Source organism: Olsenella sp. oral taxon 809 str. F0356 (genome assembly GCF_000233535.1).
GTDB lineage: Bacteria > Actinomycetota > Coriobacteriia > Coriobacteriales > Atopobiaceae > Olsenella_I > Olsenella_I phocaeensis.
The window spans coordinates 1,714,166-1,762,896 of record NZ_JH376563.1 but is presented as its reverse complement, the minus strand read 5'-3'; the positions used below and the strand labels follow the sequence as shown (position 1 = coordinate 1,762,896).

45 protein-coding genes, 3 tRNA genes and 2 pseudogenes (1 of these 50 cut by a window edge) are annotated in these 48,731 nt (G+C 69.7%); 45 read left to right on the top strand and 5 right to left on the bottom strand.

Translation table 11 applies throughout. The features are described 5' to 3' along the window. From HMPREF1008_RS10675 to HMPREF1008_RS07910, 19 genes and pseudogenes are all read left to right on the top strand, one after another. Positions 1–324: pseudogene (locus tag HMPREF1008_RS10675) on the top strand (rRNA pseudouridine synthase); the annotation flags it as partial. After that, positions 311–574, top strand: a pseudogene (locus tag HMPREF1008_RS11085) (histidine phosphatase family protein); the annotation flags it as partial. The pseudogenes HMPREF1008_RS10675 and HMPREF1008_RS11085, both read left to right, overlap by 14 nt. A gap of 28 nt (positions 575–602) precedes the next feature. Beyond that, positions 603–995: a histidine phosphatase family protein gene (locus HMPREF1008_RS07990; protein ID WP_009279354.1), complete on the top strand. Its 393-nt coding sequence runs from the start codon at positions 603–605 to the stop codon at positions 993–995. Then, a complete protein-coding gene (cmk, locus tag HMPREF1008_RS07985; protein ID WP_009279353.1) occupies positions 992–2,578 on the top strand; it encodes a (d)CMP kinase in 1,587 nt (528 codons plus the stop codon). Before HMPREF1008_RS07990 ends, cmk begins: the two co-directional genes overlap by 4 nt. A 10-nt stretch (positions 2,579–2,588) precedes the next feature. Continuing rightward, complete coding sequence (ispH, locus tag HMPREF1008_RS07980; RefSeq protein ID WP_009279352.1) at positions 2,589–3,434, top strand: 4-hydroxy-3-methylbut-2-enyl diphosphate reductase; 846 nt, start codon at positions 2,589–2,591, stop codon at positions 3,432–3,434. Next, positions 3,434–4,825, top strand: coding sequence for a DUF512 domain-containing protein (locus tag HMPREF1008_RS07975; RefSeq protein WP_009279351.1), 1,392 nt, complete (start codon positions 3,434–3,436; stop codon positions 4,823–4,825). The genes ispH and HMPREF1008_RS07975 overlap by 1 nt, the downstream gene beginning before the upstream one ends. Positions 4,826–4,984: 159 nt before the next feature. Continuing rightward, a complete protein-coding gene (gene der, locus HMPREF1008_RS07970; protein WP_009279350.1) occupies positions 4,985–6,313 on the top strand; it encodes a ribosome biogenesis GTPase Der in 1,329 nt (442 codons plus the stop codon). Then, complete coding sequence (locus HMPREF1008_RS07965) at positions 6,310–7,005, top strand: glycerol-3-phosphate acyltransferase (protein ID WP_009279349.1); 696 nt, start codon at positions 6,310–6,312, stop codon at positions 7,003–7,005. Before der ends, HMPREF1008_RS07965 begins: the two co-directional genes overlap by 4 nt. Next, positions 7,002–8,021: an NAD(P)H-dependent glycerol-3-phosphate dehydrogenase gene (locus HMPREF1008_RS07960; RefSeq protein WP_009279348.1), complete on the top strand. Its 1,020-nt coding sequence runs from the start codon at positions 7,002–7,004 to the stop codon at positions 8,019–8,021. Before HMPREF1008_RS07965 ends, HMPREF1008_RS07960 begins: the two co-directional genes overlap by 4 nt. 11 nt (positions 8,022–8,032) lie before the next feature. Continuing rightward, complete coding sequence (gene rpe, locus HMPREF1008_RS07955) at positions 8,033–8,713, top strand: ribulose-phosphate 3-epimerase (protein WP_009279347.1); 681 nt, start codon at positions 8,033–8,035, stop codon at positions 8,711–8,713. Then, a complete protein-coding gene (locus tag HMPREF1008_RS07950) occupies positions 8,713–9,888 on the top strand; it encodes a cysteine desulfurase family protein (RefSeq protein WP_009279346.1) in 1,176 nt (391 codons plus the stop codon). The genes rpe and HMPREF1008_RS07950 overlap by 1 nt, the downstream gene beginning before the upstream one ends. 78 nt (positions 9,889–9,966) lie before the next feature. Then, positions 9,967–10,698: a zinc ribbon domain-containing protein gene (locus HMPREF1008_RS07945; RefSeq protein WP_009279345.1), complete on the top strand. Its 732-nt coding sequence runs from the start codon at positions 9,967–9,969 to the stop codon at positions 10,696–10,698. Beyond that, on the top strand, positions 10,685–11,890 hold the full coding sequence (gene coaBC / locus HMPREF1008_RS07940) for a bifunctional phosphopantothenoylcysteine decarboxylase/phosphopantothenate--cysteine ligase CoaBC (RefSeq protein ID WP_009279344.1): 1,206 nt from the start codon (positions 10,685–10,687) through the stop codon (positions 11,888–11,890). Before HMPREF1008_RS07945 ends, coaBC begins: the two co-directional genes overlap by 14 nt. A gap of 9 nt (positions 11,891–11,899) precedes the next feature. After that, positions 11,900–13,720, top strand: a complete 1,821-nt coding sequence (locus HMPREF1008_RS07935) for an ABC-F family ATP-binding cassette domain-containing protein (RefSeq protein WP_009279343.1) — start codon at positions 11,900–11,902, stop codon at positions 13,718–13,720. A gap of 21 nt (positions 13,721–13,741) precedes the next feature. Then, on the top strand, positions 13,742–15,478 hold the full coding sequence (locus tag HMPREF1008_RS07930) for an ABC transporter ATP-binding protein (RefSeq protein WP_009279342.1): 1,737 nt from the start codon (positions 13,742–13,744) through the stop codon (positions 15,476–15,478). Next, the gene (locus HMPREF1008_RS07925) at positions 15,478–17,325 is read left to right on the top strand and encodes an ABC transporter ATP-binding protein (RefSeq protein ID WP_009279341.1); all 1,848 of its coding nucleotides are present in this window, start codon (positions 15,478–15,480) and stop codon (positions 17,323–17,325) included. Before HMPREF1008_RS07930 ends, HMPREF1008_RS07925 begins: the two co-directional genes overlap by 1 nt. A 151-nt stretch (positions 17,326–17,476) precedes the next feature. Continuing rightward, positions 17,477–18,955, top strand: a complete 1,479-nt coding sequence (locus HMPREF1008_RS07920) for an NAD(P)/FAD-dependent oxidoreductase (protein ID WP_009279340.1) — start codon at positions 17,477–17,479, stop codon at positions 18,953–18,955. Further along, on the top strand, positions 18,948–20,234 hold the full coding sequence (locus tag HMPREF1008_RS07915) for an NAD(P)/FAD-dependent oxidoreductase (protein WP_009279339.1): 1,287 nt from the start codon (positions 18,948–18,950) through the stop codon (positions 20,232–20,234). The genes HMPREF1008_RS07920 and HMPREF1008_RS07915 overlap by 8 nt, the downstream gene beginning before the upstream one ends. Positions 20,235–20,239: 5 nt before the next feature. After that, positions 20,240–20,599, top strand: coding sequence for a DUF1667 domain-containing protein (locus HMPREF1008_RS07910; RefSeq protein WP_009279338.1), 360 nt, complete (start codon positions 20,240–20,242; stop codon positions 20,597–20,599). Between the two features lie 24 nt (positions 20,600–20,623). Here HMPREF1008_RS07910 and HMPREF1008_RS07905 read toward each other — a convergent pair whose 3' ends face one another. Continuing rightward, the gene (locus HMPREF1008_RS07905; protein ID WP_009279337.1) at positions 20,624–20,941 is read right to left on the bottom strand and encodes an MGMT family protein; all 318 of its coding nucleotides are present in this window, start codon (positions 20,939–20,941) and stop codon (positions 20,624–20,626) included. Between the two features lie 144 nt (positions 20,942–21,085). Between HMPREF1008_RS07905 and HMPREF1008_RS10485 the strand changes: the two genes are divergently transcribed. From HMPREF1008_RS10485 to HMPREF1008_RS07885, 4 genes are all read left to right on the top strand, one after another. Further along, complete coding sequence (locus HMPREF1008_RS10485; protein ID WP_156797625.1) at positions 21,086–21,250, top strand: hypothetical protein; 165 nt, start codon at positions 21,086–21,088, stop codon at positions 21,248–21,250. A 262-nt stretch (positions 21,251–21,512) separates the two neighbouring features. After that, entirely contained in the window at positions 21,513–22,334 is an 822-nt protein-coding gene (locus HMPREF1008_RS07895) for a DNA/RNA non-specific endonuclease (RefSeq protein WP_009279335.1), read from the top strand. Between the two features lie 205 nt (positions 22,335–22,539). Beyond that, positions 22,540–23,115 carry a type IV toxin-antitoxin system AbiEi family antitoxin domain-containing protein gene (locus tag HMPREF1008_RS07890; RefSeq protein WP_009279334.1) on the top strand — a complete coding sequence of 192 codons (576 nt, stop codon included), beginning with the start codon at positions 22,540–22,542 and terminating at the stop codon, positions 23,113–23,115. Next, on the top strand, positions 23,112–23,957 hold the full coding sequence (locus tag HMPREF1008_RS07885; protein ID WP_009279333.1) for a nucleotidyl transferase AbiEii/AbiGii toxin family protein: 846 nt from the start codon (positions 23,112–23,114) through the stop codon (positions 23,955–23,957). Before HMPREF1008_RS07890 ends, HMPREF1008_RS07885 begins: the two co-directional genes overlap by 4 nt. Positions 23,958–24,146: 189 nt before the next feature. Here HMPREF1008_RS07885 and HMPREF1008_RS07880 read toward each other — a convergent pair. Next, a tRNA-Pro gene (locus tag HMPREF1008_RS07880) sits at positions 24,147–24,223 on the bottom strand. 278 nt (positions 24,224–24,501) lie between these two features. Here HMPREF1008_RS07880 and HMPREF1008_RS07875 point away from each other — a divergent pair. The 6 genes from HMPREF1008_RS07875 to HMPREF1008_RS07850 all read left to right on the top strand — a co-directional run bounded on the left by HMPREF1008_RS07875 (position 24,502) and on the right by HMPREF1008_RS07850 (position 30,409). After that, positions 24,502–24,576 (top strand) — tRNA-Val (locus HMPREF1008_RS07875). 42 nt (positions 24,577–24,618) lie between these two features. After that, positions 24,619–24,694 (top strand) — tRNA-Ile (locus tag HMPREF1008_RS07870). 335 nt (positions 24,695–25,029) lie between these two features. Next, entirely contained in the window at positions 25,030–27,339 is a 2,310-nt protein-coding gene (gene priA / locus HMPREF1008_RS07865) for a primosomal protein N' (protein WP_009279332.1), read from the top strand. 110 nt (positions 27,340–27,449) lie between these two features. Further along, on the top strand, positions 27,450–27,995 hold the full coding sequence (gene def / locus HMPREF1008_RS07860; RefSeq protein ID WP_009279331.1) for a peptide deformylase: 546 nt from the start codon (positions 27,450–27,452) through the stop codon (positions 27,993–27,995). Between the two features lie 18 nt (positions 27,996–28,013). Further along, complete coding sequence (gene fmt, locus HMPREF1008_RS07855) at positions 28,014–28,928, top strand: methionyl-tRNA formyltransferase (protein WP_009279330.1); 915 nt, start codon at positions 28,014–28,016, stop codon at positions 28,926–28,928. 2 nt (positions 28,929–28,930) lie between these two features. After that, positions 28,931–30,409: a transcription antitermination factor NusB gene (locus HMPREF1008_RS07850; RefSeq protein ID WP_009279329.1), complete on the top strand. Its 1,479-nt coding sequence runs from the start codon at positions 28,931–28,933 to the stop codon at positions 30,407–30,409. Positions 30,410–30,544: 135 nt separating this feature from the next. Here HMPREF1008_RS07850 and HMPREF1008_RS07845 read toward each other — a convergent pair whose 3' ends face one another. Further along, the gene (locus tag HMPREF1008_RS07845) at positions 30,545–30,730 is read right to left on the bottom strand and encodes an FmdB family zinc ribbon protein (protein WP_009279328.1); all 186 of its coding nucleotides are present in this window, start codon (positions 30,728–30,730) and stop codon (positions 30,545–30,547) included. A gap of 149 nt (positions 30,731–30,879) precedes the next feature. On the opposite strand from HMPREF1008_RS07845, the gene HMPREF1008_RS09985 reads away from it, so the two are divergent. Next, complete coding sequence (locus tag HMPREF1008_RS09985; protein WP_009279327.1) at positions 30,880–32,223, top strand: thiamine diphosphokinase; 1,344 nt, start codon at positions 30,880–30,882, stop codon at positions 32,221–32,223. Between the two features lie 115 nt (positions 32,224–32,338). On the opposite strand, the gene rpmB is transcribed toward HMPREF1008_RS09985, so the two are convergent. Continuing rightward, positions 32,339–32,539: a 50S ribosomal protein L28 gene (rpmB, locus tag HMPREF1008_RS07835; protein WP_009279326.1), complete on the bottom strand. Its 201-nt coding sequence runs from the start codon at positions 32,537–32,539 to the stop codon at positions 32,339–32,341. Positions 32,540–32,893: 354 nt separating this feature from the next. Between rpmB and HMPREF1008_RS07830 the strand changes: the two genes are divergently transcribed. The 15 genes from HMPREF1008_RS07830 (at position 32,894) to ffh (ending at position 48,463) form a co-directional block, all read left to right on the top strand. Continuing rightward, positions 32,894–33,241: an Asp23/Gls24 family envelope stress response protein gene (locus HMPREF1008_RS07830; protein ID WP_009279325.1), complete on the top strand. Its 348-nt coding sequence runs from the start codon at positions 32,894–32,896 to the stop codon at positions 33,239–33,241. A gap of 41 nt (positions 33,242–33,282) precedes the next feature. Then, on the top strand, positions 33,283–34,956 hold the full coding sequence (locus HMPREF1008_RS07825) for a DAK2 domain-containing protein (RefSeq protein ID WP_009279324.1): 1,674 nt from the start codon (positions 33,283–33,285) through the stop codon (positions 34,954–34,956). A 3-nt stretch (positions 34,957–34,959) separates the two neighbouring features. Then, positions 34,960–37,134, top strand: a complete 2,175-nt coding sequence (locus HMPREF1008_RS07820) for an ATP-dependent DNA helicase RecG (RefSeq protein ID WP_009279323.1) — start codon at positions 34,960–34,962, stop codon at positions 37,132–37,134. Continuing rightward, positions 37,131–37,724 (top strand): RsmD family RNA methyltransferase, encoded by a 594-nt coding sequence (locus HMPREF1008_RS07815; RefSeq protein WP_009279322.1) that lies wholly within the window; start codon positions 37,131–37,133, stop codon positions 37,722–37,724. Before HMPREF1008_RS07820 ends, HMPREF1008_RS07815 begins: the two co-directional genes overlap by 4 nt. A gap of 1 nt (position 37,725) precedes the next feature. After that, positions 37,726–38,235 carry a pantetheine-phosphate adenylyltransferase gene (gene coaD / locus HMPREF1008_RS07810; protein WP_009279321.1) on the top strand — a complete coding sequence of 170 codons (510 nt, stop codon included), beginning with the start codon at positions 37,726–37,728 and terminating at the stop codon, positions 38,233–38,235. A gap of 169 nt (positions 38,236–38,404) precedes the next feature. Continuing rightward, positions 38,405–38,902, top strand: a complete 498-nt coding sequence (locus HMPREF1008_RS07805; protein ID WP_009279320.1) for a hypothetical protein — start codon at positions 38,405–38,407, stop codon at positions 38,900–38,902. Between the two features lie 4 nt (positions 38,903–38,906). Then, a complete protein-coding gene (locus HMPREF1008_RS07800) occupies positions 38,907–39,455 on the top strand; it encodes a DUF177 domain-containing protein (RefSeq protein WP_009279319.1) in 549 nt (182 codons plus the stop codon). Between the two features lie 90 nt (positions 39,456–39,545). Next, the gene (locus HMPREF1008_RS07795; RefSeq protein WP_009279318.1) at positions 39,546–40,013 is read left to right on the top strand and encodes an HAD family hydrolase; all 468 of its coding nucleotides are present in this window, start codon (positions 39,546–39,548) and stop codon (positions 40,011–40,013) included. A gap of 226 nt (positions 40,014–40,239) precedes the next feature. Next, positions 40,240–40,419, top strand: a complete 180-nt coding sequence (gene rpmF, locus HMPREF1008_RS10290; RefSeq protein WP_009279317.1) for a 50S ribosomal protein L32 — start codon at positions 40,240–40,242, stop codon at positions 40,417–40,419. 98 nt (positions 40,420–40,517) lie between these two features. Further along, on the top strand, positions 40,518–41,510 hold the full coding sequence (gene plsX, locus HMPREF1008_RS07790; protein WP_009279316.1) for a phosphate acyltransferase PlsX: 993 nt from the start codon (positions 40,518–40,520) through the stop codon (positions 41,508–41,510). A 63-nt stretch (positions 41,511–41,573) separates the two neighbouring features. Then, positions 41,574–41,816, top strand: a complete 243-nt coding sequence (locus tag HMPREF1008_RS07785) for an acyl carrier protein (RefSeq protein WP_009279315.1) — start codon at positions 41,574–41,576, stop codon at positions 41,814–41,816. A gap of 14 nt (positions 41,817–41,830) precedes the next feature. After that, the gene (gene rnc / locus HMPREF1008_RS07780; protein ID WP_009279314.1) at positions 41,831–42,547 is read left to right on the top strand and encodes a ribonuclease III; all 717 of its coding nucleotides are present in this window, start codon (positions 41,831–41,833) and stop codon (positions 42,545–42,547) included. 31 nt (positions 42,548–42,578) lie between these two features. Beyond that, positions 42,579–46,118: a chromosome segregation protein SMC gene (gene smc, locus HMPREF1008_RS07775; protein WP_009279313.1), complete on the top strand. Its 3,540-nt coding sequence runs from the start codon at positions 42,579–42,581 to the stop codon at positions 46,116–46,118. Beyond that, positions 46,118–47,023 (top strand): signal recognition particle-docking protein FtsY, encoded by a 906-nt coding sequence (gene ftsY / locus HMPREF1008_RS07770; protein ID WP_009279312.1) that lies wholly within the window; start codon positions 46,118–46,120, stop codon positions 47,021–47,023. The genes smc and ftsY overlap by 1 nt, the downstream gene beginning before the upstream one ends. 3 nt (positions 47,024–47,026) lie before the next feature. After that, positions 47,027–48,463 (top strand): signal recognition particle protein, encoded by a 1,437-nt coding sequence (ffh, locus tag HMPREF1008_RS07765; protein ID WP_009279311.1) that lies wholly within the window; start codon positions 47,027–47,029, stop codon positions 48,461–48,463. Between the two features lie 125 nt (positions 48,464–48,588). Here ffh and HMPREF1008_RS07760 read toward each other — a convergent pair whose 3' ends face one another. After that, positions 48,589–48,731 carry the 3' portion of a L,D-transpeptidase family protein gene (locus HMPREF1008_RS07760; protein ID WP_009279310.1) on the bottom strand. The gene runs 1,408 nt beyond the window's last position, so only the last 143 of its 1,551 coding nucleotides appear in the window; its start codon lies beyond the right edge, outside the window — the gene reads right to left on this strand; the stop codon is at positions 48,589–48,591.

The window sequence follows — 48,731 nt, the reverse complement described above, 5'->3', positions numbered from 1 at the left end:
GTCGAGCTGCGGGGTGGCGCCGCGGCGCCCGCGGAGGCGCGGCTGCTGCGCGCAGGCGACCCGCACACCCTGCCCGTGGCGCCCGAGGGCGTTCCCTATGGGACGAGCGTCGTCTCGCTCAGGATCCACGAGGGTCGCAAGCACCAGGTCAAGCGCATGCTCAAGGCCGTGGGGCACGAGGTGCTGCGCCTGCACCGCGACGAGTTCGGGCCCCTCGCCCTCACGGGCCTCATGCCCGGCCAGTGGAGGCCCCTCGACGCCCGCGAGCGCGCGGCGGTCGAGGCCCTGGCCACGGGGGAGGTGCCCTCGCATGCCAGGGGATAGGCAGCGCATCCTCCTGATGCGACACCCCGAGACCACGGCGAACCTCGCCGGCACGCTCTCGGGCAGGAGCGACGTGGACCTGAGCCCGGCGGGGGAGCGCCAGATGGCGCGCGCCGTCGAGGCGCTGGTGGCCTGGGAGCCCGACCGCGTCTGGTCGTCGCCCCTCTCGCGCTGCCTCGCCATCGCGCGCGAGGCGGCCTGGAGGCTCGGCGTGCCGCTCGAGGTCAGGCAGGAGCTGGCCGAGATCGAGTTCGGTCCCGCGCAGGGCCTCACGGTGGGTGAGCTCAGGGCCATGGGGTACGATTTCCCCTGGGCCCCTGGGTCCCGACGGACGCTCGCGGGCGCCCGAGGGGGCAGAGTGCTTCGAGGAGCTCTTCGCGCGCGCCCACGGCCTGCTCGAGGCGCTGAGGCCTCTCGGGGGCCGCACGGCCTGCGTCACCCACGGGGGGCTCACCAGGGCGGTCCTGGCCTCGGCACTCCAGATTCCGCTCACGAGCTTCTGGAGGCTGCGCCTGCCCAACGTGAGCTCGCAGGTCCTCGCCTGCGACGGCACGAGCTACACCCTCGTCGCCATCGGGCTCGCACCCGAGGAGGTGCGGCGCAGGGCGGAGGATCCCTCCCTCCTGGGCAGGGACACGACCGAGAACATCGCGGAAGGTAGTGTGAAGTGATCGTTGCAATCGACGGGCCTGCCGGCTCCGGAAAGTCAACCATAGCGAGGGCGCTCGCGCGCGAGCGGGGCCTCACCTACCTCGACACCGGCGCCATGTACCGCTGCGCCACGCTGCGCTGCCTGCAGAGGGGGGTTGACCTGGCGGACCGCGAGGCCGTGGTGAGGGTCGCCGAGGCCTGCGGCATCGGCTTCGGCACGGCCGAGGACGGCTCCCAGACGGTCTTCGAGTCCGGCGAGGACGTCAGCGCCCAGATCCGCTCCGCCGAGGTGGACCACAACGTGTCAGCGGTGGCGGCCGTCCCCGCCGTGCGTGCCGCCATGGTGGCGCGCCAGCGGGAGCTGGGGCGCTCCGGCAACGTCGTGGCCGAGGGCCGCGACATCGGCACCGTGGTGTTTCCCCAGGCCGACGTGAAGGTCTTCCTCACCGCCGACCCCGCGGCCCGCGCCCACCGCAGGGCGGTCCAGCGCGCCGGCGGCAACAGCACCACCGACGCCTCGGCGCAGGCGGACGGCGAGGAGGAGCGCAAGATCCTGGAGGACATCGTCCGTCGCGACCGCCTCGACTCCTCCCGCGAGGAGTCCCCCCTGAGGCCCGCCGAGGACGCCGTGCACATCGACTCGTCGAGCCTGAGCGTGGAGGAGGAGGTCGCGCTGATCTCGGCCCTCATGGACCGGGTCGCCTCGGGTGAGAGGGACTCCGGCGACGACGTCCCGGCGGTGTCCCAGGCGGCCTCCGGAGGCGAGGCGGGGACGGTCGGCGTGCCCGCCGCCGACTCCATGCCCGCCGGCACGCCCGTCCCGAATCCCGAGTCCGACGCCGCCGCGCGCAGGCTCGCCGTCGAGCCGGGCGAGGGCAGGATGCGCGCCTTCGCGGGAAACTCCTTCGACGACTATTACGACCACCGCATGGCGGACTTCCCGCTTCCGGCGCGAGCACTTCTCGCCCTCGCGGTCTGCCTGGTCGGGGCCCTCACCAAGCTCGTCTGGCCCTGGAGGATGGTGGACGGCCGCAAGCTTTGGGACGAGAGGCGCGGGCGCGTCATAGTCATGAACCACGTCTCCATGCTCGACCCGATCCCCGTCGTGGTCTCGCTCTGGGCCCACGGCCAGCGCGTGCGTCCCGTCTACAAGAGCGAGTTCGACGGCAACAGGTTCGTGACCTGGCTCTTCTCGCGCATCGGCGGCATCCCCGTGGTGAGGGGCACGGCCGACATGAGCTTCGTGCGCCGCTGCGTCCGCTCGCTCAGGAGGGGTGAGTGCATCCTCATCTTCCCGGAGGGGACGCGCGTCAGGTCGCAGGACCAGCCCGTCGAGCTCCACGCGGGCTTCGCCCTGGTGGCCCAGCTCGCCAAGGCGCCCGTGCAGCCCCTCTCCATCGTTGGCGCCCTCAACATCACGCCCGAGGGCACGCACTGGAAGAGGCCGGGCAGGGTCTGGTGCAAGGTCGGAGACTGCCTCGAGTTCGGCGACCTGGGCGTGAGGGGCCGCAAGGCCCAGGCGAAGGCGATGGAGTCCCTGGCGATGGATCGCGTCTATGCCATGCGCGACGAGCTCCGTCGGGAGCACCCGGGCAAGCTGTAGGGGAGAAGAGATGCCAAAGATCCTGGTCGCCGACGAGGCGGGCGCCTGCTACGGCGTGAACCGCGCGCTCCAGATGGTGAGGGACGCGACCCGCGACGCCAGGGGTCCCATCCACACCCTGGGCCCCCTCATCCACAACCCCAGCGTGGTGGGCGAGCTCGAGAGCCGCGGCGTCGGCGTCGTCGCCTCCGCGGCGGACGCGCCTGGCGGCACGCTGGTGCTGCGCACGCACGGCGTCACCCCCGAGGAGGAGGACGCCGCCCGCGCCTCCCACGACGAGGTCCTGGACGCCACCTGTCCCTTCGTCATCCGGGCGCACAACGCCGCGGAGAGGCTCGCAAGAGAGGGTTACCAGGTCCTCATCCTGGGCGAGGAGGGGCATCCCGAGGTCGAGGGGACCTTGGGGCACGCCCCCCAGGCGCTCATCGTGGGCGGGCCCGAGGACCTCGAGGGCGTCAGGCTCGCGCGGCGCGTGGGACTCGTGGTGCAGACCACCCAGTCGCGCTCCCGCCTGCGCGCGCTCGTGGGGGCCCTCATAGGCAGGGTGGACGAGCTGCGTGTCGTCGACACCATCTGCGAGGCCACGACCCTGCGCCAGGCATCCGCGGCGAAGCTCGCCGCCCAGGCGGACACCATGGTGGTCGTGGGCGGCCGCATGTCCGCCAACACCCGCAGGCTCGCCCAGATCTGCGAGGCCTCCTGCCCGCGCACGCACCACATCGAGGGCGCGTCCGAGCTCGAGGCGCCCTGGTTCGACGGGGCCGAGCTCATCGGCGTGACCGCCGGCGCCTCCACGCCCCAGTCCCAGATCGACGAGGTCGTCGAGCGTATCGGCGAGCTCGTGGGGGAGGGCTGATGGAGGCGGGAGAGGGCAGGCTCAAGCGTGCGGACTACGCCTCCACCCGACCGCAGGCGGACGGGGCTTGGATCCAGGCCGTCGAGGACGGGAGCCCCGCCTGGGAGGCAGGCCTCGAGCCGGGCATGCGCGTGGACGCCATCAACGGGCACCCCCTGCGCGACCTCATCGATTGGCGCTGGGAGGGGGCCGACGCCTACTGCGAGCTCGAGGTCTTCGACCCCGATGACGGCCAGTCCTACTCCTGCGAGCTCGAGCGCGAGCCCGGGCAGGACTGGGGCGTCGAGTTCACCGACGTGCTCTTCGACGGCATCCGCACCTGCGTCAACGCCTGCCAGTTCTGCTTCATGAGGATGCTCCCCGAGGACGCGCGCGCGTCCCTCTCGCTCAGGGACGACGACTACCGGCTGTCGTTCCTCCAGGGCAACTTCGTGACGCTCACCAACGTGGGGGACGACGACCTGGAGCGCATCGTCCGGTGCCGCCTCGAGCCCATGAACGTCTCGATCCATGCCATATCGCCCGAGGTCAGGAGGTCGCTCATCGGCCCGCGCGCCATGAGGGGCGTCGAGGTGCTGGAGCGGCTCTGCGAGGCGGGGCTCGAGGTGCACGGGCAGATCGTGCTCTGTGCCGGCATCAACGACGGCGACGAGCTCAGGCGGACCCTCGACTGGGTGGAGGAGAGGCCCAACATCAGCTCCATGGCGCTCGTCCCCATGGGCTACACCAAGTACTCCAAGCAGTTCTCGGAGTCCTTCTCGGAGGACGTCGAGGCGTCGCGGGCCGTGGTGAGGCTCATCGAGCCCTACCAGGAGCGGGCCAGGCGGGAGCTGGGGCGCACCCGCTTCCAGCTCTCGGACGAGTTCTACGTGGACGCCGAGCTGCCCGTCCCGCCGGCCGAGACCTACGACGGCTACCCGCAGTTCTATGACGGCATCGGCATGCTGAGGAGCTTCCTGGACGAGGCGGACGAGCTCTGCCGCACGCAGGGCGGGCTCCTCAGTGGCCTGAGGTCGCGCCTCGAGGAGCGGGGCATGCGCGCGCTCGTCGTCTGCGGCGAGGCTGCGGAGCCCACCATCTCGAGCTTCTTCGAGCGGTGGTCGGCGGGTCGTGCCGGCTGCGTCGCGATTCGCAACGACTACTACGGCGGGGACGTCAACGTGACCGGGCTCATCGTGTCCTGCGACCTGCTCGCGCAGCTGCCCCAGGACCTCTCGTTTACGGTGGTCGTGCTGCCCGAGGTCATGTTCAACTTCGACAAGGTCACCCTGGACGGGGACAGCCAGGCACACATCCTGGACGAGATCCGCTCCCGCGGGGGGCTCCCGCTGGTGAGCCAGTCCTCGCCCGGAACTATGGTCGCAGCCCTCGCCGGGACCTTCGGGCTCTAGGGCCTCGTCGGGCGAGGGCCACGTGCCTCGACGCCTCCCGGCAGGGGAGGGGCGCCCCTGCCGTGGCTTTGCTGTGCGCGGACCCCGCCGCCCGGGGCTCCCAGGGCGCGCATGCTAGACTTTTCCCAGGAATCTGCAGCAGGAACAGCAAGGAGCATCATGTCCAAGCCCATAGTCGCCGTGGTCGGCAGGCCCAACGTGGGGAAGTCGACCCTCGTCAACCGCCTGGCGGTGAACCGCGACGCCATAGTCCACGAGTCGCGCGGCGTGACCCGCGACCGCTCGTACCACACGACCGACTGGAACGGCCGCGAGTTCGTCCTCATCGACACCGGCGGCATCGAGTCCGCCAAGAGCAAGGACGTCTTCGCCCCGCGCATCCGCGAGCAGGCGCTCGCCGCCTGCGACGAGGCGGACGCCATCATCTTCGTGGTGGACGGCACCGTCGGCGTGACCGACGAGGACGAGGAGGTCGCCCGCGTGGTCAGGAAGTCGGGCAAGCCGGTCTTCCTGGTGGTCAGCAAGATCGACGACCCCGCCCGCGAGCTCGAGTCCTGGAACTACTACTCCCTGGGCGTGGGGGAGCCGCGTCCCATCTCGGCCGGGCACGGCCACGGCACGGGAGACCTCCTCGACGAGGTCGTCGCCGTGCTCCCGGACGAGGAGGACGAGGAGGGGCCGGCGGACGACGCCCTCAACGTGGCCATCATCGGCCGTCCCAACGTGGGCAAGTCCTCGCTCGCGAACCGTCTGACCAAGAGGAACCGCTCCATCGTCTCGGACGTCGCGGGCACCACGCGCGATGCCATCGACAGCATGATCGAGTGGAAGGGCACGCGCATCCGCCTCGTCGACACCGCGGGCATGCGCAAGAAGAACCTGGTGCACGAGGACGTCGAGTACTACAGCCTGGTCCGCGGCCTCGAGGCCATGGACCGCGCCGACGTCTGCATCCTGGTGGTGGACGCCTCGGTGGGCGTCACCGAGCAGGACCAGAAGCTCGTGGGCATGGCGGTGGACCGCGGCTGCGCCCTCGTGGTGGCCCTCAACAAGTGGGACCTCGTCACCACCGAGAAGCAGCGCGACGACGTGGCGGCCACCCTCGCCCAGCGCCTCTCGTTCGCCCCCTGGGCGCCCTCGGTCAACATGAGCGCCCTCACCGGGCGCGCCACCGACAAGATCCTCGAGGCTGCGGTCAAGGCGGCGGCGAACCATGCCTGCCAGCTCAAGACCTCGCAGCTCAACGCCCTCCTCACCCAGATCCGCGAGGGCGGGCACACCGTCACCGACAAGGGCCGCCGCCTCAAGGTCCACTATGGCGTGCAGACCGGCCAGAGGCCTCCCGTGCTCACCTTCTGGTGCAACGCGCCGGACCTCGTGGACGACAACTACGAGCGCTTCATGGAGAACCGCCTGCGCCAGGCCTTCGACCTCACGGGAACCCCCGTCAGGCTCAAGTTCCGCCTGAGGGAGGAGGGGCGCAGATGAGCCCGCTCGCCCTGGCGACCGCCGCCTGCATGCTCGCGTCCTTCCTCGTCTGTGGCATACCCTTCGGCCTGCTCATCGCCAAGGGCTCGCGCGAGCACGTGGACGTGCGCACGGTGGGCTCGGGCAACATCGGCATGACCAACGTCGCGCGCTCCGCGGGTGCCGCTGCGGCGGCGCTCACCCTCGCCTGCGACGCGGGCAAGGGCATGGCGTGCATGCTCCTCTCGCACCTAGCGCTCTCCGATTTCGTGTTTGGGGGAGACTGGGCCGCCGCAGGCGTGGAAACCCCCTTCGGCTGGGCCCTCGCCCTGGTCTACCTCAGCTGCGTCATGGGACACGTCTTCTCCCCCTACCTGGGCTTCAGGGGTGGCAAGGGCATATCGGTCGGCTTCGGCGCGGCCCTGGGGCTCCACTGGCCCCTGGCGCTCGCCATCCTCGCCGTGTTCTTCGTCCTCGCCATACCCTCGCGCTACGTCTCGCTTGGCTCCGTCGCCGCCGCTGCCGCCCTTCCCGTGGTGGGGGCCCTCATGGGCTTCGGGCCCTGGGTGGAGCTGCCCTTGGCCGTCACCGCGGTCGTCGTCATTTGGTCGCACCGCACCAACCTGAGGAAGCTCGCCAGGGGAGAGGAGCGTCGCTTCAGCGTGCATCGCGGCTCGTCCGACAAGCGCGACGAGGAGGGGGGGTCGCGATGAGCGGGAGGGTCGCCGTCATCGGCACGGGGTCCTGGGGCACGGCGGCGGCCGGCCTCGTTGCGGGGCATGCGGACGAGGTCTGCATGCTCGCCCGCTCCGATGAGGTGGCCCGCTCCATCAGCGAGCTCCACCGCAACCCGCGCCACCTCAGCTCCTACGAGCTGCCCGCGAACGTCCGTGCCACCACGAACGCCGCAGAGGCGCTCGCCGGGACGGGCCAGGTCCTCGTGGCGGTGCCCTCCTCCTTCCTGAGGGCCACCCTCGCGTCCTGTGCGGCCGCGGTCCCCGACCCCGCCGGGCTCCTGGTGCTCACCAAGGGCATCGAGCCGGGCAGCCACCTGCTCATGACCGAGGTCGTGGCCCAGGAGCTGGGGCATCCCCGTCGCATCGCCGCGCTCTCGGGCCCCAACCACGCCGAGGAGATCTCGCGCGGGATGGTGTCCGCCGGCGTCGTCGCGGCGGAGGACGAGGCCCTCGCCCGCGACTTCCAGCGGCTCCTCCACTCGACCAGCTTCAGGGCCTACCGCTCCCGGGACGTGCGGGGCGTCGAGGTCTGCGCCGCCGTCAAGAACGTCATCGCCATCGCGTGCGGGGTCTGTGCCGGCCTGGGCATGGGCGACAACGCGCTCGCCGTCCTCATGACTCGCGGCCTCGCCGAGGTGGGGCGCATCGTGAGCGCCCTGGGCGGCGACACCCTCACCTGCATGGGGCTCGCCGGCATGGGCGACCTCGTCGCCACCTGCACCTCGCGCCACTCGCGCAACCGCAGCTTCGGCGAGGCGTTCGCCGCGGGCGAGACGCTCGAGTCGTACGAGGGCCGCACCCGCATGGTGGTCGAGGGTGCCCGCGCGGCGGTGAGCGTCTGGGAGCTTGCGTGCGAGATGGGCATAGAGACCCCCGTGACCCATGCCGTACACGCTATCCTGTACGAGGGAGTCAGACTCGAGGAGGCGGCCGGGCTCCTCTTGGACCGCGGGCCCAACGAGGAGTTCTACGGTCTCCGCACAAACGAATAGGGGATGTGCTGATGCTTGACCATGACGTGAGGGTGGCGCCGTCGCTGCTCTCGGCAGACTTCACCAGGCTCGCGGACGAGCTCGACGACATAGCCACGGCGGACCTCCTCCACTTCGACGTCATGGACGGTCACTTCGTGCCCAACCTCTCGTTTGGCGTGGGGGTCCTCTCGCAGGTCAAGCGTGCCACGGACCTTCCCGTCGACGTGCACCTCATGGTCTCGAACCCCGAGGAGTGCGTTCCCTGGTACCTCGACGCCGGCGCCGACGTGGTGAGCTTCCACTGGGAGGCCCAGACGCACGCCCGGAGGCTCGTCTCGCTCATCCACGAGGCGGGGGCCAAGGCGGCCGTGGCGCTCAACCCCGCGACCCCCGTGTCCTGCCTCGAGGAGCTCGTCGACGAGCTCGACATGGTGCTGGTCATGACGGTCAACCCCGGCTTCGGGGGCCAGGGCTTCATCGAGGGCTCCCTCGCCAAGCTCCGCCGCCTCAAGGCCCTCTGCTCCGCCCATGGCGTGAGCCCCAGGGTCGAGGTCGACGGGGGCATCTCGGCCGGGAACGCCGCCGCCGTGGCGGCGGCGGGAGCCGACGTGCTCGTGGCGGGAAGCGCCGTCTTCGGCGCGCAGGACCGCGCCCAGGCCATCCGGTCCATCAGGGACGCGGCCCTAGGCGGACTCGCGAGGCGCGCCTGATGCCGTCCGATGCCCCCCTCTACCTCGACTACGCCGCCTCGGCCCCGCTCTGCGACGCGGCGCGCGAGGCCGAGCTCGACTACGAGTCCTCCCGCATCGCGGGGGCGAACCCCAACTCCCTGCACAGCCTGGGTCGCGAGGCCGCCCGCGCCCTCGACGGCGCCCGCCGCGACCTCGCCCGCTGCCTGGGCGGCGGCTTCAGGCCCATGGACGTCACCTTCACCTCGGGCGGCACCGAGTCCAACAACCTCGCCCTCCTCGGCATGGCCGAGGCGGCACGCGAGAGGGACCGCAGGCGAACCAGGGTCCTGGTCTCCGCCATCGAGCACGACTCGGTCCTGGACGTCCTGCCCCCGCTGAGGGGCCGCGGCTTCGAGGTCAGGCTCGTGAGTCCCGACCGCCATGGCGTCGTCACCCCCGAGGCGGTGGGCGAGCTCCTGGGCCCGGACGTGGCCCTCGTCTCGGTCATGTGCGCCAACAACGAGACGGGCGTGGTGCAGCCCGTGGCCGCCATCGCGCGGAGGGCGCACGCGGCCGGCGCCCTCATGCACACGGACGCCGTCCAGGCCTTCGTCAGGATCCCGCTCGAGCTCGGGGACGTGGACGCGGTCTCCCTCGCCGCCCACAAGATCGGCGGCCCGGTGGGCGTGGGGGCGCTCGCCCTGCGCAGCCGCTGCCCGCTCAGGCCGCAGTCCTTCGGAGGCGGCCAGGAGCAGGGGAGGCGCGCGGGCACGCAGGACGTGCGCGGCGCGCTCGCCTTCGCCGCCGCCGCCCGCTCCTGCTCGGACGGGCTCTCCGAGCGCCGTCGCCTCGTCGCCTCCCGCGCCCAGGGCCTCTACGACCGCCTCTGCGTCCCCGGAACCGGCATCGAGGCGAGCGTCTCCCCCCAGATGGACGAGGGGCGTCTGCCCGGCATGGTCTCGCTGCTGGTGCCGGGCGTCGACTCCGAGACCCTGGTCCTCTCGCTCGACGAGGCGGGGTTCGAGGTCTCGGCCGGGTCTGCCTGCTCGTCGGGATCGCTGGACCCGAGCCACGTGCTCTCGGCCATGCGGATACCCCGCGAGCTCGCCCTTTGCTCCCTGCGCGTGTCCTTCGACGAGCGCGTGGGGGAGGACGACCTGTCGCGCTTCGCGGACGCCCTGCTCGCCCTCGTGCGCAAGAAGGCCGGGGCGTAGCGGACCGCCTCGCGCGACAGCAAGCCCGCCGGCACGAACCACCTGCGACCAAACACCATGCCCCCAAGGAGGCGGCACATGAAGGAATCCCAGGCACTGCTCAGGCTCCAGGAGATCGACCTCCAGCTCCTCAGGCTCAAGCGCCAGCTCTCGGCCATGCCCCAGCAGAAGAAGCTCCAGGCCATCGCCCAGGCCAAGCGTAAGCTCCAGGGCGAGCTCGCCAGCATAGTGGGCCAGCGCAAGGACAGCGAGATGGACGTCGAGGACTCGGAGGCCGCGCACGACAAGTTCGTCGTCCTCATGGACGAGGTCAAGGCCCAGGCGGCGGAGCGCCAGGCGGACTACCGCCAGCTCACCGACCTCGAGGCGCAGCTCACCTCCCTTGCCAAGAGGCTCGAGAAGATCGAGTTCACGCATGGCGAGAAGGTCGAGCTCCGCGACCGCCTGCGCAAGGCGGAACGCAACGCCCGTGGCGTCATGGCGCGCCTGGACGAGGAGGCGGCCTCCCAGCAGGAGGCCTTCGAGCGGGCGTCCGCGGACCTCATGGCCGAGGTGCGCAAGCTCGCGGCCGAGCGCAAGTCCGTCGTCGCAGACCTCTCGGGCGAGGTGCTCGCGCGCTACGAGGCCGCCTCGAGGCGCTTCGGGGGCCTCGCCGTGGAGAGGCTCGCGGGCAACCTCCCCTCGGTCTGCCGCGTCAAGCTCCAGCCCAGCCAGTTCTCGGACCTCAGGCGCGCAGGCGCAGAGGTGACCGAATGCCCCTACTGCCACCGCATGCTGGTGTTCGAGGGGGCCTTCGATGAGGTCGAGTAGGGTCCTTCTCGCCGTGTGCGGCGGGATCGCCGCGTACAAGGCGGTCGAGCTCATGCGGGGCCTCCAGAAGGCGGGCTGCGACGTGCGCGTCGTCATGAGCGAGGACGCGACGCGCTTCGTGGGCCCTACGACCTTCGAGGCCCTCTCGGGACATCCCGTCACGACGAACCTCTACGGCTCAGGAGAGGGTCCGATCCCCCACGTCGAGCTCGCCGACTTCGCCGAGCTCGCGGTGGTGGTCCCCGCCACGGCCAACGTGATGGCCAAGATGGCCGCGGGGATGGCGGACGACGCGCTCTCCACCACGCTCCTCGCGTTGGGCTGCCCCGTGCTGGTCGCCCCCGCCATGAACCTGCGCATGTGGCAGGCCCCGGCCACCCAGGCCAACCTCGCCACCCTGCGCTCGCGTGGGGTGCGCTTCGTCATGCCCGACTCCGGCAGGCTCGCCTGCGGCGCCGTGGGCACGGGCAAGCTCGCGCCCGTCGGGCAGGTCCTCGCGGCCGCCCTCGACCTCCTGGGCGGGGAGGCGCGCGACCTCGAGGGCCTTTCCCTCGTGGTCACGGCGGGGCCCACGCACGAGGCCATCGACCCGGTGCGCTACATCGCCAACGCATCGAGCGGGAAGATGGGCTTCGCCCTCGCGCGCGAGGCGGCGAGGAGGGGCGCCTCCGTCACGCTGGTGGCAGGGCCCGTCTCGCTCCCCACGCCCGAGGGGGTGAGGCGCGTGGACGTGGTTTCCGCCGCCCAGATGCACGATGCCGCCCTCGCTGCCTTCGACGGTGCGGACGTGGCGGTGTGCGCCGCCGCCGTGGCGGACTACACCCCTGCCGAGCCCGCGGACCACAAGCTCAAGAAGGCAAGGGAGCCGCTCGACTCCATCCGCCTGGTGCGCACGGCGGACGTCCTGGCCGAGCTCTGCGCCCGCAAGGGACGGCGCGTCGTGGTGGGCTTCGCCGCCGAGACCGACGAGCTCGTCCCCAACGCCCGCGCGAAGCTCCGCGCCAAGGGAGCCGACCTCATCGTGGCCAACGACGTCTCGCGTGCGGACTCGACCTTCGGCTCCGAGACGGACGCCGTGACGCTGGTCGACGCCTCCGGCGAGCTCGAGCTTCCCTGCCTGCCCAAGGACGAGGTGGCGCGCCGCGTCATGGACCGCGTGCGCGAGCTCGCCCTTCCCCGGGACCAGGGCTAGGGGGCGCGCATGGGAATCCTCATCGGGCTCGAGCGCGTCGACATGGAGTGGCCCAACAAGCGCGTGCTCGAGGGTCAGACCATCGGCATAGACGAGGGCGACCGCATAGGCATCGTGGGCAGGAACGGAGACGGCAAGTCAACCTTGCTCGAGCTCATCGCGCGCGAGGTGGAGCCGGATGCCGGCGCCGTCACCTGGAGGAACGGCATCAGCGTGGGCGTCCTGGGCCAGTCGGACGCTCTCACGGACGACGAGACGGTCGAGCATGCCGTGGTGGGGGAGCAGCCCGAGTACGTCTGGGCCTCCGACCCCCGCGTGCGCGGCGTCATCGACGAGCTCCTGGGGGACATCGACTGGCACGCCCGCGTGGGCGAGCTCTCGGGCGGGCAGCGTCGCCGCTGTGACCTTGCGCGCGTGCTCGTGGGGCGCTGGGACGTCCTCCTCATGGACGAGCCGACCAACCACCTGGACATGCAGGCGATTGGCTGGCTGGCCGACCACCTCAAGGGGCGCTGGCCCCAGGGGCGGGGGGCGCTCCTCCTGGTGACGCACGACCGCTGGTTCCTCGACGAGGTCTGCGACCACATGTGGGAGGTCCACGACGGCGCCATTGACCCCTTCGAGGGCGGCTACTCGGCCTACGTGCAGCAGCGCTTCGAGCGCCAGAGGCAGGCGGCCGTCATGGAGGAGAGGCGCCAGAACGTCCTGCGCAAGGAGCTCAACTGGCTCGCCCACGGCGCCAAGGCGCGCTCGAGCAAGCCCAAGTTCCGCATCGACGCGGCCATGGAGCTCCTCGCCGGCGACCCGCCCCTGCGCGACACCGTGGAGCTCAGGCGCATGGCGGTGAGCCGTCTGGGCAAGCAGGTCATAGAGATGAGGGGAGCGTCCTTCTCGTATCCCGGCTCGGACGCCCCCGTCGTCTCGGGCGTCGACTGGATCGTGGGACCGGGAGACCGCTTTGGCATCCTGGGAGAGAACGGCGCCGGGAAGTCGACGCTCCTCTCGCTCATGACGGGCAGGCTCCGTCCCAGCTCGGGGAGCGTGAGGATCGGCGCCTCAGTGCGCTTCGGCATCCTCTCGCAGAACCTCGGGAGACTCTCCGAGAGGGACGGCTGGCGGGTCCAGGAGCTCCTCTCGAGCTACAAGAGCTACTACGTGGTGGACGGCAGGCAGCAGAGCCCCGAGCAGCTGCTCGAGCGCCTGGGCTTCGACCGTCGCGAGTTCGCGAGCTTCGTGGGCGAGCTCTCGGGTGGCCAGCGCCGCCGCCTCGCCATCATGTGCGTCCTCATGGAGGAGCCCAACGTCCTCGTCCTGGACGAGCCCGGCAACGACCTCGACACCGACATGCTGGCCGTGCTCGAGGACCTTCTGGACGGGTGGCCCGGCACGCTCCTGCTCGTGAGCCACGACCGTTACCTCATGGAGCGCGTGACCGACGACCAGTTCGCCCTCCTTGACGGGCGGGTCCGCCACGTGCCAGGCGGCGTGGACGAGTACCTGAGGCTCCTCGGCGAGCATGAGCCCGCCGACGACGGCGCACGGGCCCGCATGGCGACGGCGCCCCCACCCGCTCCCGCCGAGGAGGGGGGAGGGGCGCGCCTCTCCAACGCCGAGCGCCGCGAGTTCAAGAAGCGCTACGATGCCGTGACGCGCCGCCTCGAGCGGTTGGAGGGGGAGCCGGAGCGCCTCGAGGCAGAGATGGCGCAGGTGGACGCCTCGAACTACGAGGCCCTCATGGCGGCGCAGGCGTCGGTCGACGCGGCGCGCGCGGAGCAGGCCTCGCTCGAGGACGAGTGGCTCGAGCTCGGCGAGAGGCTGGGCATCGAGTAGGAAGAGGGAGGGAGATTCCGTGTGCTGGAACTCCTGAGGAGGTATCTGGGGCCGTATCGCGCCAAGGCGGCCTTCGGCATGCTCGCAAAGGTCGTCGAGGTGGTCTTCGAGCTCCTCGTGCCGGTCATTGTGGCGTCCATGGTGGACGTCGGCGTGGCGCGGCACGACGGAAGGGCCATCGCCCTCAGGGGGGGGCTCCTCGTGGTCCTCGCCCTCGTGGGCTTCTGCTTCACGACGGTCTGCCAGAAGATGGCGGCACTGGTATCGCAGGGGATGGGGACCGACCTGCGCGAGGCGAGCTTCGCCAAGGCCGTGGGCCTCTCGGCCGTCGACGTCGACCGCCTGGGCCCCGCCTCGCTGGTCACGCGCATAACGAGCGACGTCAACCAGGTCCAGCTCGCCATCGCCCTGGGAATCCGCCAGCTCATACGCTGGCCCTTCCTGGGCGTGGGCTCCATCGTGGCCGCCCTCCTCATCGACTGGAGGCTCGGCCTGGTCTTCCTGGTCTGCACGCCCGTCATCGCCCTGGTGTTCTGGGCCGTGCTCTCGCGCTGCGTGCCCTACTTCCGGAGCATGCAGGAGAAGCTCGACCACATCTCGCTCCTGGTGAGGGAGGCCCTGGGCGGCGCGCGCGTGATGAGGGCCTTCCGCCGCGAGGACCACGAGCGCGGGCGCTTCCGCGTGGCGGCAGCCTCGCAGGCCGCGGACGCCATCGCGTCGGGACGTCTCTCGTCCCTGCTCAACCCCACGACGCTCCTCGTCATGGACCTGGGGGTCGTGGTCATCCTCTGGCTGGGCGGGGTGCGCGTCGACTCCGGTGCCCTCACCCAGGGGAAGGTCATCGCCTTCGTCAACTACATGACCCAGACACTCCTCTCCATCGTCTACATCGCCAACCTCGTGGTGGTCTTCACCCGCGGCGCCGCCTCGGCGCAGAGGCTCGTGGAGGTGCTCGACTGCGAGCCGAGCGTGGTGGACCTCGCCAGCGGGCCGGTCGAGCCCCTGGCGGACGCCCCCGCCCTCGAGCTCGAGGGGGTCTCGTTCGCCTACCCGGGCGCGGCGGTGCCCGCCCTCGACGGCGTGACCCTCACGCTCGCGCGCGGGGGGAGCCTGGGGGTCATCGGCGGCACGGGCTCGGGGAAGTCGACGCTCGTCTCGCTCGTGCCCAGGCTCTACGACGCGGCCTCGGGCAGCGTCAGGGTCCTGGGGCATGACGTGCGGGAGTACCCCAGCGGACAGCTGCGCTCCCACGTGGGGCTCGTGCCCCAGAAGGCGGCGCTCGTCTCGGGCACCGTCCGCTCCAACCTCCTGTGGAGGAAGGGCGACGCGGGCGACGAGGAGCTCTGGTCCGCGCTCGCCACCGCCCAGGCCGAGGACTTCGTCCGCGACAAGGAGGGCGGCCTCGACGCCGTCGTCGAGGCCGGCGGGAGGAACTTCTCCGGCGGGCAGCTCCAGCGCCTGACCATCGCCCGCGCCCTGGTCGGCGAGCCCGAGCTCGTCGTACTGGACGACTCCGCCTCGGCCCTCGACCTCGCGACGGACGCCCGCCTGCGCGCGGCCCTCGCCCGCGACCTCTCGCAGAGCGCCCGCGTCATCGTGTCCCAGCGCGTGTCCAGCGTGCGCGGCTGCGACCAGATCCTCGTGCTCGACCACGGGCGCCCCGCGGGCCTCGGCACGCACGAGGAGCTCGTGGGGGGCTGCCCCCTCTACAGGGAGATCTGCCTCTCGCAGCTCTCCGAGAGGGAGGTGCTCGCCTGATGGCCAACCCATACCAGGCCGGGGGGTCCAGCGCCGGCCTCGTCTCGTCCGTCCGGGGAGGGGGCGCGTCCCTCTCGCCCAAGGGTGCCGGCGTGGCGGAGGGCCTCTCCGCGGGAGCGGTGCTCCGCAGGCTGGGGCGCTACGTGGCCCCCCATGCCGCGTCGCTCGCGACCTCGTTCGTCGCGTCCATGGCCTCGGTGGCGCTGCAACTCTACGTCCCCATCCTCATCGGGCGGGCCATCGACGCCATGGCCTACGGTGGGGGCACCGCGGCGCTCGTCCCCGTGCTGAGGACGCTCGCCGCCGTGGTCGTCGCCGCTGCATCCTGCCAGTGGCTCTCGGGCTACTTCGTGAGCCGGCTCGCCTTCGAGACGGTGCGCGACCTGCGCGACGACGCCTACGACCACCTCTCGGACCTGCCGCTCGCGACCATCGACGCCCATCCCCACGGCGACCTCCTCGCTCGCGTGGTGGCCGACGCCGACGCGGTGGGCGACGGCCTCCTCCAGGGGCTCAACCAGCTCATGGGCGGCATCGTCACCATCGCGGGGACCATAGCCTTCATGTGCTCCATCTCGGTCCCCGTGGCGCTGGTGGTGGTGCTCCTCACGCCGGCCCTGGCCCTCGTCGCCTCTCTCATAGCCCGCCGCTCGTCCTCGAGCTTCGCCGCCCAGCAGGGCATCCAGGGCGAGCTGGGGGGCTACGTGGAGGAGGTCATGGGCAACCAGCGGCTCTTCACGGCCTTCGCCCGGGCGGACGGCGCACGCGAGCGCTTCGCCGAGATCAACTCCCGCCTCTACGAGTCGGGCGAGAGGGCCCAGTTCGTGAGCTCGCTCACCAACCCCGCGACGCGCGTCGTCAACAACGCGATCTACGCCGTCGTCGCCGTGGTGGGCTGCCTCTGCGTCATCGGCGTGGGCCCCAGCCCGCTCACCGTTGGCCAGGTGCAGAGCTTCCTCTCGTACGCCAACCAATACATGAAGCCCTTCAACGAGGTCTCGGCCGTGGTGGGCCAGGTGCAGGGTGCCTTCGCCTCCGCGCGCAGGCTCATCGAGCTCATGGACAGCGAGTCCCAGACCCAGGACGCGCCCGATGCGGTCGAGCTGGTCGATCCCAAGGGCGCGCTCGAGCTCGAGGACCTGCACTTCTCGTACGAGCCCGGTCACGAGATCATCCGTGGCCTCAGCCTCTCCGTCCCGGCGGGCGGGCGCTTCGCGCTCGTGGGGCCGACGGGCTGCGGCAAGACCACCCTCATCAGCCTCCTCCTGCGCTTCTTCGACCTCGACTCCGGTCGCATCCTGGTCGACGGGCAGGACGTCTCGGGGCTCAGCGCCAGCAGCCTGCGCGCTGCCTTCGGCATGGTGCTGCAGGAGACCTGGCTCTTCGAGGGGAGCGTGCGGGACAACATCGCCTACGGCCGGCCCGACGCCACGGACGCCGAGGTGGAGGAGGCCGCCCACAGGGCCCACGCCCACAAGTTCGTCATGCAGCTTCCCCAGGGATACGACACCCCGGTGGGGGAGGGCGGCGGCAGCCTCTCGCAGGGGCAGCGCCAGCTCCTCTGCATCGCCCGCGTCATGCTAGCCGATCCCCCGGTGTTCCTGCTGGACGAGGCGACGAGCTCCATCGACACCCGCACCGAGCTGCAGGTGCAGGACGCCTTCGACCGCATGATGGTGGGACGCACCTCGCTGGTCGTGGCGCACCGCCTCTCCACCGTCCGCAACGCCGACTGCATCGTGGTCATGGACGCGGGCAAGATCGTGGAGATGGGCACCCACGACGAGCTCCTCGCCCGCGGCGGATTCTACGCCCGCCTCTACCAGAGCCAGTTCGCGCTCTCGTAGGCCTGCGCCCAGCTGCGGACGCGACGGGAGGGGACCCTCTCGCCTGGGGCCGTCCCTCCCACGGCCGCTACCGCTGGCGGCACGCCGGCTCCCCCGCATGCCACCAGCGACATAAGATGTCAACGCATGTGCCGCGTCAGGAGGGGGAAGCATGGAGAAGCGCTGGTATGACGTCGCCGTGGTCGGCGCGGGGGTGAGCGGTTGCGCCACGGCCCGGGAGCTCTCGCGCTACGATGCGAGCGTGCTGGTCCTGGAGGCGCTGGACGACGTGTGCTGCGGCACCTCCAAGGCCAACTCCGCCATCGTGCACGCGGGCTTCGACGCCGCCGAGGGCACGCTCATGGCACGCCTCAACGTCGAGGGCAACGCGATGTTCCCCCAGCTCTCACGCGACCTCGACTTCCCCTTCGAGCAGGTCGGGTCTCTGGTGGTCTGCCTGGACGAGGGGGCACGGCCCGACCTCGAGGCGCTCCTCGACCGAGGTGCCGCGAACGGCGTCCCGGGACTGCGGATAGTCGAGCGTGACGAGCTGCGCCAGATGGAGCCCAACGTCTCCGACGAGGCGGTCTGCGCGCTCTGGGCCCCGACGGGCGGCATCTGCGACCCCTGGGGCCTCTGCTGCGCGCTGGCGGAGAACGCCGCCGCGAACGGCGTCGAGTTCCGCTTCGACGCCAGGGTCGCCGCCATCAACCGCGACGAGGAGGGGCTCTGGCGCCTGCGGCTCGAGGGCGGCGGGGAGGTCGTTACGCGCACGGTGGTCAACGCCGCGGGCGTGCACGCCGACGAGCTGCACAACATGGTCTCGCCACGGCGCATGACCATCGTGGCGCGCCGCGGCGAGTACGAGCTCCTGGACACCACGGCAGGCGCGCACGTGCGCCACACCGTGTTCGCCCTTCCCACCAAGATGGGCAAGGGCGTGCTCGTCACCCCCACCACCCACGGCAACCTCCTGGTGGGGCCCACCGCCGACGACATCGACGACAAGGACGACACGTCCACGACCCCCAGGGGAATGCGCTCGGTGGTCGAGAAGAGCGCCCTTACGGTGAAAGACGTCCCCTTCCGCGAGACCATCACCTCCTTCTCGGGCCTGAGGGCGCACCGTCCCGAGCACGAGTTCGCCATCGGGGAGGTTCCTGGCGCCCCCGGCTTCATCGACTGCGCGGGCATAGAGAGCCCGGGCCTCACGGCGAGCCCCGCCATCGGCGTCATGGTCGCCGGCATCGTCCGGGACATCCTGGGCCTCGAGCCCAAGGAGGGCTTCGTGGCGACGCGCAGGGGCTTCGTCGACCTGGACAAGGTCTCGCCGGACGAGTGGAACGCCCTCGTCGAGGGGGATCCCAGCTACGGGACCATAGTCTGCCGCTGCAGGAGGGTGAGCGAGGGACAGGTCCGCGACGCCTGCCGCCGCGTTCCGGGCGCGCGCTCCGTTGACGGGGTCAAGCGCCGCGTGACGGCCACGATGGGCCGCTGCCAGGGTGGCTTCTGCTCGCCCCGCGTCATGCAGATCATCTGCGAGGAGGTCGAGGGGATGGACATGCTGCACGTGAGCAAGTCCGGTCCCGGCTCGGAGTACGTAGTGGGGCTCGCGAAGCGGCCCGTCGAGGGAGGCGAGGCTCGTGGCTAGCGCGGAGCGCCATGACGTGGTGGTGATCGGAGGTGGCTCCGCCGGCCTCGCCGCGGCGATCGCGGCACACGACGCGGGGGCGGGGGACGTCCTCGTGCTCGAGCGCGAGAGGCAGCTCGGCGGCATCCTCAACCAGTGCATCCACAACGGCTTCGGCCTCCACACCTTCAAGGAGGAGCTCACTGGGCCCGAGTACGCCGCGCGCTACGTGGCGCAGGCGGCCGAGCGCAAGATTACCCACCTGCTCAGGACCACCGTCCTGGACGTCTCGGCCGACAGGGTGGTGACGGCCGTCAACGCCGAGCGTGGCGTCTTCCGCATCGAGGCCGGCGCCGTCGTGCTCGCCATGGGCTGCAGAGAGAGGCCGCGCGGCGCGCTCGGCATCGCGGGGACGCGCCCTGCCGGCGTCTACACCGCCGGCTGCGCCCAGAGGCTCGTCAACATCGACGGCTACCTGCCCGGGCGCGAGGTCGTGGTGCTGGGCTCGGGCGACATCGGGCTCATCATGGCGCGCCGCCTCACCCTCGAGGGGGCGCACGTCGCCTGCGTGGCGGAGCTCATGCCCTACTCGGGAGGCCTCAAGCGCAACATCGTGCAGTGCCTGGACGACTTCGGGATCCCCCTCTACCTCTCGCACACCGTCGTGGGCGTCGAGGGAAGGGGACGCGTCGAGGCGGTGACCATAGCTCGGGTGGACGAGACCCTTCGTCCCATCCCGGGGACCGAGAGGCGCTATGAGTGCGACACCCTGCTCCTCTCGGTGGGACTCCTGCCCGAGAACGAGCTCAGCCGCCAGGCGGGAGTCGAGCTGAGCCCCGTGACCCGCGGGCCTGTGGTGGACGAGTCCCTCCAGACCAGCGTCCCGGGCATCTTCGCCTGCGGCAACGTCCTGCACGTCCACGACCTCGTGGACTACGTGAGCGAGGAGGCTGCCGTCGCGGGGAGGTCCGCCGCGGCGTGGGCTCTGGGAGGGGGACGGGCGGCTGCCTCAGATGCCATGCCGACCGAGCACGAGCTCGTCTGCGGGGAGGGCGTCCGCTACACCGTCCCCGCGCACCTCTCGCCCCAGAGGATGGGGGAGAGGCTCACCTTGCGCTTCCGCGTGTCCGGCGTGTACCAGGACTGCCACCTGAGCGTCTATGCTGGCGAGCGGCGCATCGTGCACCGGCGCAAGCAGGTCGTCGCCCCCGGCGAGATGCAGGAGGTCGTGCTGCGGCGCGACCAACTCCAGGGGCTGCACGGGGGAGAGAAGATCCGCGTCCTGCTCGAGGAGGCATAGGTGCCATGGAGACCAGGGAACTCACCTGCATACGTTGCCCGAGGGGCTGCCAGGTCGAGGTGACGCTCGACGGCGACGAGGTCGTGGGGGTCAGGGGCAACGCCTGCCCCCGCGGTGACGCGTACGCGCGCAAGGAGGTCTGCGACCCCACCCGCGTCGTGACCACTACGGTGCCCGTGGAGGGGTCGGCAGTCGCCACGGTGGTCTCGGTCAAGACGGCGGGCGACGTCCCCAAGGCGCGGGTGCTGGACGTCGTGCGTGCCCTCGCGGACGTGAGGCTCGCGTCCCCCGTCCGCATCGGGGACGTGGTGCTGGCAGACGTCTGCGGCACGGGCGTGGACGTCGTGGCCACCAAGGACGTCTAGGGGGGCGGACGGCGGGAGCTCCCGTCACGCCTCCCAGCGGAAGTGCGCGAGGTCGACCCTCCCGTCGGGGAGGAAGCCCACGCCCTCTCCCTCGAGGAGGTCCCTCTGTGCGTCCGGACCCCCGAAGGCGAATCCCGGCGCGAGCCTGCCGTCTGCGAACACGATGCGATGGCAGGGCACGCCCCCGGCCATCCCGGGGCTCTGGTGCATGGCAAAGCCCACGTAGCGAGCGCGACGCGGCTCGCCCGTCATCGCCGCGACCTGGCCGTAGGTGGCCACGCGCCCACGCGGCACCTGTCGCACCACGTCATAGACGCGCCCGAAGAAGCCCTTGTCCGCCATGTCCGTCCCCCTGCCTCGCGCTGGAGCCGCCATCGTGCCCGTCGTCCCGGCGGTGGAGTCCGCATGGTGTTGGAAAAGCGACAGACATCGCGCGCGCCGGGAAATAGCATGCATCCCAGTATCGTCTACCGAAGGGAGGGGCGCATGTATAACGTGGCGCTCGTGGAGGCCCAGAGCCTCAAGGACTATCTGAACGGCAAGCTCCAGAACGGCGATGCCGGCTTCGTGGGAGACCTCTTCGCGGGGGAGTTCGTATCCTTCGTTATCAACCCCCACTCCGGCGAGTACACCGTCATCTCCAAGGCGTAGCTCCCGCACGGCCCCTTGCCAGCGGCCACATGTGGCGCCTCGGGCCCGTTGCCACCCCTGCGGTGGCGGCGGGTCCCTTGCGTCGGGGAGCGTCGTCCGTGGAGCATCGTCTTCCGTGCAGACTGCCGGCAGTCTGCACGGAAGGTCGGGGCAGTCTGGCGTCAGTCTGCGGCGAGCCCATTTTGGAACGTGGTCCCTCGTGCCCCTCATGTCGCGGCCCGTCCCCTAGCCTCTTCCCAAGGAGGACGAAGGGAGGGGCGTCTTGGGAGCGCGCGTCAGGAGGGGGAGGAGAAGGGCGAGGGCCCTGAGGCTGCGTGGCGGGGCGGTCTGTCTCGCCTGCGTGCTTGCGTCGTTCTGGCTGGGGAGGTCCCTCTCGCCCGGCGGGGTCCTTTCCGGCGTCGATGCAGTCGCTCTGTTTCGGGCGATCGTCCCTGGCTACGGGTTGAGGCGCCCGCACGCGAGGGTGCGGAGCGAGTGGGACGAACGGGCGAGTCCCGACTACTATCGCGTGGTCGGCCTCGCGCTCGTGGACGTGGAGCTCGCGGACGGGGAGGTCAGCTACGCGGAGCTGGATGAACTCGGGAGGTCCGGGCAAGCTGCCGCGAGGGTGAGTTGGGACATGGTCCGGGAGGGCACCTCTCGCCCAAGGGGGGACATGCAGGCCCTCAGCCCCTCGGGATGGGGGCACAACGAGAAGGTGGACATACCGCTGGCGCGCGGGAAGGCATACCACGGCTACTTCTGGAACCGCTCCCACCTCGTCGCGAAGTCACTGGGCGGGGCCGAGGTCGTCCAGAACATGGTGTGCGGCACGCGCATGCAGAACGTGGGGTCAAACGACGAGACGGGTGGCATGGCCTTCTGCGAGACGCTCGTGCGCGACTGGCTCGAGGCTCACCAGGAGGGGAGCGTCACCTACGTCGCCACCCCGCTCTACGAGGGCGAGGAGCTCGTTCCCCGCAGCGTGATCGTCGACCTGATGTCCAGCGACGGCTCGCTGGACCTCGAGGTGGAGGTGTACAACGCGGCGCGGGGATACCTGATCGACTACGCCACAGGCGAGTTCGAACGGGTGGGGGAGTAGGGTCCTGGCCCACAAGAGCCTGCGCGGACGCGGTCTCATGGAGGAAGGTAGGCCGTAGGATCGAATTGCTCGGTTATGTCACGTCTGATTGCGGAACACTTTTTGCCTAACGCCTAAAATGGTAAGATGTACCAAATTTATTAATATATTTTGGTATATCTTACCATAGGAGGAAGCCACGAAGAAGGATGAGCTCATATCCCTCATGCAAGGTTGCGCAGGCCGAATCACCACGAAGCAGGCCCGGGAGGCGGGCTTCTCTTCGAGCATGCTCCAGCTGCTCGTCTCGCAGGGGGTCGCGGTGCTCGAGAGTCGTGGGGTGTATGCCCTTACGGAGACGCCGCCGGATGACTTCGCCGTAATCGCGCTGAGGTGGCCGAGGGCGGTGTTTCGCTGCAGCAGCTCGCTCTACCTGCACGGTCTGGTGGACTTCGTCCCCGGTGTGTACGAGGTTGCACTCCCGCGGGGCTACAAGGAGGGACACATAATGGAGGAGTTTCCCAACTGCCTCGTCACGCACGAGAACGAGGCGCTTTACGGCCTTGGGGTGGCCTCCGGGCATTCTCCCACCGGAACTCCGCTCGCCCTCCACGACTGCGAGCGTAGCATCTGCGACCTGGTGCTCTCCCGCAGACGTGATGAGGCCGACGCGCAGCTTCTGGGCCAAGCGATGGGCTCGTACTTCTCCTTGCCAAACAAGGATCTTCCCCGACTTGCGCGATACGCCAACGCCATGGGCATCTCGCCTGAGCTTCAGACCTACCTGGAGGTGCTCTCGTGACCATCAAGAGCGACGCGAGCCTGCGTGGCAAGGCGAAGGCACTCGCCAAGGAGCATGGACTGTCAGCCCAGGAGCTGATGCAGCGCTACTTCTTCGAGCACTTCCTGATGAGGCTCGAAAGGACTAGGTATCGCGAGCACTTCGTCATAAAGGGTGGTCTTCTGCTTTCTGCCATGCTGGGCGTGGCCCAGCGAACGACCATGGATCTCGATGCAACGGTGCGGGCAATGAAGCTTGACGCGGAGAACCTCTCAATAGCAATAGAGGAAATCTGCACTGAAGATCTGGACGACGATGTGACCTGCAAGCTCGAGCGCGTGGAGCCCATTCGCGAGGATGACGACTACGGTGGATTGCGAGCCCACCTCATCGCCTCCTTCGGACGCATGAGGACGCCACTCAAAATAGACGTCACGACGGGTGACGTTATTACCCCGCATGAGGTTGAGTATGAGTTCCCGACTCTTTTCGAGGAGGGCACGATTCATGTGATGTCGTATCCCCTCGAGACGTGCATCGCAGAGAAGTTCGAGTCGATTGTCAAGCGTGGTGTCGCGACGACCCGCGCCCGCGATTTGTACGACCTTGCGACCCTCACGAGACTGTACGAACGGGAAATCAGGTGGGACGTCCTCGCGAACGCACTGCGTCGTACGTCCGAGCACCGAGGGACCTGGCACATGATGAGAGACTACGAGCGCGTGAGTCGAGAAATAGAGAATTCGACAGAGATTGCACGAATTTGGAAGGCATACGTGAGGCTTAACCCCTACGCCGCGGTCGTGACGGCGGAGGACTCAATGCGGTGTGTCCGTGAGATCGGCAGGATTCTGGAGCTGTAGGGACAGATTCGACAGCAAGTGGTGTTCCCCGATGCGCTCATGCATGGCGCATAAATCAGTGGACGCTCGCCGATTCGAAAATAGGTGAAAAGGGGCAGCAGATTTTGGCGCACGCCCGACGTAGAGCCACATGCCCCTTGGTACATACAAAACAGGTCAAAGGCTTTTGACCTCTGACCTGCTATTTTCTGGTCGGGTGGACTGGATTCGAACCAGCGACCCCTTGACCCCCAGTCAAGTGCGCTACCAAGCTGCGCCACCACCCGCTATGTCTGCCACGCGGTGACCCGCGCAGCGCTTATGCATAGTAGCACTATCCCGCGAAGCAGTTCAAGCGAGAATTTCGAATCTCCTCTCGCCTGCGGACCGACGCGGGAAGGGGTGCCTAGATTCCCAGCAGCTCCCGCTTCTTGAGGTCGAACTCCTCCTCCTTGTGCCCATCCATTGCGGTCGCAGACGCGCTGCCCGTTTGGGGAGGGGACGGACTCTGACAAATTTTTTGCTGACATCCGTCGGGGCATCTGATAAGATGCTAACGCGCTAAGGGCGATTGGCTCAGGGGTAGAGCACTTCCTTCACACGGAAGGGGTCGCTGGTTCGAATCCAGCATCGCCCACCACGAGAAACGTGGCGGCGGCTTCGGTCGCCGCCTTTTTCATAGGGGCCCATGGCGCAACGGTTAGCGCAGGGGACTCATAATCCCTGGGTTGCAGGTTCGAATCCTGCTGGGCCCACCACAAGAGCAGCAGGCCAGCGACGCATTTGCCGTTGGCCTGCTTTTTCGACCCTCCGCCTGCCCATGGATGACGCCAGCACCTCTCGCGAAGACAGCATTCTGTGCAGAATGCTGTCGATTTTGGCGTTTGGCCTGTTGAGGGGCGAGAAAGACAGCAAATCTCACAGAATGCTGTCTTCGGCGCCGCCCTCCGTACTGTCACCGCGCTGTCTTCAGCGCCGCCCTTCGCGCCCGCCGCCAGGCCCCCGCCCCCATCCGCGTTGCGGCTACAATCGACTTCCAACGCAGGCTCCGCCTGCAAGGCAACAACGACACGGCAACGGGGGGAGGGACGACATGCCATACGCCTACGCTTCGGTCGCGCTGGACATCCCCACGCGCGTGATAGACGGCTGCTACAGCTACGTCATCCCTCCCGAGCTCTCGACGTCCTGTGCGGTGGGCGCCACCGTCCTCGTGCCCTTCTCACATCGCAACGTGGTGGGCTACGTCATGTCGGTGTCGGACGAGCCTCCCGCGGGCGTCGCCGCGCACAAGCTCCTCGGCGTCGCGCGCGTGCTGGCAGACTCCGCCTTCGACGAGGTCTCGGCCCGGCTTGCCACCTGGATGGCGCACGAGTACGGCTGCACCCTCTGCGACGCCGTCCGTCCCTTCCTCGCCCCCGGCCAGACGGTCCGCGTGCGTCGCAGGGGCTCGGACGACCCCTGGGAGCTCGTATGCGAGAAGAGCGGGCCCGTCGACGAGCGCTGGGCGTCCCTCACCCCCAAGGCCGAGGGCTGGCGCCCTCGCGCCAACGCCTCGCGCCAGCGCCAGGTCATGGAGGCCCTCGCCTCCGGCCCGCTTCGTCTGGCGGAGCTCTCGGCCACGATGCCGGGGAGCGTCGCCGCGGCGCAGGCCCTCGCCCGCCATGGCGTCGTCCAGATAGAGGAGAGGCGCCGCGTGCGCGGGACGACGGGAACCACGCTCTCGAGCGCCGTCGCCCGCCGGCCCGAGCGCCTGACCCAGGGCCAGCGGGACGCCCTCGCAGAGATCGCCCGTGCCACCGAGGCCGGCGCCGGCGACGTCGTCTTGGTGGACGGCGTGACGGGCTCCGGCAAGACCGAGGTCTACCTCGCCGCCATCGAGCGCTGCGTGGGGCAGGGGAGGGGTGCCATCGTCCTCGTGCCCGAGATTTCGCTTACCGCCCAGACCGTGGGCCGCTTCCGCTCGCGCTTCGGCGATGACGTCGCGATCCTGCACTCGAGGCTCTCTGCCGGGGAGCGCTTCGACCAATGGGACCTGGTGCGCCAGGGCAGCGTGCACGTCGTGGTGGGCGCCCGTTCCGCGCTCTTCGCGCCCGTGTCGGACCTGGGGCTCGTGATCATCGACGAGGAGCACGAGCTGTCCTACAAGCAGGAGTCGGCCCCCCGCTACCATGCCCGCGAGGTCGCGGCCCGCCTCGCCCGCCTGCGCGGCTGCCCGCTCGTCCTGGGGTCGGCCACCCCCTCGCTCGAGAGCCTCCTGCGCTGCCGCCAGGGCTCGCACGCCGGGGTGTCGTGGACGCGCGTCCCGATGCCGGAGCGTCCGGGCTCGGCTGTGCTTCCCCGCGTCCGCGTGGTGGACATGACGCAGCAGTTCGCCGGGGGCAACAAGTCGATCTTCTCGGCACCCCTGAGGGACGCCCTGGAGGGCGTGGTCCAGCGAGGGGAGAAGGCCGTCCTCCTCCTCAACCGCCGAGGCTTCGCCAACTTCCTCATGTGCCGCGACTGCGGCTGCGTGCCCGAGTGCCCGCACTGCTCCACCTCGCTCACCTACCACGAGCGCACGCACTCGCTGATGTGCCACAGCTGCGGCAGGAGCTGGCCGGTCGTCGCCTGGCCCAACCCGGCCACGACCTGCCCCAACTGCGGCAGCCGCTACCTGGCGGCCTTCGGGGTGGGCACCCAGCGCGTCGAGGACGAGCTCTCGCTGCTCCTGGGCGGGCGGGCCCAGGTGATTCGCATGGACGCGGACACCACGCGCGGGAAGGGGGACCACCAGCGGCTGCTCGAGGAGTTCGACGCCGCGGAGTGCGCAGTGCTCGTGGGCACCCAGATGATCGCGAAGGGGCTGGACTTCCCCGAGGTCACGCTGGTCGGCGTCATCAACGCGGACACCACGCTCAAGCTGCCCGACTTCCGTGCGGGCGAGCGTACCTACGACCTGCTCGAGCAGGTGAGCGGGCGCGCCGGCAGGGGGGAGGTCCCGGGGGAGGTCATCATCCAGACCTACTGGGCGAGCCATCCCGCCATCCGGGCCGTGGCGGACCACGACAGGTCCCTCTTCCTCGAGCCCGAGCTCAGGGACCGCGAGGAGGGCAACTACCCGCCCTACTCGCGGCTGGCCAACGTCGTCGTCTGGGGGAGAAGCGCCCCCGCCGTGACGGGGGCGATTGCCTCCCTGGCCCACGCCGTCCGCCAGAGGGTGGAGGGGAGGCGGGGATGGGAGGTGCTGGGTCCCACCGACTGCCTCAAGGCCCGCGTGAAGGACCGCACCCGCCGGCACCTGCTCGTGAAGGCCCCCCTGGGCTCCGAGCCAGGGGAGCTCCTGCAGTCCTGCGTGCGGGGGCTGGACGTCCCCCGCGGCGTGAGCGTCGCCATCGACGTGGACGCGTACGACCTGATGTAGGGTCCCTGGCCCATGCGACGGCGGTTTGGGAGGCATGTCGCTGGGGTAGTAACATAGCCTGGACAAAGCGTGGCGCCCCCGGCGCCCCCCACATAGCAAGGAGCCATGCAATGAGTGCACTGGAAGACATCGTCCGCGCCCCCGACGGGCGGCTCAAGACAGAGTGCGCGCCCATCGAGGCCATCGACGAGCGCATCAAGAGGCTCGCGCGCCGCATGCTGGACGACATGTACGCCGCCGACGGCTGCGGCCTGGCGGCCCCCCAGGTCGGCGAGCTCGTCCAGATGGTCGTCATAGACGTCGACTACTCCGGCCCCAGCGGCAAGAACCCCTACGTGCTCATCAACCCCAAGATTGTCGTCGCCGACGGCGAGGAGCGCGAGACGGGCGAGGGCTGCCTGTCGTTCCCCGGCATCACGGTTCCCGTCAGGCGACCCAGCCACGTGGTGGTCCAGGCCCTCAACCTGGACGGGGACCTCATGCAGTACGAAGCCCGCGACAACCTCATGGCCGTCTGCCTCCAGCACGAGATCGACCACATCCACGGCGTGACCATGGTTGACCACCTGAGCGCCGGCCAGCGCATCGCCGCCATGAGGGCCTATCAGGAGGCCACGGCCGCGGGCGCCCGTCCCGGCGACGTCTCCGTAGACTAGTCGGAAGGGGAGCCGCAGATGCGCCTGGCATTCATGGGCACGCCAGACTTCGCCGTGCCCTCCCTCAGGAAGCTCGCCGCCGTCCATGAGGTCGCGCTCGTCGTGACGCGGCCCGATGCCGTGCGCGGCCGCGGGAGGGCCCTCGTGCCCTCCGCGGTGAAGTCGGCGGCCCTCGAGCTCGGGCTCGAGGTGATCGAGGCGAGGCGCGTGACGCCGGAGCTCCTCGATCGCCTGCGCGACCTCGACCTGGACGCCGTGGCCGTCGCGGCCTTCGGCTGCATCCTGCCCGACGAGCTCCTGGGCATCGCGCGAATGGGCTGCGTCAACGTGCACGGCTCGCTCCTGCCCCGCTGGCGCGGCGCCGCGCCTATCCAGAGGGCGGTGCTCGAGGGCGACGAGCGCGCGGGCATATCCATCATGCGCATTGTCCACGAGCTCGATGCCGGCGCCTACTGCAGGCAGGCGTCGGTCGAGGTGGGCGAGAAGCCCTGCGCGACGGTCATGTCCGAGCTTGCCGAGCTGGGGGCAGACGAGCTGCTCCTGGCCCTCGCGCAGATGGAGGACGGGACGGCCCGCTGGGTCGACCAGGACGAGTCGCAGGTGAGCTATGCCCGCAAGATCGACAAGCGAGAGATGCTCCTCGACCCTGCGGACGGCCGTCTGGCAAACCGCAGGCGCGTCCAGGCGTCCCTCGACGCCGCGCCGGCCCGCATGGCGCTCCAGGGCAAGGGGGTCCGCGTGCTCGACGCGCGCGTCTCTGGCGAGGCGCTATCCCAGGGCGGCGTGCTGGTCCGCAAGGGCCGCGTGTTCCTGGGCTGCTCCGACGGGGCCATCGAGCTCCTGCGGGTCAAGCCCGACGGCAAGCGCGAGATGGACGTCTCTGCCTGGGCGGCGGGACTCCAGAAGAGGGACCTTGGCTGGGAGCGCGCATAGGCATGGCGAGGGCGACCGCCGCCAGGAGGGCGGCCCTGCGCCTGCTGGGCGAATGCCGGCGTCGCTCTGCCCGCGCACGCGATCTCATGAGGGCCTCGGAGGGGCTTGACGCCCTCGAGCCCCGCGACCGGTCCCTCGCCACCCGCCTAGTGCTGGGCGTGACACGCTGCTCCGGCGGCCTTGACGGGGTCATCGACGGGCATCTCCGTCGTGGCATGAGGCTCGAGCCCCGGCTGCGTGACGCCCTGAGAGTCGCTGCCTTCGAGCTCCTCTTCCTCTCCGCCCCTGCGCAGGCGGCCGTGAGCCAGGGGGTCGAGCTGGCCCGCGAGGCGAGCCCCCGCGCCGCCGGCCTCGCCAATGCCGTCCTGCGCCGCATCGCGGAGGAGGACCGGCCCCGCCTGGCCGAGGCGCGCGACCGCCTCCACGCGGCCGCGGCCCCCGGAGGACGGCCTGTCGACGAGGGCTCCACCCCCGATTCCCTGGCAGGCGACATCTCGCTCGGTTGCTGCCTTCCCGGCTGGCTCTCCCGCGAGCTCGTCTCCTCCCTCGGCGCCTCCCGCGCCGCCGCCGTCGCGCTCGGCTCCCTCGAGCCCTCCACGCCCTGCGTGGCCGGCAACCTCGTAGTGCAGGGCGAGGGCCCCTCTCGCCTGGCCCTCGAGGCGGCAGGACTCGCCCCGGAGCCGCTCCCGTGGCCGGCCGCCTTCAGGCTCGGCCGCCCGTCAGCCCTCGCTGGCTCCGGTCTGGTGCGCACGTCCGACGTCCTTCCCGCCGACCTCGCGGCGCAGGTTGTCGCCTGGCTCGCCTGCCCCCGGGGAGGAAGGCTCCTCGAGGTCGGCCAGGGCAGGGGCACCAAGAGCCTGCTCCTGCAGTCCGCCGCCAGGGCGCTCGACGTGGACCTTCGCATGGCCTGCGTGGAGAGCGACCCGCACAAGAGCGCCTCGTCCGCACGACGCCTGGGGTCCGTGGGGCTTGCCGGGCGTGCGAGCTGCCACGCCCTGGACGGCAGGACCCTCTCGGGAGCCGACGAGTCGCTTCCCGAAGGGCTCAGGGGAGAGTTCCGCCTTGCCTTCCTGGATGCCCCCTGCTCGGGCAGCGGCACCCTGCGCCGCCATCCCGAGGTCGCCTGGTCGCTGGGGGAGGAGGCGGCCCTGCGCGAGCTCCCGAAGCTCCAGCTCGAACTCCTCGGGGCCGTGGCCCGTCGCGTCGAGGTCGGGGGATGTCTGGTCTATTCGACCTGCTCGGAGCTGAGACAGGAGGATGAGGACGTCGTCGCGGCGTTTCTCGCCTCGGACGTCGGGCGAGAATTCAGCCTCGCTGGTCCGCTGGACGCACCCGCCACGGGCGTCCTCGCCCCCGAGCAGCTCGCCCTGGCGCGCTCCATGCTCACCCCCGAGGGCTTCCTGAGGACCTCGCGCGCGAACCGGCTCGGCTCCCCGCTCTGTGACGGTCACTTCATGGCGCGCCTGTGCAGGTTGGGATAGCAGCGGCTTCGGTTGACGGACGCACGAGAGGAGGCCCGTCCGGACAGCTGCCAGACGGGCCTCCTCCCCGCTCTTGCTATGGTGACGCGACCGCGACTCCGATTCTCCGTGGGAGTCGGGCGGCGACCAGGCGCGCTACTTCTTGCCCCTCTGGTCGGTGTTGTAGAAGCCGGATCCCGAGAAGACGATTCCCGAGCTGGAGAAGACCTTCTGGGCCTTGCTGCCGCACTTGGGGCAGCTGACGCTGGGGTGGGCGCTCATGGGATGCTCCACCTCGAAGCGGGTCCCGCACGAGGGGCACTTGTAGTCATAGCGAGCCATGTGAATCCTCCGGAAGAGTGCGTGCACAAAAAGCGGCCTCACGGCCACGTGGGCTACTGTACCCAAGTGTGGCCGGCTCTTGCGCCGGGGCCGCCGCCGAGCGGCTGCTACCATGAATCCTGCAACCAGCGGCTGGGAGGGCTGACGCCATGCGCATAGACGGGGCGATCTTCGACCTGGACGGGACCATCCTCGACTCCGCGCCCATGTGGAGAGAGGCCGTCCTCGAGCTCCTCGAGGACGGGGGAGCGCCAGACCCAGGGCAAGTCTACGCGCAGGTCGAGTCGGTGCCCCTGGTCCAGATGTGTCGCCTTCTGCACGAGCGCTACGGAATGCGGGAGGAGCCGGAATGCATCCTTCGCGACCTGCGACGCAGGGCGCTCGAGGGGTATCGGCAGCGCGTGCGGCCCGTCGAGGGCGCGCGCGAGCTCCTGCTCGAGCTGCATGATGCGGGCATCCACCTCGCCGTGGCGAGCTCCACGAGCGCCGACCTCGTGCGCGAGGCGCTCGAGGTCCAAGGGTTGCTCGGGCTCTTCGAGCTCGTCGTCTCCGCAGAGGGGTGCGGCAAGGGCAAGGGCCATCCCGACGTGTACCTCGAGGCGGCGCAGCGCCTGGGCTGCGACGTCAGTGCCACCTGGGTCTTTGAGGACGATCCCCTCGGTCTGGGCTCCGCGCGCCGGGCGGGCTTCCCCACGGTCTGCGTCTACAGCGAGGGGGGCGGGCGCGACCGCGCGCTCTGCGAGGACGCATCCACGATCTTCTCGCATGGGTACGTGGACGTCTCGCTGGCGTTGATCCGCGACCTCGAGCCCGTGCCCCCGCGCACGCGGGGCACCCTCAGGGCGCTCGTGGTGGACGGCTCCCCCGAACCGAGCTCGCCCGGCCTCGTGGCACGTCTCGCACGGGATGCCGACTACGTGGTCGCGGCGGACAGGGGTGCCGAGGCCCTCCGTGCCGCCGGCGTCGTGCCCGACGCCTTCTGCGGCGACTTCGACTCCGTGGGGGGCTCGGCCCGGGCCTGGGCGGAGGGGGTGGCGCGGACCAGGATCGCTTTCCCCTCGCAGAAGTACTCGACCGACCTCGCCATCGCCATAGCCTGTGCCCGCAACGAGGCGGCTCGCAGGCGGGAGGCGCTCGAGCTCACGCTCTGCTGCGCGTCGGGGGGCAGGAGCGACCACGCCCTGGCCGTCGTCGGCCAGCTCGCCTCCGCCGCCGACGCGCGGCCTCGCCTCGTGGAGGACGGCTTCGAGTGCCGCGTCCTCTCGCCGACGGGCCGGTCCAGCTGGAAGCTGGGTCCTGAGGCGCAGGGGCGCACGCTCTCTGCCATCGCCCTCTCCCCGGGCTGCGTGCTGAGCGAGCGGGGGCTCAGGTGGGAGCTCGACCATCGCGCGCTTCCCCTGCTTGGGGACGAGGGGGTGTCCAACGTCGTGTGCGTGCCTGACGCGAGCGTGACCTGCCACGAGGGGGTGCTGGCCGTCTTTCTCGTCATCTAGGTCCGCGGCGGCCGTGGGGAGGGGTGCGCGACGCCCCGCGGGCAGCCGCCTGTGACGCACAAGAAAGGAGGCCCCGAGGGGCCTCCGAGGAATCGCCGGTATGTCGCGCGCCGCGCTACGCCTGGGCGACGGAGCGAGCCAGGTTGCCCTTCTTCAGGCAGCGGGTGCAGACGTTCTTCTTCTGCGGACGCCCGTCGACGACGACGGTGACGCGCTGGATGTTGGGCTTGAACTTGCGGGCGACTGTGCGGTGGGAGTGGCTGATGGAGCGACCAGCAACGGCGTGCTTACCGCAGATATCACATACCTTCGACATGTTTACGACCTCCATAGGGTGGCGCAAGGCGCCAGCAATTACCAAAAGCTGTCCAAATATAGCACAGGACCAGCGGCATGCAAGAACAAAGCGCGACAGCTTGTGTGCGTTTTGTAGCCAGACCACAAGACCTTTGGTGGCAGAGCATTCCGGGGGAGTCCGCCCCGTGTCACCGACGAAAGATACTAGCAGACGGGAGACGGGCTGCGGTGGCGTTCGCGTGGACTTTCCACGGCAGCGGCGTCGGGCTGTGGGCCGGGCGTACGGGTTGTCCTCCTGCGCCGCATGCCTCGCGTGCTAGACTTCTATGAATGAATGCGCCGGTCGAACATCGACCAAGCGAGAGGAGAAGCTATGGCAATGGTCGTCCCCGGAACCCTGAAGGTGTCCAACGACTGCATCGCCGACCTCGCGGGCTATGCCGCCCTCGAGTGCTACGGCGTGGTGGGCATGGCGGTCACCGACGAGCAGGAGGGTCCTGCCCACCTCCTTCCGACCTACCGCCTGCGCAAGGGCGTCGGCGTCTCCGCAGAGGGGGAGATCGTCAAGGTGGACCTCCACGTGGTCGTTGAGCAGGGCGTGAACATGGCGTCCGTGTCAGAAAACCTCGTGAGCGCCGTCAAGTTCATCCTCAGGCAGATTGCCGAGCTTGACAACGTCGAGGTACGCGTCCACGTCGAGGGGATGCGCACCGCCCGCTAGGCGTGCCCCACGATACGAGAGGAACCGAGGTTCTCCAGATCATGATTGCCAACACCATTCGCAGCTGCTTCCCCGTCGCCGCCAAGGTCGTCGCCGACAAGGCGGACGAGATCAACAAGCTCAACGTCTTCCCGGTCCCTGACGGCGACACGGGCACCAACATGTCCCTCACCCTGGGCACGGTGGTGAAGGAGGTCGAGTCGCTCCCCGCCAACGCCTCGGTGAACGACATCGCCAAGGCCATCACCCATGGCTCGCTCATGGGCGCCCGTGGCAACTCGGGCGTCATCACCAGCCAGATCCTGCGCGGCGTGGCCGAGGGCCTCACCGGCGCCAAGGGCCCGGACGCCACCACGGCGGACATCGCCTCGGCGCTGCGCAACGGCGTCAAGGTGGCCTTCAAGGCCGTGCGCAAGCCCGTTGAGGGCACCATCCTCACCGTGCTCAAGGACGTCTCGGCCAGGGCGGACCAGATGGAGAGGGCCAAGGCCACGCCCCAGGAGGCCCTCGACGCCATCGTGGTGGAGGCCTACGAGTCCGTCGCCCGCACCCCCGACCTCCTGCCCGTCCTCAAGGAGAACGGCGTCGTCGACTCTGGCGCCTTCGGCCTCGCGACCTTCATCGAGGCCTTCGTCAACGCCTACGAGGGCAAGGCGGGCGAGGTCTCGGACTTCGACACCAGCGTCACCCCCACGAGCGCCAAGGCGCAGGTCGCCAACGTCGTCGACATAGAGATCAACGACGACTGGGAGGGATCCGAGTTCCGCTACTGCACCGAGTTCCTCTTCCATGCCGACAGCCAGGACTTCGACGAGGAGGCCAACCTCAAGTACCTGAGCTCCATGGGCGACTGCGAGCTCCTCGTGGGCACCAACCCCGACTACAAGATCCACGTGCACACCAACAGGCCCGACCGCGTCCTGCGCCACATGCTGCACCGCGGCCAGATCTTCAACGTGTTCGTCCACAACATGGACCTCGAGGCACAGGAGCGCACCGAGGGCATCCGCGAGGACAAGGAGTCCTCGCCGCGTCACGCCGCCCCCAAGAAGGGCCTGGGCTTCGTGGCCGTCGCCGCAGGGTCCGGGCAGGCCGAGATCTTGCGCTCGCTGGGCGTCGACGTCATCGTGTCCGGCGGGCAGACCATGAACCCCTCCACGGCAGACATCCTCGAGGCCATCGAGGCCTGCAACGCCACGAGCGTCATCGTGCTTCCCAACAACGGCAACATCCGCATGGCCGCCGAGGCCGCCGTCAGCGCCTGCACGGACGTCGAGGCGGCGGTTGTCCCGACCAAGACCGTCCTCCAGGCCTTTGCCGCCATGTTCGCGGCGGACGCCGAAGAGGGACTCGAGGCCAACGTCGAGCAGATGGGAGAGGCCATCGGCACCATCCGTGACGGCGAGGTGACCACCGCGGTGCGCGACTCCGCCGCAGCGGACGGCACCCCCATCCACGCGGGCGACGTCATGGGCATCGAGGGGGGCGCCATCGAGGTCGTGGGCAGCGACGTGCGACAGGTCACCCTCGACGTCATCGCCCGCATGCAGGAAGAGGAGGAGGGGGACACCCTCACCATCCTCGCAGGCTCCGACCTCGGCGACGAGGCCTTCGAAGAGCTCGTGTCCGCCATCGAGGAGGCCCAGCCTGACCTCGAGGTCGACGCGCACCGCGGCGAGCAGCCCCTCTACCCGGTGGTCTTCTCGATAGAGTAAGCCTTGGCAGGAAGAGCAAGCGTTCCCACCTGTGCAGAGGTGGGCGAGCGCCTCTCGAGGACCTGTTCGCTCACGGACGACGCGTCGCGCCTGAGGTTCGTCTCGGGCGCGCGCCATGAGGCCCTGGCTCGCCTGGGCCTCGTCCGCGTCCGCGACGTCCTCCTACACCTGCCCCACCGCTACCTCGACTTCAGCAGGCTGACCAACATAGCCCTCGCGGACGTGGGGGATGACGCCACGGTCATCGCCACGGTGGACCGCGTTACGCTCAAACGCCCTCGGCCGCGCATGCAGGTGGTCGAGGTCTACGTGCTCGACCAGACCGGCGTCATGCGGGTCAGCTTCTTCCGCGCGCCTTGGGTGGCGGACCAGCTCAAGCCTGGCATGCAGGTGGCCCTCTCGGGCAAGGTGAGCTTCGCCTACGGATTCAAGCAGATGCGCTCCCCCTTCTTCGAGGTCATCGAGGGCCAGGGGGACGTCTCGTCCTATGCCCGCATCCTTCCCGTGCATCCGGTGGGGGAGGGCGTCTCCACCTCCTGGATGCGCAGGATCGTCTCGTCCGCGCTCGCCAGCTCGGGCGACGTGGCGGACTTCCTCCCCGTCCGATTCCGGCTCGGGCGATCCCTCATGGGCCTGGGTCGTGCATTGAGGGCCGTCCACTTCCCCCTCAGCCTCGCCGAGGCCGCCGCGGCCAGGGAGCGCCTCGCCTACGACGAGCTCCTCTGCCTGCAGCTCGCCCTCCACTCCAGACGGCAGATGGAGCTTGGGGGCGTCACTCCCTTCAGGCACGTCACGGACGGACCGAGGCTCTCGCGGCTCGTGGCCTCCCTTCCCTTCGAGCTCAGCGACGAGCAGCGCATGGCCGCCCGCCAGATACTCGACGACATGGCGGCCGGCGAGGTCATGAACCGCATCCTCCTGGGAGACGTGGGCACGGGAAAGACTGCCGTGGCGGCGCTCGCCCTCGCCGCGGCGGCAGACTCCGGCAACCAGTCCGCCGTCATGGCGCCGACTTCCGTGCTCGCGCGCCAGTACGCCCGCAAGCTCGGCCCGCTGCTCGACGCGGCGGGCGTGCCCTGGGCCCTGGTCACGGGCGCCACCCCGGCAGACGAGCGGGCGCGTGCCGCCGCGCTCCTCTCGTCGGGCGAGCCCTGCGCGCTCTTCGGCACGACCGCGCTCCTCTCGGACGACCTCGAGTTCCGCCGCCTCTCGCTCGCCGTCATCGACGAGCAGCACCGCTTTGGCGTGGACCAGCGCGCCGCCCTCAGGCGCAAGGGCCCGGGCGCAGACCTCCTGGCCATGACGGCGACGCCCATACCTCGCACGCTGGCCCTCTCGCTCTATGGCGACCTCTCGATATCGCGCATCCGTCACAGGCCGGTGCCCGGGGCGGGCGTGACCACAAGGGTCATCCCGCCCGAGAGTATGGACCTCGCATACGCAGGCCTGCGCGAGGCCTGCGAGGCGGGACACCAGGCATACGTGGTCTGCCCGCTCGTGGACGACTCCGACGAGGGCGGCGAGCTCGAGGACGTCCCGGAGTCCGTGCGCTCCAACGCCAAGAGGCTCCATTCGGCCACGTCGACCCAACAGGAGCTCCAGAGGCGCGTGCTACCCGGGCTCAGGGTGGGCCTGCTCACGGGACGCCTTCCCGCGGCGGAGAAGGACCGCGTCATGGAGGAGTTCGCTGACGGGGGGATCGACGTCCTGGTCTCCACCACGGTCATCGAGGTGGGCGTCGACGTCCCCAATGCCACGGCGATGCTCGTTCTGGACGCCGACCGCTTTGGCCTGGCAACCCTCCACCAGCTCCGTGGGCGCGTGGGCAGGGGTTCCGTGGCGGGTTCCGTCTGGCTGTCCTGCGCTGCCAAGAGGGGCACGCCCGCCCGCAAGCGCCTCGCCGCCCTGGAGTCGACGGACGACGGCTTCGAGCTCGCCGAGCTCGACCTCGAGCTCAGGCACGAGGGAGAGGTGCTGGGATACCGGCAGCATGGCAGCAACGTGTCGTTGCGCGTCGCCGACCTCGCGACCGACGCCACCCTCGCAGAGTGGGCCCACGAGGACGCCCTCGCCCTCCTGGATGCGGACCCCTCGCTCTCGGGCGACGACGACAGGCCCCTCGCCCTCGAGGTGAGGGACCGATTCCCAAGCTACTTCGAGGAGATGGAGCGGGCATGAGCCGCATTCGCATAGTGGGAGGGGACTGGAGGGGCCGCTACATCGAGGCTCCTGACGGCCGGGACGTGACGCGACCGACGACCGACCGGACCCGGGAGTCCATGGCGTCGATGCTGATGTCGGCCTGCGGGCTGGAGCTCGCGGGCCAGAGGGTGCTCGACGCCTTCGCGGGGTCGGGGGCCATCGGGCTCGAGCTCCTCTCGCGCGGGGCGCAGTCCTGCTGCTTCGTGGAACGTGACCGGCCCAGCGCCGCGCGCGTGCGTCGCAACGTCCAGTCGCTCGCAGGCGACCGCGCGGACTCTGTCGCGCGCGTGGTCTGCGGCGACGCGCTCAAGCTGGCCCGTCGCGGCGGCATCTGGGGCTCGCCCTTCTCCATCGTGGTGCTTGACCCACCCTATGCCCTGCCCGCCTCCACGGTCTCGGACATGGTGGTCGATTTGGGCTCCGGGGGCCTGCTTGTCCCGGGCTGCCTCGTGCTCTACGAGCGCTCGACGGACGCCGACGAGCTTGCGCTCCCGGGCGCTCGCCTGGTTCGCAGCAAGTCCCACGGAATCACCACGGTGACCCTCTTCCAGACGCAGGAGGCCTAGGATGGCAGACGACAGGATCCAGCACGTGGTGGTGCCCGGCACCTTCGACCCGGTGACCTACGGGCACCTCGACGTGATCCAGCGCACGTGCAGGCTCTTCCCCCAGGTGACGGTCGCCGTAGCCGCCTCTGTCAACAAGCGTGGCACGGGTCCTGCGTTCTCGCTCGACGAGCGCGTGGACATGCTGCGCTCGTCCCTGCGCGAGGTGGGCATACACGGCGTGGAGGTCAGGCCCTTCTCGGGGCTCCTCATGTCCTTCTGCCGGGAGGTCGGTGCCGGCGGCGTGGTCAAGGGCCTCAGGGCCATGACTGACTTCGAGTACGAGCTCCAGCAGGCCGACCTCAACAGCCACATGGCGCCCGACGTCGAGTCGGTCTTCGTCATGTCCAACCCCCAGTACGGCTACGTCTCCTCCTCCATCGTGCGCGAACTTGCCTCCCTGGGCTCGGACGTGAGCTTCCTCGTGCCCCCGGGGGTGGCGGAGCGCCTGAGGCTCCACTACAGGACCTAGGCGAGAGGCGCGCAGCCACCGCATGTCGTCCGCCCATGCCTTCACGCTGCCCGCAAATGGCCTTCCGGCAAACGGGCAGCTCATCCAATCTGCTAACATGTGAGCGATGCGGCCTGAATCCAAACCGAGGGGCGCACGTCAGGTCGCCAGCATGACGAAAGGAGCCCGTATGCAGCCGGGTGAGGAGATCGAGAGCCTGGTCGGCGAACTCGAGCAGATCGTGAGCGAGGGCAAGACGCCCTTCGCCGCGGGCGCCAACAAGAAGATCGTCGACGCCAACGAGGTCTACGAGATACTGGACGAGATTCGCCGCGTCTTCCCGCAGGAGTTCTCTGACGCCCGCCGCATCGTCAAGGAGGAGGCGGAGACCCTGGAGCGCGCCCAGCTGCAGGCCGACTCCATCATCGCCGACGCCCAGCAGCAGGCGATGATCCTCGCGGGCGACCAGGAGGTCGTGCGCCTCGCCCAGCAGCAGGCCGACGACATCCGCGACAAGGCGGCCCAGTACGAGCGCGACACCCGCTACAACGCGGAGGAGTACGCCGACACCGTCCTGGCCCACCTCGAGGACAACCTCAAGTCCCTCACCAACTCCGTCACGCGCGTCCGCCAGACGCTGGACGAGAACTCCGGCCCGCGCAACCAGACCAACGACGTCGCCTGGTAGCGCCATGGCAGAGATCAAGCAGATCCTGGACGAGCGCCTGGCCGAGGCGGGGGACACCCTTCCCCTCTCGGGCCACGTCGACCAGGAGGGCTACAGCCTGGGCGAGCACGAGTTCTCGCTCCCCGAGGGCATGGACTACGACCTCGTCCTCACCAACGTGGGCGAGGGAATCCTCGCCACGGGCATGGTGCGCGCGCACGTGGTGGGCACCTGCGACCGCTGCCTCGACCCCGCCGAGTTCGACGTGGACGGCGAGGTGGACGAGTACTACCTCTTCAAGGACCCCGGCACCCTCCCCGAGGGCGATGACGAAGACGAGGTCGACTACTCGCTCGTCCTGCCCGACCACAGCATCGACCTGGGCGAGGCGATCAACTCCGCCCTGCTCATGGAGACCCCCTACGTCGTCCTCTGCCGCGAGGACTGCGCGGGGCTCTGCCCTGTCTGCGGGACGAACCTCAACCACGAGAACTGCGGTCATGCCGCCCTGCTGGAGGCCTCTCGCATGGAGTCGAATCCCTTCTCCGTGCTCAAGGGTCTCGACCTTTCGTAGGCGGGGGCCGTGCCACGCTCGTCGCCTTGCCCGGTCGGCTGAGCTGGCCGGGCAGCTTCTTGTTCCCCGTCCAGGATCGGGAGGCCCGACGTGATCTGCATTGACATTCCGGGAAGGGAAGAGCTCAGGATTGATCGCCTGGCGCTCGACTTCAACGGCACCATCGCCGCAGATGGCGTGCTCGCCGAGGGCGTGGCCGAGCGCATCGCGCTCCTCAGCGACCTCGTCGACGTCATCGTGCTGACGGCCGACACCTATGGGAGCGCCTCCGCTGCCTGCGAGGGCCTACCGCTCAGACTCCTGACCTTCCCCTCGGATTCCGCCGGCCTCAGCAAGGAGGAGATCGTACGCTCCCTCGGCGGCGGGGTCTGCTGCGTCGGCAACGGCTACAACGACATCGGGATGTTCGACCTAGCCGCGCTCCGAATCGCCGTGTTGGGGGAGGAGGGCACGTGCGCCGCCCTGCTCGGGCATGCGGACGTGCTGGTGCCCGGGCCCTGCGAGGCGCTTGACCTCCTTCTGCGTCCCAGCCGGCTGAGGGCGACGCTCAGGGCATAGCCTGCCATCCCTGGTGGGTGTTGGGTGGGGCGCGGTCATCCCCAATGCACTCCGGCTTTTGCTACCATGTCGGACGCACCGTGGCGCCTAGAGGCAATTTGCCGTGGAAATGGTGCGCTCTCCTTCACAAGGGGGCGTCTGGTGCTATATTTGTCCTTGTGTGTTTGCAGGTCAGACCGCTCCGGGCAACCGCGCGGGCATGATGTGAGTCTAAGAGAGGTTCAAGATGGCAGTTCCTAAGCAGAAAAAGGGCCGTGGCGCCACGCACACTCGTCGTTCGGCCAACAGCAAGCTCGCCGCTCCGGCACGCTCCGTTTGCCCCCAGTGCGGTGCTCCTAAGCTTCCGCATCACGTGTGCCCCAACTGTGGCTACTATAAGGACCGCGAGGTCGTCGTCACCGAGTAGCCCTCCTGACAGACGAGGCCTGGGGAGGCCGGCCCCAACCGGGGTCGGCCTCCCTCTTTAGACGTACACGCCGCGCAGCGGCACGGGGGAGGCAGGACATGACCACCATCTGCGTTGACGCCATGGGGGGAGACGAGGAGCCCAGGGTCGTCCTCGAGGGCATAGGGAAGGCGCTTGAGGCCGACGGGGACCTGAGCGTCCTCGTCGTGGGCGACGAGGACGTGGTGGTTCCCTTCGCCGCGTCTCACGAACGGGTGCGCGCGCTCGTCTCGACCGAGGTCATAGGCATGGACGAGCATCCCGCGGACGCGGTGCGCGCCAAGAGGGACTCGAGCATCGTGCGGGGCTGCGCCAGCGTGAGGGCAGGGGAGGCGGACGGCTTCTTCTCCGCCGGGTCCACCGGCGCCATCTTCGCCGCGGCGACGCTCCACATCGGACGCGTCAAGGGCATCAAGCGGCCGTCCATCGCCAGCTCGCTTCCAGGCATGACGGGACGCGAGACCGTCCTCACCGACATGGGCGCCAACGCCGATGCGCGCCCCGACATGCTGGTGCAGTTCGCCCAGATGGGGCGCGCCTACGCGCGCGTCGCGCTGGGCGTGGCGGAGCCCACGGTCGCGCTCCTCTCCAACGGCTCCGAGGACACCAAGGGGTCCGAGGCGGTCCTGGCGGCGCACAAGGCCCTCGCCGAGGCCGGCCCGGACTGGTTCCGTGGCAACTGCGAGGGCACCGACGTGCTCGCCGGCCGCTACGACGTGATCGTCACCGACGGCTTCACCGGCAACGTGGCACTCAAGAGCCTCGAGGGCACCGCCAAGTTCATACTCTCGGAGGTCAAGCGCTCGGTGGCGAGCTCGGGCCGCTCCAAGCTCGGGGCGCTCCTGCTCAAGCCCGCGCTGAAGGCCGTGGCGGCGAGCCTCTCGGGAGACGAGAAGGGCGGCGCGGTCCTGCTGGGGGTCAAGGCGCCGGTGCTCATCGGCCACGGCGCCACCTCCGCCGACGCCGTGATGAACGGCACCCTGGCCTGCGCGCGGGCCGTGCGGGCAGGGCTTGTGGACAATGTCGCCCGCCTGGTCCAGCAGGGCCAGTAGCAGGGTACAATCGACGGAGAATGCAGCCGGTGGCGATGGCGCCACCTTGGTCGAGGAGGATCCATGGAGCGTTCCGACATACTGGCGAAGGTCGTCTCCCTCACGGCGGACGAGCTCGAGGCGGACGCCGCGGGCCTGGACGAGTCAACCGAGTTCAAGAGCCTGGGGGCGGATTCCTTCGACCTGCTCGAGCTCGTCACCGCCTTCGAGGACGAGTTCGGCTCCACCCTCGACGACGACTCCCTGCAGAAGATCCAGACCCTGGGCGACGCCGTCGACGCCATCGCCAGCGTCCTGGGCGCCTAGGGAGGCACGCTCACTTGAAGTCCCACAAGCAGGTGGCCCGCCTCGAGGAGATAGTGGGCCACCACTTCGCTGACCAGAACCTCGCCACCTCGGCGATTACGCATCCCTCCGCGGTGGAGAACAAGCCCGTGTCGGCCTCGTACGAGCGGCTCGAGTTCCTGGGTGACTCCATACTCGGCGCCATCGTCGCCACCGACCTCTTCGAGCGCTTCCCCCGCATGGACGAGGGCGAGCTCACGCGCCTCAAGATCTCGCTCGTGTCGGGCAAGATGCTGAGCGCCGTCGCCGACGAGCTCGGCATAGGGGAGGTCATCGTCTTCGGCGAGTCCGAGCGCGGGACCGGCGCCCGGGGGCTGCACTCCGCCCTCGAGAACGTCTACGAGTCCATAGTCGGGGCCCTCTACCTCGACGCCGGCTACGACGCGACGCACGAGTTCGTCTCCCGCACGCTGGCTCCGCACATGTCGCCGGAGCTTGCGGAGAGACCCCTCTCGCCCAAGTCGAGGCTCCAGGAGGTGACCCAGCGCGACCTCCGCTGCGCCCCCGAGTACAAGCTCGCCGGAGAGCGCGGTCCCGCGCACAGCCCCACCTTCACCTCGGTCGTCCTCGTGGACGGCGTGCGCATGGGCAGGGGAGAGGGAAGCTCCAAGAAGGAGTCCGAGTCGGCCGCGGCGCTGGATGCCCTCCAGCGCATGGGGCAGCTGCCCGCCTCGGGCGGCGAGAAGAACTAGCGGCCCTGCGCCTGGAAGGGATTCTTTCGACGTGTATCTGAAGTCGCTCACGCTCAAGGGGTTCAAGTCCTTCGCGGACCGCACCAACATGGTCTTCGACCCCGGCCTCACCGTCGTGGTGGGCCCCAACGGCAGCGGCAAGTCAAACATATCCGACGCCATCCTCTGGGTCCTGGGCGAGCAGAGCGCCAAGATGCTCCGCGGCCAGGCCATGGAGGACGTCATCTTCTCGGGCTCCTCGGGCAGGGCCGCGGTGGGCCTCGCCGAGGTGACGCTCGTCCTCGACAACGTGGACCACACCCTTCCGATCGACTTCTCCGAGGTCGCCGTCACGCGACGCATGTACCGCTCGGGCGAGTCCGAGTACCTCATCAACGGCGCGCCCTCGCGCCTGCGCGACATCACGGACATCCTGCACGACTCCGGCCTGGGCAAGGACACCCACTCCATCATCAGCCAGGGCAAGCTCGACTCGATCCTGGCGAGCCGGCCCGAGGAGCGGCGCGAGCTGGTCGAGGAGGCGGCGGGCATCAGCAAGCATCGCCGCCGCAAGGACCGCTCGGAGCGCAAGCTCCAGGCGATGCAGGACAACCTGACCCGTGCCAAGGACATACAGCGCGAGATCGGCCGCCAGCTCAAGCCCCTCGAGCGACAGGTCGACAAGGCGCAGAGGCACCGCAGCATCACGGGCGAGCTCTCCACCCTCACGACCACGCTCGCCGTGGACGACCTCCGCCAGCTCCAGCAGCGCTACCAGGCCCTCGCCGACCGCGGGCGTGAGGCCGACGCCGCGGTCGAGCTTGCTCAGTACCGCCTGGACGAGAGGAACGCGGAGCTCGAGCGATACCAGTCCCTCCTGGAGCAGAAGGGCATCTTCGTGGGGGACCTGGGCGAGCAGCGTCGGCGCATGCAGGACCTCCTGGGCCGTATGGACTCTGACATGCGCCTCTTGGAGGAGAAGGGCCGTAACATGGTCTCGCGCCTCTCCGAGACGCGCCGTGGCCTCTCCGCCCTGGAGCGCCAGCGCGTTGATGCGGCGGCCGAGCTGGAGCGCGTCACGGGGGAGCTCCTCGAGGCCCGCGCCCTCGCGGACGACCTGCGCGGCAAGGTGGCGGAGCTCGGCCCCGCAGCAAAGGAGGCGAAGGAGCTCCGTCGCTCCCTCGGGTCCAGGCAGGCCCAGCTGACCGCGGACCAGAGGGCCGCCCAGCGCGAGGCGGACCAGGAGACGCTCGCCTACGCGAAGCTGAGCGACCAGATCTCGAACGCGCAGGTGGAGGACCAGATGTTCGAGAGCCGCCTCGCCCAGATCGAGGATGGGGTCGCCACCGCCACAGAGTCCCTCTCCGAGCGCAGGGGCCGCAGGGAGGAGCTCGAGGGCGCGCTCGCCTCCGCCCGCGAGGAGGACGCCGCGCTCGCAACGCGCATCAATGGCTGCAAGGACGGGCAGCGCGACGCCCGCAAGGCGGAGAACGACGCCCGCCACGCGCTCTCGGACGCGCGCGCCCGCCTCTCCGCCCTCGAGTTCGTGGACCGCCAGGCGCAGAACTCGAGCGCCCTCGTCGGCTCCCTCTCGGCCGGAAGGCTGTCTTCCACCATCAGGTACCGCGTGGCAGACCTGGTCGAGGCCCCCTCCGAGCTCGAGGGCCTCGTCGAGTCCCTTCTGGGGGACGACCTGGGAGGCCTCGTCGTGAGCACGGGGGAGGAGCTCGTCGCCCTCGCCCGCGAGGCCGCCTCCAGCAAGGCGAAGGGGCGGGCGTCCCTGCTCTCGCTCGAGGGTCGCGGGCGGGAGCTCCCCGGCGACGGCCTTCCCGGCCGCTCGCTCCTCGCCGAGCTCGTGCCCCTGGCCGGCGCGGAGGCGCTCGTGGCGGGGCTCCTGGGAGACGTGCGGCTCGTGGACGACGTCGCGTCCGCCATCGAGGCGCATGCCAGCCATCCCGAGGCCTGCTACGTGACGGCGGAGGGGGCGATGGCGCTTCCCGACGGACGCGTGGTAGTGGGCAACGCCTCCACGGCCGAGCAGGGCGCCCTCGAGCGCAAGCGCCGCATCAGGCAGCTCCGGGGCGACCTGCCCCGGCTCGAGGGGGCGCTGGGGGAGGCCAGCCAGGCCGCCCAGGACAGCGAGCTGCGGCTCCAGGAGGCACGCGAGGCGAGCGCCAGGGCAAAGGGCGAGGTCGCGCGCCTCGCGGGTGAGCTCTCGTCCGTCACGGGCGAGCTCGGACGCCTGGAAGCGCAGCTGCGACAGGCCGAGTCCGAGCGCGCGCAGGTGACCAAGGGCCGCGAGGCCGCCGCCCAGAGGGCGAGCCGGGCCTGCGAGGAGGTCGAGCGCCACAGGGCCGCGGCCGACGAGGCGACGGCCCGGGCCGCCAGCCTCGGCGAGGAGCTCGAGGAGGTCTCCGCCCAGCGGCAGCGCGCCTCGCGCGAGGAGTCCGACGCCGAGGGCAGGCTGTCTGACGCCCGCCTCAAGCTGGCGACCGTCTCCGAGCGGCGCAACCACCTCGCCGTGCGCGAGGAGGAGCTCTTGCGCCAGCTCGCCGACCTCGACCGGAGGCGGGGGACCATGGAGCGCAGCGCCCGCGCACTTGACGTCCTCCAGCTGAGGGTGGAGCCCCTGCACGGGCGCTACGAGGCCGTCCGCGAGCGGGCACTCGCCTGGGCGGCTCGCCTCAAGGACCGCGCGTCGCTCGCCGAGGCGGATTCCGACTCCCTCAAGAAGACCATCTCGGACGCACGCGAGGCGGTGGCACAGGCGAGCCGCGAGCTCGACGCCGCACGGGAGTCCTCGGGCGAGGTGAAGGTCGAGTCAGGCAAGATCGAGGTGCAGGTCCAGAACGCCATCCAGTCCATAGAGGGCAGCGGCTGGGGCCTCGACGACGCCCTCCGGCTCCCCGAGCCCGACGACCGCGCCCAGATGGAGCGCGACGTCGCCCGGCTCAAGGGTGACCTCGCCCACATCGGCCCCGTCAACGAGGTCGCCATGGACGAGTACGAGAGGCTCAAGGAGCGCGCGGACTACATCGGCGAGCAGGTCGAGGACCTCGAGAGCGCCCGCAAGTCCCTGCAGAAGATCACCGCGGCGATCGAGCGCAAGATGCGCCGCCAGTTCCTGGTGGTCTTCGACCAGGTGAACGCGAACTTCTCCGAGATCTTCTCCCTGCTCTTCCCGGGCGGCCACGCCCACCTCGAGATGTGCGACCCCGACCACCTGGACGAGACGGGCATAGAGATCGTGGCCCAGCCGCGCGGCAAGCGCATCCAGAAGATGACGCTCATGAGCGGCGGCGAGAAGTCCCTCACCGCGCTCGCCCTCCTCTTTGCCGTCTACAAGACCAGGACGGTGCCCTTCTACGTGTTCGACGAGGTTGAGGCCGCCCTCGACGACTCCAACCTCTCCAAGCTGCTCGACGCCATCGAGCGGCTCAAGGACTCCACCCAGCTCATCGTCATCTCGCACCAGCGCAGGACGATGGAGCAGGCGGACGTCCTCTACGGCGTGTCAATGCAGGCCGACGGCGTGAGCCACGTGGTGAGCCAGCGCCTCGACCGTGCCAGCGGAAAGGTGGTGGAGGCCTGATGGGTCTTCGCGACAGGCTGCGCGAGGGTCTCACCCGCTCGCGCGAGGCGATATCCGAGATCTTCTACATGGGCGGCGAGGTGGACGAGGAGTTCTGGGAGGAGCTCGAGGATCGCCTCGTGATGGGCGACATGGGGGCGGAGGTGGCCATGCAGGTCACCGACGACCTGCGCGAACAGGCCGCGCGCGAGGGCCTCAGGACCTCCCGACAGCTGAAGGAGGCCCTCGCCCAGCGCATAGCGGGGGAGTTCGCGCATGCCGAGCGCGACCCCTTCCGGGACCTCCCGTCCTGCGTCCTCTTCGTGGGCATCAACGGGGCGGGGAAGACCACCACGGTGGGCAAGCTCGCCGGCGTCGCCCGCTCGGAGGGGCGCTCCTGCCTCGTGGGAGGCGCCGACACCTTCCGTGCCGCCGCGATCGAGCAGCTCCAGGTCTGGGGCGAGCGCGCGGGGGTCGAGGTCGTCACGCGGGAGCGCGGCGCCGACCCGGCGAGCGTCTGCTATGACGTGATCGAGAGGGCCGAGCGCGAGGGCTGCGACCTCGTGCTCATCGACACCGCAGGCCGCCTGCACACCTCCCCCGAGCTCATGCGCGAGCTCCAGAAGGTGGTCAAGGTGACGCGCAGGCGCGCGGGCATGCCCGTCTCGGTCGTGCTCGTCATAGACGCCACCACCGGGCAGAACGGCCTCGCCCAGGCCAAGGAGTTCAACGAGGCCCTCGAGCTCGACGGCCTCGTGGTGACCAAGCTCGACGGCACCGCCAAGGGCGGCATCGCCGTCGCCATATCGCATGACCTTGCCCTCCCCATCCTGCGCATAGGCGTGGGCGAGGGAATCGACGACCTCCAGAGCTTCGACGCGCTCGAGTTCTCGCGCGCGCTCGTGGGCGAGGGAGAGGGGGAGTAGACGATGTTCAACAGCCTTTCCGACCGCCTCCAGGGAACCTTCGACAAGCTGCGCGGCAAGGGCCGCCTCACGGAGGACGACATCAACGTCGCCATGCGAGAGATCCGCATGGCCCTGCTCGAGGCGGACGTCAACTACCGCGTCGTCAAGGGCTTTGTGGCGGCGTGCAAGGAGAAGTGTCTGACCTCCGAGGTCATGGAGTCCCTCACGCCCTCGCAGAACGTGGTGCGCATCGTCCTCGACCAGCTCACGCAGCTCCTGGGCTCGACCGAGTCCAAGCTCGTCCTGGCGCAGAACCGCACGCCCAACGTGATCATGCTCGTGGGCCTGCAGGGCTCGGGCAAGACAACGGCCGCGGCGAAGCTCGCCTACCTGCTCAAGAGGCAGGGTCACAGCCCCCTGCTCGCTGCCTGCGACACCCACCGGCCGGCCGCCGCTGACCAGCTGGCGACCCTGGCGGGAGAGATCGGCGTCGGCGTCTGGCGCGGCGACGGCAAGGATGCCGTCCAGGTGGCCTCGGGAGCCATCCGGCAGGCCGTCGACCACCTCAACGACATCGTGATCGTGGACACGGCCGGCCGCCTGCAGATCGACGAGGAGATGATGCAGGAGGCCGTCGACATCAAGGCGGCCGTCAAGCCCGACCAGATCCTCATGGTGGTCGACGCCATGGCCGGCCAGGACGTGGTCAACGTCGTCTCGACCTTCGCCGAGCGCGTCGACTTCGACGGCGTGATCATGTCCAAGCTCGACGGCGACGCCCGTGGCGGCGGCGCGCTCTCGGTCCGCGAGGTCACCGGCAAGCCCATCAAGTTCGTCTCGATGGGGGAGAAGCCCGACTCCCTCGAGGTCTTCCACCCCGACCGCATGGCCAAGCGCATCCTGGGCATGGGCGACGTCGTGGGCATCATCGAGCAGGCCCAGCAGGTCGCCGACCAGCAGCAGATCGAGGACGCCGAGCGCATGCTCCGCGAGGGCTTCACCATGGACGACTACCTCTCGCAGCTGCAGCAGATCCGCAAGATGGGCGGTCTCAAGAAGATGATCGGCATGCTGCCCGGAGGAGAGCGCATGCTGCAGCAGGCGGGCGGCCAGATGGGCGACGAGCAGATCGTGCGCATCGAGTCGATCATCCGTTCCATGAGCAAGGAGGAGCGCCTCAAGCCCAAGAAGATTAACGGCCAGCGCCGCAAGCGCATCGCCGCAGGGTCGGGCCGCAGCGTCCAGGAGGTCAACCAGGTCCTCAAGCAATGGGGCGAGATGAACAAGATGATGGGCAAGATGCGGCAGATGACGGGGGCTGCCGGCATGGGCTCCAAGAAGTCCATGCGCCAGATGCGCGGGATGATGCGTAACATGGGCATGGGCGGCGGCGTGGGAGGCATGGACCTCTCGGCGCTCCAGAAGATGTACGGTGGCAAGGGCGGTCGGAAGTTCTAGCGCCATTCGCCGCAGACAACCCGGTCAAGGAGGGCCGCGCTTCGGACCGTTGGGTTCCGGGGTGCGGCCTTTTGCTCGTCTAGGTTAGCTGTGCGAGAGGTACTAGCGCCCCTCTCGCCAGGCGACTAGTAATGCACCACCACGACGTCTCCGACCTTGGCCAGGTCGTACAACTCCTCTGCCTTCGCGCTGGGGAGGTTGATGCAGCCGTGGCTGCCGTCGGTCTGGTAGATGCTCCCGCCGAACCGCGAGCGCCAGCTCGCGTCGT

Coding starts and splice junctions, on each gene's coding strand:
- HMPREF1008_RS07825 (WP_009279324.1), top strand. CDS start 33,283: ATGATTGCCAACACCATTCGCAGCTGCTTCCCCGTCGCCGCCAAGGTC.
- rpmF (WP_009279317.1), top strand. CDS start 40,240: ATGGCAGTTCCTAAGCAGAAAAAGGGCCGTGGCGCCACGCACACTCGT.
- HMPREF1008_RS10485 (WP_156797625.1), top strand. CDS start 21,086: ATGTATAACGTGGCGCTCGTGGAGGCCCAGAGCCTCAAGGACTATCTG.
- coaD (WP_009279321.1), top strand. CDS start 37,726: ATGGCAGACGACAGGATCCAGCACGTGGTGGTGCCCGGCACCTTCGAC.
- HMPREF1008_RS09985 (WP_009279327.1), top strand. CDS start 30,880: ATGCGCATAGACGGGGCGATCTTCGACCTGGACGGGACCATCCTCGAC.
- HMPREF1008_RS07935 (WP_009279343.1), top strand. CDS start 11,900: ATGGGAATCCTCATCGGGCTCGAGCGCGTCGACATGGAGTGGCCCAAC.
- HMPREF1008_RS07965 (WP_009279349.1), top strand. CDS start 6,310: ATGAGCCCGCTCGCCCTGGCGACCGCCGCCTGCATGCTCGCGTCCTTC.
- fmt (WP_009279330.1), top strand. CDS start 28,014: ATGCGCCTGGCATTCATGGGCACGCCAGACTTCGCCGTGCCCTCCCTC.
- HMPREF1008_RS07845 (WP_009279328.1), bottom strand. CDS start 30,730: ATGGCTCGCTATGACTACAAGTGCCCCTCGTGCGGGACCCGCTTCGAG.
- priA (WP_009279332.1), top strand. CDS start 25,030: ATGCCATACGCCTACGCTTCGGTCGCGCTGGACATCCCCACGCGCGTG.
- plsX (WP_009279316.1), top strand. CDS start 40,518: ATGACCACCATCTGCGTTGACGCCATGGGGGGAGACGAGGAGCCCAGG.
- HMPREF1008_RS07905 (WP_009279337.1), bottom strand. CDS start 20,941: ATGGCGGACAAGGGCTTCTTCGGGCGCGTCTATGACGTGGTGCGACAG.
- HMPREF1008_RS07805 (WP_009279320.1), top strand. CDS start 38,405: ATGCAGCCGGGTGAGGAGATCGAGAGCCTGGTCGGCGAACTCGAGCAG.
- HMPREF1008_RS07815 (WP_009279322.1), top strand. CDS start 37,131: ATGAGCCGCATTCGCATAGTGGGAGGGGACTGGAGGGGCCGCTACATC.
- HMPREF1008_RS07830 (WP_009279325.1), top strand. CDS start 32,894: ATGGCAATGGTCGTCCCCGGAACCCTGAAGGTGTCCAACGACTGCATC.
- rpmB (WP_009279326.1), bottom strand. CDS start 32,539: ATGTCGAAGGTATGTGATATCTGCGGTAAGCACGCCGTTGCTGGTCGC.
- coaBC (WP_009279344.1), top strand. CDS start 10,685: ATGAGGTCGAGTAGGGTCCTTCTCGCCGTGTGCGGCGGGATCGCCGCG.
- der (WP_009279350.1), top strand. CDS start 4,985: ATGTCCAAGCCCATAGTCGCCGTGGTCGGCAGGCCCAACGTGGGGAAG.
- HMPREF1008_RS07785 (WP_009279315.1), top strand. CDS start 41,574: ATGGAGCGTTCCGACATACTGGCGAAGGTCGTCTCCCTCACGGCGGAC.
- HMPREF1008_RS07910 (WP_009279338.1), top strand. CDS start 20,240: ATGGAGACCAGGGAACTCACCTGCATACGTTGCCCGAGGGGCTGCCAG.
- ffh (WP_009279311.1), top strand. CDS start 47,027: ATGTTCAACAGCCTTTCCGACCGCCTCCAGGGAACCTTCGACAAGCTG.
- HMPREF1008_RS07890 (WP_009279334.1), top strand. CDS start 22,540: ATGCAAGGTTGCGCAGGCCGAATCACCACGAAGCAGGCCCGGGAGGCG.
- HMPREF1008_RS07975 (WP_009279351.1), top strand. CDS start 3,434: ATGGAGGCGGGAGAGGGCAGGCTCAAGCGTGCGGACTACGCCTCCACC.
- HMPREF1008_RS07960 (WP_009279348.1), top strand. CDS start 7,002: ATGAGCGGGAGGGTCGCCGTCATCGGCACGGGGTCCTGGGGCACGGCG.
- HMPREF1008_RS07800 (WP_009279319.1), top strand. CDS start 38,907: ATGGCAGAGATCAAGCAGATCCTGGACGAGCGCCTGGCCGAGGCGGGG.
- ftsY (WP_009279312.1), top strand. CDS start 46,118: ATGGGTCTTCGCGACAGGCTGCGCGAGGGTCTCACCCGCTCGCGCGAG.
- HMPREF1008_RS07945 (WP_009279345.1), top strand. CDS start 9,967: ATGAAGGAATCCCAGGCACTGCTCAGGCTCCAGGAGATCGACCTCCAG.
- def (WP_009279331.1), top strand. CDS start 27,450: ATGAGTGCACTGGAAGACATCGTCCGCGCCCCCGACGGGCGGCTCAAG.
- HMPREF1008_RS07925 (WP_009279341.1), top strand. CDS start 15,478: ATGGCCAACCCATACCAGGCCGGGGGGTCCAGCGCCGGCCTCGTCTCG.
- HMPREF1008_RS07920 (WP_009279340.1), top strand. CDS start 17,477: ATGGAGAAGCGCTGGTATGACGTCGCCGTGGTCGGCGCGGGGGTGAGC.
- ispH (WP_009279352.1), top strand. CDS start 2,589: ATGCCAAAGATCCTGGTCGCCGACGAGGCGGGCGCCTGCTACGGCGTG.
- HMPREF1008_RS07850 (WP_009279329.1), top strand. CDS start 28,931: ATGGCGAGGGCGACCGCCGCCAGGAGGGCGGCCCTGCGCCTGCTGGGC.
- rpe (WP_009279347.1), top strand. CDS start 8,033: ATGCTTGACCATGACGTGAGGGTGGCGCCGTCGCTGCTCTCGGCAGAC.
- HMPREF1008_RS07950 (WP_009279346.1), top strand. CDS start 8,713: ATGCCGTCCGATGCCCCCCTCTACCTCGACTACGCCGCCTCGGCCCCG.